Genomic DNA, 57,367 nt, shown 5'->3' on the forward strand with positions numbered 1-57,367 from the left:
TATTAAAGGGGACGCCAGCCCGGTCCATCATTTCTTCAAGACCCACACCCTCATCCTGACGAGGGTGTTTTTTCATGTTTCAGTACGTCAGTGCGCTAAATTATGTTACAATTATGCAAATCATCATAGAAGGAGAGAGCCGAGTGAAAACCTATAATGTAGCGATCATGGGAGCAACAGGCGCCGTCGGGCAGCAGATGAAGGAGCAGCTGGAAAAACGCGATTTTCCTGTAAATGAAATCCGTTTTCTGACGTCAAAACGTTCAGCAGGCAATAAAATCGATTTTAAAGGAACAACTTATATGGCAGAAGAAGCAATACCGGAATCATTTGAAGGAATCGATATCGCTTTTTTCAGCGCGGGAGGGAGTGTATCCGAGAAGTTCGCCCCTGCAGCAGTCGAACGCGGGGCAATCGTCGTCGACAATACGAGCGCATTCCGGATGGACCCGGAAGTGCCGCTGGTCGTACCGGAAGTGAACAAAAGCGACCTTTCACAACATAGAGGGATTATTTCAAATCCTAACTGCTCGACCATCCAGATGGTTTGTGCGCTGCAGCCGTTAAAAGAACACTTCGGCCTGTCGAAAATTGTGGTTTCCACTTACCAGGCGGTATCAGGAGCCGGCATCGACGCTATCAATGAGCTGAAAGAGCAGTCGGACGCCGGATTTGAAAAGGCAAAAAATTCACAGGCGAAAATGCTGCCGGTGAAATCGGCGGACAAGCATTACCCGATCGCCTATAATGTCATTCCGCAAATCGATGTGTTTGCTGAAAATGGCTATACACTGGAAGAGATGAAAATGATCAATGAAACGAAGAAGATCATGCATGACGACAGTTTGTCCGTGGCTGCAACATGTGTGCGCTTGCCGGTGGTCACTGGCCATTCGGAATCTGTCTACGTGGAACTGGAAGGGGCTCCGACGCTTGCTGAGATCAAGGACGCAATTGCAGGAGCTCCGGGAGTGACGCTGATGGACGATCCTTCAGGACAAGTGTATCCGATGCCACTGATGGCAGCAGGACTTGATGACGTATTCGTCGGACGTATCCGTGCAGATCTCGATAATCCGCAAGGTTTCCATCTCTGGGTCGTTTCAGACAACCTGGTGAAAGGTGCAGCGCTCAACTCCATCCAAATCGCGGAAGCGCTGATCGAAGAAAAGATCATCTGATTTCGTTGAAAATAAACCGGCGGCTTTGCCGGTTTATTTTTTTGTTTGGACTGTTTCCAACGATTCCCGTATAATAGATTCTATGGATGTGTACGGGTGAATTTTTTTAGGAGGAAATAATTTGAGCAAAGTTAAAAACGAAGTTATTAGAGTAATACCATTAGGCGGCGTCGGTGAAATCGGCAAAGCGATGTATGTAATTGAGATCGATGAAGATATATTTGTAGTCGACAGTGGATTAATGTTCCCTGAAGACGAAATGCTCGGAGTGGATATCGTCATTCCGGACGTCTCATACCTTGAAGAGAACAAGGACCGGGTAAAAGGGATCTTCCTCACACACGGACATGAAGATGCGATCGGTTCAATTGCGTATCTATTGAAGAAAGTGCAGGCACCGGTCTATGGTTCGAAATTGACGATCGGCCTCGCTAAGGAACATGTGAAAGAGCAGGGGTCACTGAAGCAAGTGAAATTCTTCGAAGTGACAAACAAAAGCCGTATGAATTTCGATTCGACCCATGTAACGTTTTTCCATACGACACACAGTATCCCGGACGCATTCGGTATCGTTTTCCATACGTCCGAAGGAGCAATCGTCCACACTGGCGAGTTTAAATTCGATCAGTCTGCAAAAGGCAGCTACAGACCGGATATCGCGAAGATGGCGAAACTCGGGGAAGACGGCGTACTGATGCTGCTGTCTGATTCGACCGAAGCGGAACGTCCTGGCTACACAACTTCTGAAAGGGTCGTAGTCGATCATCTCCATTCGGAATTCAGGAAAGCTGAAGGGCGAATCCTGGTATCACTTTATTCATCAAACTTCATCCGCATCCAGCAGGTATTCGATATCGCCCGCGCAACCGGCAAAAAAGTGGCTGTCGTCGGAAAAAGCCTTGAGAGCAGTTATGAAGTGGGAGTGCGCCTCGGTTATTTGGATCCGGGCGAGGAAACGGTCATTTCACTGAAGGAACTAAATGAATACCGTGATGAAGAAATCGTCATCATCGTTACCGGCAACCAGGGGGAACCGCTGGAAGCTCTTGATAAAATGGTGCGCAAACAGCATAAAGATGTGCGCATCAAAGAAACCGATACGGTTCTGATCACGTTCACGCCATCACCAGGCATGGAAGTCCAGATGTATCAAACGATGAACAAATTGGCTAAAGCCGGTGCAAATGTACTGACATCCAATAAAAAAGTGCATGTATCTGGACACGGCAGCCAGGAAGACTTGAAAATGATGCTGAATATGATGAAACCGAAATACTTCATCCCCATCCAGGGTGAGTATAAAATGCTGATTGCCCATTCAAAATTGGCGCAGCAGACGGGCTTGCAGAAATCAGATATCTTTATTGCCGATAAAGGCGATATCGTCGAATATAAAGGCGGCAAAGTCCGTATGAGCGGACGTGTAACAGCGGGCAATATCCTGATTGACGGAATCGGCATCGGGGACGTCGGCAATATCGTCCTTCGCGACCGCAAATTGCTGTCTCAGGATGGGATCTTCATCGTCGTAGTAACATTGAACCGCAAACAGAAGAAAATCGCTTCTGGTCCGGAAATGATTTCCCGCGGATTCGTTTATGTCCGGGAATCGGAAGAATTGATGGACGAATCAGCGAAACTGGTTCGAAAAGTGGTTGAGAAATACGTGGCACGTGATACGTTCGAATGGAATAACATCAAACAGGAAATTCGCGATACGCTGAACTCCTACTTATTCCAGCAAACAAAACGCCGTCCAATGATCATCCCGATTATTATGGAATATTAAGCAAGAAAAGGAAAAAGGATTTCCATGCCGAAGGGTCGGGGGAAATCCTTTTTCGATTACATAGGAAATGAGGGAACATAATGCCTCGAAGCGGACAAAAAAACAAAAAGAAACCAACGGCAAAAACAACAGCGAAGAAAAAGAAAAATGCGCAGCAGATGCCCTCCATCCTTTTTGAGATCATCGGCATCGTGATGCTCGGCGTCGCCGCCCTGACGGCTTTTCAATTCGGCAAAGTCGGGCGCATGCTTTCGAATATCGCAGAATATCTGACGGGCTATCTGGCGATTTTCATACCGGTAGTGCTCGTCGGAGTCGCTGTCTATATCATGGTGAAGCGAAGCTGGCCCAAACTGCAGTTTAGAAAAACGATCGGCTACGCTTTCCTATTGACCGGAATCTTCCTGATCTGCCATTTGATCTGGGCAGCAGGAATGATTTTACCGATCACCTCATCGAATGTGCTCGGGGAAACGTCCAGGTACATCCAGGTCAGCGGTACGATCTGGACGCAATATACGGCAATCGGCGGCGGAATGGCCGGAGCAGTGCTGTATGCGATCATGCATGGACTGTTCGAAACCGGCGGAACCTGGATCGTTGCCCTCATCATGCTGTCAATTGGAATCATCATCTTGACAGGGCGCACACTCGCGCCGTTCATTGCTGAAAAAGTTCCAAGTTTCCGGCCGGTGATCAACGCACTGGGAAAACGTTTCTCAAAACCGAAGAAAAAGCCGAAGAAAATAAAAGACAGCAGCATTGCGACTCAGCAAAACGGCCGGTTTATAGATGACACTGAACCTGAACCTGGAGATAACAGCTATGAATTTGAAACGGAATCGGTTTATGTGGATGTTCCGGAAGAGCCGATCATTTCGGCATTCACTGAAAATGTGAAGCCAAAAGCACAGCCAGCCGATAAGGCACCAGCTGTGCAGGAAGAACCGGCAGCAGATACAGATCCAGGAGACGTGCAGATATTGACGACGGCTGAAGAACTTGAAAACGAGGAATATCAATTGCCGCCGATGGAACTTCTGACTTTGCCTCCGCACAGCGATCAAAGCGGCGAATACGCAGGAATCCAGAAAAATGCCAAAAAACTTGAGAAAACATTTCAAAGTTTCGGCGTCCGGGCAAAAGTCACGCAAGTTCATCTGGGACCTGCCGTTACAAAATACGAAGTGCTGCCGGATACCGGCGTAAAAGTAAGTAAAATCGTCAGCTTACATGACGATTTGGCATTGGCGCTGGCTGCAAGGGATATTCGGATTGAAGCGCCGATTCCGGGTAAATCGGCAATCGGCATTGAAGTGCCGAATTCGACAGTGGCCATCGTCAGTCTGCGTGAAGTGCTGGAATCCGAGGAAAACAATAAACCGGAATCCAAACTCCTATTCGGTCTGGGCCGGGACGTCACTGGTCAAGCGGTCATGACGGAACTCAATAAAATGCCGCATCTACTTGTCGCGGGTTCTACGGGAAGCGGGAAATCAGTCTGTATCAATGGCATCATCACGAGTATCATCATGCGCGCAAAACCGCATGAAGTGAAAATGATGATGATCGATCCAAAAATGGTGGAATTGAATGTATACAACGGGATTCCGCATTTATTGGCACCCGTCGTAACGGATCCCCGCAAAGCTGCACAAGCCCTGAAGAAGATCGTATCGGAAATGGAACGGCGTTATGAGCTGTTTTCACATACCGGAACACGGAATATCGAGGGATATAATGAATACGTCAGAGTCTTCAATGAAGAAAACGAAGAGAAACATCCGAAATTGCCTTTCATCGTCGTTATCGTGGATGAGCTGGCGGATCTGATGATGGTCGCTTCAAACGAGGTCGAAGATGCCATCACCCGTCTGGCACAAATGGCGCGTGCTGCGGGCATCCACCTGATCATCGCGACACAGCGTCCGAGCGTCAATGTCATCACAGGTGTGATCAAGGCGAATATCCCATCAAGGATCGCCTTTGCCGTTTCTTCGGCAATCGACTCCCGGACGATCCTGGATATGGGCGGCGCCGAAAAACTGCTTGGCCGCGGAGATATGCTGTTCCTCGGGGCTGGCCAGTCGAAACCTGTCCGTGTGCAAGGGGCATTCTTGTCTGACAGTGAAGTGGAGAAGATTGTCGACTTTGCCATTGAACAGCAAAAAGCGCAGTATCAGGAAGATATGATCCCAACAGAAATTGAAGAAAACAGCGTAGATGAAGAAACGGATGAAATCTACGACGAAGCTGTCCAATTGGTGACGGAAATGCAGACTGCATCGGTTTCAATGCTGCAGCGTCGATTCCGTGTAGGCTATTCCCGTGCTGCCAGGATCATTGATCAAATGGAGCAACGGGGAGTGGTCGGGCCATATGAAGGCAGTAAGCCACGGACCGTGTTAGTTCAAAAGCAGGAAGAATATTAAAATCAAGCGAAAATTTCGTGACAATTTGCGCACTTTGGAACAATCAGACTTAAGTAAAATTCGCGAAATTCGACAAAAGACTATTTATTTCATTTGTAATAAGTGTTATAGTAATTCTGATTAGTAGGAATGTTTTACATCAGATGTCTGATCTCTGTCATTGGTGGTGAATCGTATGACAATTAAATCGGATCATCGGGCATTGTATCTCCAGGTAATCGATCGAATGAAGCAGGATATTGCTGCCGGAATATACAAAGAAAAAGAGAAGTTGCCTTCCGAATTCGAATTGGCAAAAACACTGGGAGTCAGCCGCGCAACCTTACGGGAAGCGCTCAGGCTGTTGGAAGAAGACAATATTATCGTAAGAAGGCATGGCGTCGGAACATTCGTCAATCCGAAACCCCTGTTCACATCAGGGATCGAACAATTGACGAGTGTCTCGGAAACGATCAGCCAGGCGGGAATGGAGCCTGGGTCGATTTATCTGAGTACAACCGAGAGCCTTGCTTCTGAAGATGATATAAAACGCTTACATTGCAATCCCGAAGATTCAGTAATTACGATAGAAAGGGTCCGTACAGCGAACGATGAACCGGTCGTTTATTGCATCGACAAGGTTTTATCCAGCAAATTGCCGGAAGACTTCCTGAGCCGGGCCGAAAGCTCCATTTTCTCAGCAATAGAGGAAAGCGGAGACACCTATATTAGTTATGCGGTCACTTATATCGATCCGATCGGATACCATGAAGTAGCGTCTCCGATTTTGGAATGTGATCCTGAAACTGCATTATTAGTATTAAAACAGCTCCATTATGATACAGACGATCAAGTGGTGCTTTATTCGAAGAACTATTTCCGGGCTGATAAATTCAGTTTCCATGTAGTTCGAAAACGTGTGTAAAACAAACTATTCCTGCTAATATCAAAAAAACCTTGGGGGTTATTACATTGACAAAACGTAAATTTGGTCTGGGTCTTTCTTTAATGCTTGCTGCAGGTATGCTAGCGGCATGCGGCAGTGACGATGATTCTTCAACTGACACATCAAACGGTGACGGAGGAGAAGGCACTGAGGAAACAAGCGAAATTTCTGCAGCTATGGTTACGGATGTCGGCGGTGTCGATGACAAATCCTTCAACCAATCAGCTTGGGAAGGTCTTGAGAAGTTCGCTGAAGACAACGGTCTTGAAGTACAGAAAGACGGCGGAGTCGATTACCTTCAGTCACAAAGTGATGCAGATTACAACACGAACTTGAACAACTTGATCCGCCGCGACTTTGATGTCGTATTCGGCATCGGTTTCCTTATGGAAGGTGCAGTAGCTGAAATCGCTGCGCAGCAAGCAGATGCTAATATCGCAATCATTGATGCGGTTGTTGAAGCGGATAACGTAGCAAGCGTTCTATTTAAAGAGCAAGAAGGCGCATTCCTTGCCGGAGTTGCAGCTGCACTTATGACTGAAACAGGAAAAGTTGGCTTTGTCGGCGGGATGGAAATCCCTGTAATCGAACGTTTCGAAGCTGGATTCCTTGCAGGCGTTGAAGCTGCTGACTCTAGCGTTGAAGTCGATGTTAGCTACGCAGGTGCTTTTGATGATGCAGCATTAGGTAAAACAACTGCTAACCTTATGTACCAAAACGGAGCGGATATCATTTTCCACGCTGCCGGCGGTACTGGTAACGGTGTATTTACAGAAGCTAAAGAACGCAAAGAAGCTGGCGAAAATGTATGGGTAATCGGAGTTGACTCTGACCAGTACGACGAAGGTCAGGTTGGTGACGACAACGTAACATTGACATCAGTCTTGAAACGCGTTGATAACGCAGTTTACAACATCTCTGAACAAACTAAGAATGGCGAATTCCCTGGTGGCGAAACAGTAGTTTACGGTCTGTCTGACGATGGTATCGGCCTTGCTGATTCACGCGGAGCTATTTCTGAAGACGTCATGTCTCAGATCGAAGAATTCAAACAGCAAATCATTGACGAAGAAATTACAGTTCCAGAAACGTTGGAGTAATTTCTGATTGTTACGGTCATGCTCATAAAGACCGGTTAAGCCGGTCTTTATGATTTTTTTTCGCCTAAATTTACAAAATTAATAGACGAAAGGTTTTTAACGATGGAAGCCTTTCTTGTATTAATTAATAAAAGAGAATTTAACAGTTTTCTAGGGAGTGAAAACAGTGGAATATGTTGTTGAAATGCTGAACATCCGCAAGGAATTCGGAAACTTTGTCGCCAATGACAATATCACCCTTCAATTGGAAAAAGGGGAGATCCATGCACTGCTTGGTGAAAATGGTGCTGGAAAATCGACATTGATGAACGTCCTTTTCGGTCTTTATCAGCCGGAAGGCGGCGAGATTCGCGTACGTGGTAAAAAAGTGGATATCACCAATCCGAACATCGCGAATGATCTTGGCATCGGAATGGTCCATCAGCATTTCATGCTGGTCGAAAACTTTTCGGTGACTGAGAATATCATTCTGGGTACTGAGCCGACGAAGATGGGCGTTACCAATAAAAAAGATGCAGCCAAGAAAGTTCAGGCATTGTCTGAGCAATATGGGTTGAACGTAGATCCGTACGCCATCATTGAAGATATTTCAGTGGGTATGCAGCAGCGTGTGGAAATTTTGAAAACGCTTTACCGCGGAGCGGAAATCCTGATCTTCGACGAGCCGACTGCATCGTTGACTCCGCAGGAAATCATCGAACTGATTCAAATCATGAAACGCCTTATTGCCGAAGGAAAATCGATTATTTTGATCACGCATAAGCTGAAGGAAATCATGGACGTTTCTGACCGTGTCACGGTAATCCGAAAAGGGCAGGGCATCGGAACAGTCGTGACGGCTGAAACGAATCCGAATGAACTCGCTTCCCTGATGGTCGGGCGCCAGGTTGAATTTACGACGGTCAAAGGGCCTGCCTTCCCTAAAGACGAAGTGCTGGATATCAAGAATCTCGTTGTAGAAGATTACCGCGGATTAGCAAAAGTCAAGAACCTTAACCTGAATGTCCGCAAAGGTGAAATTGTGGGGATTGCCGGTATCGACGGCAATGGCCAGACGGAATTGTTAGAAGCCATTACAGGTCTTCGTAAAGTGAAAAGCGGAACCATTTTCATCAATGAAAAAGATGTTACCGGATCGAAGCCGCGCAAAGTGACGGAAGCCGGAGTCGGACACATTCCACAGGATCGCCACAAGCACGGACTTGTACTCGATTTCCCGATCGGCCACAATATTGCCCTTCAAACATATTATAAGAAGCCGATTTCGAAAAACGGCATCATCGACTACGAGAAGATCAATGAAAAAGCGAAACAGATCATCGCTGACTTTGATGTCCGGACACAGGGACCTCAGGAACTGGCCCGTTCACTGTCAGGCGGTAATCAGCAAAAAGCGATCATCGGCCGTGAAGTTGACCGCGATCCTGATTTGCTGATCGCTGCTTTGCCGACACGCGGACTAGACGTCGGGGCGATCGAATTTATCCACAGCCGTTTGATCGAACAGCGTGATAATGGAAAAGCTGTACTATTGATTTCATTCGAGCTGGATGAAGTCATGAACGTGTCCGACCGCATCGCCGTTATCCATGATGGTGAAATTGTCGACATCGTAACACCTGAATCCACGACAGAACAGGAACTTGGTTTGTTGATGGCAGGACATCATGTAAGGGATAATAAAGAAGGCGTGAAGAAGGAAGGTGAGGATCAGCATGTCGAATAGAGTCACCAATATTCTGGTCCCTCTAATTTCTGTTATTTTAGGCTTGATCGTCGGAGCGATAATCATGCTAGTCAGCGGATATAATCCGATTTCAGGATATACCGCTTTATGGAATGGAATTTTTGGGGATCTTTATACTATAGGAGAAACTCTCCGTCAGATAACACCATATTTACTTGCAGGTCTTGCGGTGGCATTTGCATTCCGCGCCGGGCTTTTCAACATCGGGGTCGAAGGTCAATTGATCGTTGGCTGGTTCGCGGCGGCTTACGTTGGTCTGGCTGTTGAACTTCCGAAAATCATCCACTTGCCGCTGGCTATTCTGGCTGCAGCTGCAGCGGGTGCATTATGGGGCTTCGTGCCAGGGCTTTTGAAAGCAAAATTCCAGGTGCATGAAGTTATCGTAACGATCATGATGAACTATATCGCTTTGCATGTAACGAATGCATTGATCAAAACAGTATCAGACGGTGGAGACCGGACGGATAAGATTTTCTCGAGTGCATCGCTGCGTTCGGAATTCTTCCAGAACCTTACTGAATTTTCACGGCTTCACTACGGTATCCTGCTCGCTTTGATCATGGTTGCCGTCATGTGGATCATTTTAGAGAAAACGACACTGGGGTATGAACTGAAAGCGGTCGGTTTCAACCATAACGCTTCTAAATATGCTGGTATGAATGTCAACAAAAACATCATTTTGGCCATGGTCATTTCCGGTGCATTCGCAGGACTGGCCGGGGCAATGGAAGCTCTTGGGACATTTGAATATGTTTCTTCCAAAGGCGGATTCACAGGAATCGGATTTGACGGGATCGCCGTTGCCTTACTTGGTATGAATACTCCGCTTGGCGTCATATTCGGTGCCACATTATTCGGTTCCCTGAAATACGGTGCCTTGAATATGCCTAACGCTGCCGGAATTCCTTTGGAAATTGTAGAGATCGTTATCGCAGTAATTATATTCTTCGTGGCTTCTGGCTACATCATCCGCCTATTGTTGTTGCGGGCAGCAAATAAGAAGAAGGAGGCGAAGTAATATGAGTTTTATTGAAGTATTATATTTCATCATTCCTTCGGCTATTTTCTACGCTGCTCCGTTAATTCTCGTCGCTATCGGCGGTGTGTTTTCTGAGAAGTCCGGTGTCGTCAATATCGGTCTTGAAGGCTTGATGGTCATCGGTGCCTTCACGGGTATTCTGTTCAACCTTTTCTTTGCCGATACGTTTGGCGGGGCAACGCCTTGGCTGGCTCTTGTAGCCGCTATGGTCGCTGCACTCCTGCTGTCGCTGCTTCACGCGGTGGCTTCGATTTCATTCCGTGCTGACCAGGTTGTATCCGGTGTTGCGATCAACTTGCTCGCAATCGCCTTATCACTTTACCTGGTGAAAAAAATCTTCGGTAAAGGGCAGACGGATTTCATCACGGAGCGCTTCTCCCGTTACAGTGTACCGGTGCTTTCCGATATTCCGTTTATCGGGGACCTATTCTTCAAATCAATTTATAATACGTCGTTTTTTGCAATCGGTGTGGCTGTCTTTGCGTGGTTCGTCATTTACAAAACGCCATTCGGCCTTCGTTTGAGAGCGGTGGGTGAACACCCGATGGCTGCTGATACGATGGGGATCAATGTAACGAAAATGCGTTATATTGCAGTCATGATTTCCGGAGCTCTAGCCGGGATCGGCGGCGCAATCTACGCACAGACCATTTCCAATGATTTTGGCCACGCTACGATCAACGGACAAGGGTTCATGGCGCTTGCCGCTATGATTTTCGGTAAATGGCATCCGCTGGGTGCGATGGGGGCAGCGTTATTCTTCGGTTTGGCGCAGTCACTCAGTATCGCGGGATCACGAATTCCGATCATCAGTGAAGTGCCGAGCGTCATCCTGTTGATCTTGCCATATGTTTTGACGATTCTTGCACTTGCCGGCTTCATCGGTAAAGCGAATGCGCCGAAAGCAAATGGTAAACCATATATCAAAGGTCAGCGATAAGTTTCTACTATTATAAGAGCCGTCCACGTGACGGCTCTTTTTCTTATCTATGCATTAATTCTTAAGAAGTACAATAGTGGGTTAGAAGGCTGCTCCTGCATCGCTTCGCTGCTTCGTCGCAAAGGGATGTCCCAAATTACATTTGGTTCATCTCTTCGTTCTCGCTTTTCTTATTGTCCAGACTCCGCCGACCCAGTTCCTCGAGTCGCTTCGGTTTCAGCTGCAATGGCAGAGAGCGCCATTTCCACTAAGCCTTCCAGCGCTTGTCGGAACTGAACGGGTGTCGTCGCTTTTCTTATTGTCCAGCCTCGAACGGCCCAGCTCTTCGGTCCTAAACCTGTCCAGCTATGTGGCAAAGGACGCCACTTCGCTGTTCTGTCTTAGGTCTGTCAGAGCTAAACGGGCGTTCTCGCTTTTCTTATTGTCCAGACTCGAACGGCCCAGCTCTTCGGTCCTAAACCAGTCCAGCTATGTGGCAAAGGACGCCACTTCGCTGTTCTGTCTTAGGTCTGTCAGAGCTAAACGGGCGTTCTCGCTTTTCTTATTTGCAATTGCCCGAAAATGTTCGGTATAGTAATAGAATGAACAATGAGAGGGGATTCATCATGTTTGAAACTATCAAGCTTGCTAAAGGCGTGAATATCCACGTTAATGAAACGACACAATTCAAAACTATAAATTTTTCCATAAAATTTAAAAGCAAATTATCGAAGGATAAAGCGTCGGCGCGTTCGATCCTGGCAAATGTGCTTCAGCACAGCAACGAAGCCTATCCTTCGCATACGGCTTTGCGGATGGCGCTGGATGATTTATACGGCACTTCGCTTTACATGGATTCTTCGAAACGCGGAAATGAACATATTGTCAGCTTGAATGTCGAGACAGTGAATGATCAGTATTTATCCGAAACAGGAGTACTTGAAAAAGTCATGAATCTGATGTATCTGGTGCTGTTTAAACCGAACTTGGAGAATGGCCTGTTCAAGGAATCAATCTTTCAGCGTGAGAAGAATGCTGTCAAAGAAAGGCTTGAATCGATTATCGATGATAAAACCAGATATGCCCAACAGCGCATGATGGAACTGGCCTTGTCCGATCATCCAGCGGCAATTCCGGCCAACGGATCCATCGAAGAAGTCCAGAAAATCAGCAATGAGATGCTGATGGAAGAGTATCGTTCGATGATTGAAACCAATGAAGTGGAAATCTATGCGGTCGGGGATATTAAACCTGAAATGGTTGCTGATTATTTCCGTGATTATTTCAAGTTCACGGATCGGGAAAAAACACCGGCTCCTCCGTCGATGGCATTGACGAAACCTGCCCAGCCGCGTGTAGCTGAATTCGAAGACATGAAGCAGGGGAAACTGCACATGATGTTTTTCAGTCCGGTCACTTTCCGTGACGAGAAATTCCCTGTGATGCAATTGATGAATGGCATTTTCGGAGGCTATGCCCATTCGAAACTTTTCGTTAATATCCGTGAAAAGGAAAGTATGGCTTATTATGTGTCAAGTTCCTATTCATCCCAGTTCGGCTTGATGTTTGTACTGGCTGGAATTGACGGCAAGCTTGAAGAAAAAGCGGTCAATTTGATCCTTCAGCAATTGGAGGAAGTGAAAGCGGGCAATATCACCGAAGTCGAATTTGGACAGACAAAAGCGCTGCTGACCAATCAATTGAAGGAAGCGCTTGATTCCGCGCGCGGGCAGATTGATATCTACGACCAGTATATGGAGCTGACTGAGGCATTCGAACCGGAATACCTGATCAGCCGCTGGGATCGTGTGACCAAAGAAGAAATTGCACAGGCCGCAAAAGACCTGAGCCTTGAAATGACGTATTTCCTTTCTGGAAAGGAGAGTGTGGCAAATGCATAAAGTTGAATTCAAGCAATTGGACGAAACCTTGTACCATGAAAAACTGGATAACGGCCTTGAAGTATATATCCTTCCTAAAAAAGGGTTTTCCAAAACCTTTGCAACTTTCACGACTAAATATGGATCGATTGATAATCATTTTGTGCCGCGCGGCGAAACGGAAGCTATCAAAGTTCCTGACGGCATCGCACATTTCCTGGAGCATAAAATGTTCGAAAAAGAAGAAGGGGATATTTTCCAGCAGTTTTCGAAACAAGGGGCTTCTGCCAATGCCTTTACTTCATTTACACGGACTGCCTATTTATTCTCTGCAACAGATCAAATAGAGGAGAATGTGGAAACGCTGCTTGATTTTGTTCAGGAGCCTTATTTTACAGAAGCGACTTTGGAAAAAGAAAAAGGCATCATCGCGCAGGAAATCACCATGTATGACGATCAGCCGGATTGGCGCCTGTATTTCGGAATCATTGAAAATATGTATGAAAAACATCCGGTTAAAATCGATATTGCCGGTACGGTGGAATCGATCCAGGACATTACGGCCGAGCATTTATACACTTGCTATAATACCTTCTATCATCCGTCCAATATGGTGCTGTTCATTGTCGGAGCGGTTGAGCCTGAAGGGATGATGGCCTTTGTCAAAGAGAACCAGGCCAGAAAAACATTTGAGGAAGCGCATGAAATTGAACGCTTTTTCCCGGAAGAACGCATGGAAGCGGCCATTAAGGACCGTGTGCTTGAAATGAGCGTCCAGAAGCCGAAAGTATTTGTCGGCATCAAACCCGAAAAACTGGATTTCGAAGGTGAAGAAATGCTGAAGCACGAGCTGGCGGCAGAACTTGCTTTTGAAATGCTCTTTGGACGGACATCCGATTTCTACCATCATGCCTATGAAAAGAATTGGATCGATGAGTCCTATTCTTTCGATTATTCTCTTGAAAATGGCTTCGGATATGCAATTATCGGTTCAGACACGGCGGAACCAAAGGTCCTAGCCGAAGAAATCAAGAAAACAATCGCGGCGGCTGCAGAAAAATGGCCGTTCGGACAAGAGGACCTTGACCGCATGCGCCGCAAGAAAATCGGTTTTTTCCTGCGGGCTTTAAATTCTCCGGAATTTATTGCCAATCAATTTACACGCTATACATTCAATGGCATGAATCTTTTCGACGTTGTACCGGCTCTGGAAAAAATGGAAGTGGCCGATCTTCAAAAAGCCTTTTCACTGGTCAGTGCTGAAAGCCAGCAGTCCGTCTTTACTATCCTTTCTCCAGATAAGAAGGAAGCGGAGTGAAAAAGTTCGCTCTTGTGATGGGAGCTTCCGGAGAACTTGGCGGCAGCATCGCACGAACGCTTGCTGAATCAGGTTGGTCGCTTTATCTGCACTGGAATGCGAACCCGCCGGCTGAAGTGGCGTCCTATCTTAGAGAGGCGTATCCGGAGCTTGAATTTATCGAAGTCCATGCCGATCTTTCACTGCCGGAAGCATCAGCTAAATTGGCTGCCCAAATCTTTGATGTATCCTGCATCGTAGTCGCGAATGGACATGCGCTCGTCAAGATGCTGATTGATACGGATGATGCTGAATGGGATAAATTGTGGAATGTGCACGTTAAAAGTCCGGTTTCCGCCATTCGTCGATTATCACCGGTTCTATTGCGTCATCCAAAATCCTATATTGTGGTAATTTCTTCTATCTGGGGTGAGATTGGCGCATCCATGGAAACCGCCTATTCTTCCGTCAAAGGAGCTCAACTGGCATTCGTAAAAGCTTTCGCGAAAGAAATGGCTCCTTCCGGAACCCGGGTCAACGCTGTTGCACCCGGGTTTATCATGACGAAAATGAACAGCGGATTTTCAGTTGACGAAGTCGAATCGCTGCGGGAAGAGATTCCACTGGGACTTGGAAAACCGCAGGATGTAGCGGATGCAGTCGATTTTCTGGTCAGCGGGAAAGCTGATTATATAACGGGGCAGACTTTGAGGGTTAATGGCGGCTGGCATATGCAATAAGCTTTCGTGATTCTTTCCGTCAAGCCTTTTCTTGCACCCCTAAATCAGCTATTATAAGAGAATAGGCATATTTACTAAAAAATTGACGGCGAAAGGTCGGACGCTCAATGAGAGAATGGTATTTTGAATACGAAATTCAAGTGAACCGTCCGGGTTTGCTGGGAGATATAGCTTCACTTCTTGGGATGTTGCGTGTCAATATCGTCACGATCAACGGTGTGGACCAAGGCAGGCGCGGAATGCTGCTGCGCGCAGAACATGATGTTCAGCTGGAGCGATTCGAGCAGATCGTGTCGACAATCGAGACGATTGCAGTAACCAAATTCCGTGAACCGAAGTTGCGGGATATCCTTGCGGTCCGTCACGGCCGTTATATTCAGCGTGATGCAGACGACCGGAAGACATTCCGCTTTGTAAGGGATGAACTCGGTCTGCTGGTTGATTTCATGGCAGAGATCTTCAAACAGGAAGGCCATAAACTGGTCGGCCTCCGTGGCATGCCGCGGGTGGGGAAAACGGAATCCATCGTTGCTGCGAGTGTCAGCGCCAATAAGAAATGGATTTTCCTGTCCTCGACGATGATCAAGCAGACTGTCAGGAATCAGCTGATGGGCGATGAATTCAATGAAAACAATATCTTCATCTTGGACGGCATCGTCACGCGCCGTGCCCATGACGAGCGGCATATGCAGCTGGTGAGGGAAATGATGCGCATGCCGACGATTAAAGTGGTCGAGCATCCTGACATGTTCATACAGCAATCAGAGTATAATATAGAAGATTTCGATTATATCATTGAACTGCGCCATCATCCGGATGAGGAAATTACGTATGAAATAATGGAGAAGAACAATCAAAGCCAAATGGGCGGAATGTTTGGCGGAGGGTTTAATTTTTAGGCAGGCAGGTGATCGTGTTGAATGAATTGGGTACTCGCCTGAAAGAAGCGAGAATCGCTAAAGGTTACAGCCTGGAGGACTTGCAGGATGTGACAAAAATACAGAAACGTTATTTGGCGGGAATTGAAGAAGGCAATTACAGCATGATGCCTGGCCAATTCTACGTCCGGGCATTCATCAAGCAATATGCAGAAGCTGTTGGTTTGAATGCCGATGAATTGCTGGAGCAGCATAAATCGGAAATGCCGGAAACGTCGAAGGAACAAGTGTCACCATCGATGGCAGCGCCGGTGCAATCACGCAGGCAATCGATATCGAGGTCGTCTTCCAGCAGGATAAATGAGAAAATGCCGATGGTCATCGTGGCCTTATTCATCGTCTTGATCTTGTTTGTGATGTGGTTGTTCTATTATATGGCGACACGGGATGATGCACCGGGTGAAGAAGCTGTAAATGATGATGGTCTTCAATACGAAGCACCAGGTGATGAATCGGCTCCGGCTGGCGGCGAAGAAGCTGAAGAAGAGCCGGCTGAAGAAGATGCCGGTGAGGAAGAACCCACAGAACCGGAGACATCCATGACCGTTTCAGGTACAGATGGCCAAACGACGACTTTCGCCTGGACAGGACCTGCTGAGCGGGAACTGGTTATCAACGTTTCTGGCCGCTCATGGGTGGCAGTGACTGATAACAGTCAGGCGGATCTGACGCCTCCGCGGGAAATGCAGGCTGGTGAAAGTGCAAGCATAGATCTTACTGGTCAATCGTATGTGCGGGTCCGTCTCGGTGCAACTCCGAATGTCGAGCTTACACTGAACGGTGAACCGATCGAATATCAGCAGAATCTGACAACGCAAAACATCGTCATTGAATTTACAGACGCACAATAGCCATCTAAAAAGATGGCTATTTTTCTTGAAGGTATGAAAGGAGAAACAACATGAATATACCAAATAAAATTACCGTTTCACGCATTTTATTAATACCGGTCTTTATGCTTTTCATGCTGAATGATTTTGGCTGGGGCGAAATGACATTATTCGGAGCGACTCTGCCCGTCAGTCATTTTATCGGAGGACTTATTTTTATCTTTGCTTCATTGACCGATTGGGTTGATGGATTCTATGCACGTAAATACAATCTGGTGACGACATTCGGTAAATTCCTGGATCCGCTAGCTGATAAATTGCTTGTTTCTGCCGCATTGATCATTTTGGTGGAACTCGGGTTTGCACCAGCCTGGATCGTCATCATCATCATCAGCCGTGAATTTGCGGTAACCGGATTGCGTCTTGTATTGGCGGGCGAAGGAGAAGTTGTCGCTGCCGGCGGTCTCGGCAAAATCAAGACCACTGCACAGATCTTAGCGATCGCTTCACTGCTGCTGTATGACATGATCTTCACATTGCTGGGTATACCGTTCGGAATGATCATGCTGTATATTGCTTTGATCTTCACGATCTGGTCCGGCTGGGATTATTTCTACGCCAACCGGAAGGCATTGCTAGCTTCTAAATAAGAACAAAAATTTTCTGCTAAATATCTAGAAGATAAGAATATGCTTTCATATTACGCTTCGGCGCTTAGGACAAAGCTCCCGTAATAAGCCGAGAAGAGCACTCGGACGAAGTGCAACAAGTCCGAGTTAGCTCAGCGCAAGCCACCAGGAAAGCGTAGCTGTTTTGCGGAATATCGGTTATTATAGTTTTTATTTCAACTCATATATGCAACAGAAAGGGGCACGCCGGAATGAATGCAGAAATCATCGCAGTGGGTTCGGAACTCCTGCTTGGACAGATTACGAATACGAATGCCCGTTTCGTTTCCAGCCATCTTGCTGAAATCGGCATCAATGTTTATTACCATACGGTAGTCGGTGATAATCCCGACCGTCTTGAACAGGCGATCAGAATCGCTGAGAGCCGCGCAGACCTGATTATTTTCTCCGGGGGACTTGGCCCGACAAAAGATGACCTGACGAAGGAAACGATCGCGCGCCATCTCGGTACGACGCTCGCCATGGACGAAGACGCGATGGAATCGATCGAAGCTTATTTTGCACGCGCAAAACGGCCCATGACGGAAAATAACCGAAAGCAGGCGTTGATCTTGAAGGACAGTGAAGTGCTTGTCAATCATAATGGCATGGCGCCGGGGATGTTCTATAAACATGACAGCCGGATATACATCCTGCTGCCCGGACCGCCGCATGAAATCGAGCCGATGTTCCAGTTCGAGGCAAAACCGAAACTGATCCGTCTTCTTAATAAGGAGAATGTCATCGTGTCCCATGTTCTCCGTTTCTACGGAATTGGTGAAGCGGAACTAGAACACCGCCTTGACCATATTCTGGAGAAGCAGACGAATCCGACGATCGCACCATTGGCGTCTGCCAGCGAAGTGACACTACGCATCACGGCGAAAACGGATACGGCGGAGGAGGCTTGGAAGCTGATCAATGAAGCGAAAGAAGAGATTCTTGAAGTCGTCGGCGAATATCTTTATGGCTACGATGACGATTCATTGACAACTCGTGCTGTGGATCTATTGAAAGAACAGGACAAGACGATTGCGGCAGCTGAAAGCCTCACTGCAGGACTGTTTCAGTCAGAGCTAGCCTCTGTACCGGGTGCAAGTTCAGTTCTCGCAGGCGGAGTCATTGCATATAATGAAGAAATTAAAATCAGCCAGCTTGAAATTGATGAAGAGCTGCTGAAAACATACGGGGTTGTCAGTGAAGAAACAGCACTTGCGATGGCAGGGAATGTACGCCGTAAATTCGGAACGGATTACGGTGTCGGCCTCACAGGCGTTGCAGGACCCGATGCACACGGCGGCCAGCCTGCAGGTACTGTATGGATTGCCATAGCTTCTGATGCCGGAAGTGAGGCCTTTAAACTGGAACTGTCGGGAATGCGCAATACAAATCGCATCCGCACAGTGAAACTGACTTTACATTATCTGATACGAACACTAACACGGTAAGAAAACGCGCAAAATAAATTTTTGCGCGTTTTCTTATGCCAAAATTCGGTTATGGTCTTTATAGGGCATTTAAAAATGATTTTTCGAATACGAACACGAATAAACGTTCGCTTTTTTCTTGTGTATTTCTCAATAACCTAGTATACTAGAAACAGGTAGAAAATTGGTTTTAACTAAGAGGAGGATTTCTTTTGAGTGATCGTAAAGCAGCGTTGGATGTAGCGTTAAAACAAATAGAAAAGCAGTTTGGTAAAGGGTCTGTGATGAAATTAGGGGAGAAAAGCGACCGGAATATCTCATCGGTTTCAAGTGGTTCACTGGCAGTCGACTCTGCACTTGGAATAGGCGGTTATCCGCGCGGACGTGTTATTGAAATCTATGGTCCAGAGAGTTCAGGTAAAACGACTATGTCTCTCCATGCGATTGCAGAAGTTCAGGCTACAGGCGGAACGGCAGCATTTATCGATGCAGAGCATGCACTGGATCCGGTTTATGCACAGAACCTCGGTGTCAATATCGATGAGTTATTATTATCACAGCCGGATACAGGCGAGCAGGCTCTGGAAATCTGTGAAGCATTGGTGCGAAGCGGAGCAGTTGATATCGTCGTAGTCGACTCGGTTGCTGCACTTGTTCCAAAAGCGGAAATTGAAGGGGAAATGGGCGACTCACATATGGGCTTGCAGGCCCGTCTGATGTCTCAGGCTCTCCGGAAATTATCCGGTATCATCAACAAATCGAATACAATTGTTATCTTCATCAACCAGATCCGTGAAAAAATCGGTGTCATGTTCGGTAACCCGGAAACGACAACTGGTGGACGCGCATTGAAATTCTATTCTTCCATCCGTATGGAAGTCCGTCGTGCTGAAGCGTTGAAATCGGGCACTGACATTATTGGTAACAGAACGAAGATTAAAATTGTCAAAAACAAAGTTGCACCGCCATTCCGCACAGCGGAAGTTGATATCATGTACGGTAAAGGGATTTCACGAGAAGGTGAAATCGTGGATATCGGATCAGAACTGGAAATCATCCAGAAGAGCGGTTCATGGTATTCGTACAAGGAAGAACGTATTGGCCAGGGACGTGAAAACGTGAAGCAATACCTGCGCGACCACACTGATATCAGCAATGAGATTGCAGGGAAAATCCGCGAACAATACGGTATGGCTGCTGCATCTTATACAATTGCGGCTAAAAAAGAAGAACCGGAAGAGTTCAATCTTCTGATTGATGAGGACGACGAATAAGTCCGGATAATGAGCTGTTGGATCCAAAGCGATGCTTTGTTTCCAGCAGCTTTTTACTTTATTTTTATAGTCTTCCGGAAACAGAGGGCTGTTGAAGTTCCCGGGTGCCCACCGGGTTGACACTTTAAAGGTCCATCTATACAATTAAAACTGTATAATTCACTAATTTTACATCGTTTAAAGAAACAGAGAATCTATTATTTTTGAACCGTTAAAACGAATAGCAAGAGGAGGTGTCCGAATGGATAACGTGATCATCTTCGCTTTGCTTGGTCTACTCGTCGGTGTGTTTGTTGGTTATTTTGTAATGAAAAAATCAAATGAGTCCAAAATGGCAGGTGCGAGAAACTCTGCAGAGCAGATTATTGAAGATGCAAAGAGAGAAGCAGATGCACTGAAGAAAGAAGCCCTTTTGGAAGCAAAAGACGAAAATCACAAATTGCGTACTGAAACAGAATCTGAAATTCGGGAACGCCGATCAGAACTTCAAAAACAAGAGAATCGGTTGTTGCAGAGAGAAGAAAATTTGGATCGCAAGGATGATGCATTAAACAAAAGGGAAGCTGGGCTGGAACGGAAAGATGAAGCCCTTGCTGAAAAACAACAGCATATTGAACAGATGGAAAGCAAAGCTGAAGAATTGGTTCGCCAGCAGCAATCTGAAATGGAGCGGATTTCATCTCTGACTCGGGAAGAAGCGAAGTCGATCATCCTCGAACAGGTTGAAAACGAACTTTCTACCGATATTGCAGTGATGGTTAAAGAAAGTGAATCCCGCGCCAAAGAAGAATCTGATAAAAAGGCGAAGAATATTCTATCGTTGGCCATGCAGCGTTTTGCTGCTGACCATGTGGCAGAGACGACTGTTTCAGTGGTCAACTTGCCGAATGACGAAATGAAGGGACGGATCATCGGCCGTGAAGGCCGCAATATCCGTACGCTTGAAACATTGACGGGCATCGATTTGATCATCGATGATACTCCGGAGGCAGTCATTCTGTCAGGTTTCGACCCGATCAGACGTGAAACTGCCAGACTGGCACTCGAAAAACTGGTATCCGACGGCCGCATACATCCGGCTCGGATCGAGGAAATGGTTGAAAAGTCCAGACGCGAAGTTGATGAGCAAATCCGTGAAATTGGTGAACAGACCACATTTGACGTTGGGGTACATAATCTGCATCCCGATTTGATCAAGATTCTTGGCCGTCTGCGCTACCGTACAAGTTACGGGCAGAATGTCCTCAAGCATTCCGTGGAAGTTGCATTCCTTTCCGGCTTGATGGCAGCTGAACTTGGCGAAGATGTCACCTTGGCAAGGCGCGCGGGACTTCTTCATGATATCGGAAAAGCGATAGACCATGAAGTGGAAGGCAGCCATGTTGAAATCGGGGTTGAACTTGGAACCAAATACAAAGAACATCCAGTCGTGATTAATAGCATCGCTTCCCACCACGGCGACACTGAAGCGACTTCAATCATTTCAGTCATCGTTGCAGCGGCAGATGCCCTGTCAGCGGCGCGGCCGGGAGCTAGAAGTGAAACACTGGAAAATTATATCCGCCGTCTGGAAAAACTTGAAGAGATTTCAGAATCCTATGAAGGCGTCGAGAAATCGTTCGCTATTCAAGCAGGACGTGAAATCCGTATCATGGTCAGACCGGAACAGATCGATGATATGACTGCGCACCGTCTGGCCCGTGATATCCGTAAACGGATTGAAGAAGAGCTGGATTATCCAGGACATATCAAAGTGACTGTAATCAGGGAAACAAGAGCAGTTGAATACGCAAAATAATAGGATAAAGGCTTCGATGAATGTCTATTCAAAGAAGCCTTTTTCTTATGGGAAAAGGTGATGGCATGAAAGTATTGTTTATTGGAGATATAGTCGGATCGATCGGACGGGATGCACTGGAATCCTACCTTCCCCGACTGAAGAAAAAATATCAGCCGGATGCGGTCATCGCAAATGGCGAAAACGCGGCAGCAGGCAGAGGAATCACGAAAGCGATCTACCAGGACCTGCTGTTCATGGGCGTCGATATGGTGACGATGGGCAACCATACATGGGACCAGAAGGAAATTTTCGATTTTATCGACGAAGTGGATTATCTGATCCGTCCGGCCAACTTTTCGCCGGAAGCACCGGGCCGCGGCATGGCGACATTGACGAAAAACGGTAAGACACTGTCGGTGATCAACTTACACGGCCGCGTGTTCCTGCCGCCGCATGACGACCCGTTCCAAAAAGCCGATGAATTGCTGGGAGAAGCCAAAGCGGTGTCCCCGCTCGTATTTGTGGATTTCCACGCAGAAGCAACCAGTGAGAAAATTGCAATGGGCTGGCATCTGGATGGCCGTGCCTCTGTGGTGGTCGGCACCCATACCCACGTCCAGACCGCGGATTCCCGCATTCTGCCGGGCGGCACAGCCTATATCTCGGATGTTGGCATGACAGGCCCTTACGATGAAGTGCTTGGCATGAGCAAGGATTCGGTGTTATACCGTTTCAAAACGAATATGCCGACCCGTTTTGAAGTGCCGAAGCGCGGGCGTTCAGTTGTCAGCGGATTCTTCGCGGAGCTTGATGACGAAACGGGCAAAGCCATTTCGTGTGAACGGATTTACATCAACGATGATTATCCGTTCCGCGGATGAGCAGGCTGTTCGTGACGATTCTCCGACAATTGAAGTATTCAGCTTGAAGAGGTGCCTGCCGATTCAGTATAATGAAGGCAGAATAGAAAAGTTCCCTATTCAGTTTCTGTGCTGAGGCGGAATTCTTGTCGGCGATCTGCATTTACCTGTACAATCAAAAGCGATGGCAAGTCGAATGGGCGATTCAGCAGATTCGAATGGAACAATCATTTAAACAATATAGGCTGGATTAAAAAATCCGGAATCCAGCGCTTCAGAGCGGTTTTATGGAATGCCGGATCGATAGTCTAACCTCACTGAAATTAAAATACGGTCAATAAACGGTGAACTGAGAGATGTCGCCGCTGGCCAAGAAATGGGTGTCCTATAGATGACGTATTCAAAAGATGAAATCGTAGCAAAAGCACGCGAAGTGGCTGACATGATCTCAGCTACAGAAGAAGTGGACTTTTTCAAACGTGCGGAAGCGCAAATCAACGAAAACCAGCAAGTACGTGAAAAGATTGCCAGCCTGAAAAGCCTGCAGAAACAGGCAGTCAACTTCCAGGCTTACGGCAAGGAACGTGCACTTGCCTTGATCGAAGGAAAGATCCAGAAAATCGAAGAAGAAATCGACGCGGTTCCGATTGTACAGGAATTCAAACAATCCCAATCGGATGTCAATTCATTGCTTCAATTGGTTTCTTCTGCAATTGCCAATCAGGTGACGAACAATATCATCACGGAAACAGGCGGCGATCTTTTACGCGGCGAAACTGGTTCACAGGTGAAAAACTCTACGCCGGGCAAATGCTGATTCCCAATTGAATTTAATCCATACAGTTTTAAAGCCGAAAGAGCGACACTCTTTCGGTTTTTTCTTTTCCATCTGTATATTTGGTATAATGTAGAAACGAAGAATCGATTGCGAAAGAGGTTTTAACATGGCGATTACACCAATGATGCAACAATATTTTCAAGTGAAAGCGGATTACCAGGATGCGTTCCTGTTTTTCCGGCTCGGCGATTTTTACGAAATGTTCTATGAGGATGCGCTGAAGGCGTCGCAATTGCTCGAAATCACATTGACTTCAAGAGGCGGCAATGGAGATGACCGCATTCCGATGTGCGGGGTTCCGCATCATGCGGCAAAAAATTATATCGACCAGCTGATTGCGAAAGGGCATAAAGTGGCAATCTGTGAACAGGTGGAAGATCCGAAATTGACGAAAGGTGTCGTGAAGCGGGAAGTGGTCCGTCTGATCACACCGGGCACACATACCGAAGGCAAGAGCGTGGATTCGAAATCCAACCACTTTATAGCAGCTGCTGAAGAATTGACCGGCGGCTTTTCATTGTCTTACATAGATATTTCGACGGGTGAATCCACTGCAACTTACATAATGGGCCAGGGAAAAGCGCTGCTGCAGGAATTGCAGTCGCTGGGAATTCGTGAACTGGTCGTTTCCGACTCCCTGTTTTTATTGCTGAATGAAGATGCGCAGGATCTGCTGCTGTCGATCGAGCCCATGGAGTTTGCCTATGAACTGGACAAGGCCCTTGTGAAGGATTGCCCGGCAGATCTGACAGGTTCAAGTCACCGGCTGATGACTTATATCGCCCGCACGCAGAAGCAGTCGCTGGAGCATATCCAGCCGTTTGTCTACAGTGAAGAAGGGCAATTGCTCAGCATCGATTTCCATTCCAAGCGCAATCTGGAACTGCTACAGTCAATACGCGGCGGAGAAACGAAAGGGACTCTGCTCTGGCTTTTGGATGAAACGGTTACGGCGATGGGCAGCCGGAAGCTGAAGCAATGGCTGCATCAGCCGCTGGCCAACAGGAGGCGTATCGAACGCCGCCAAGGGATGGTCGAGTCTTTGATCGAGCATTATTTTACCCGGGTCGAATTGCAGAATGCCTTGAAGGAAGTTTATGACCTGGAACGGCTGAGCGGACGCATCGCCTTCGGCAGTGCAAGCGGACGCGATCTCGCCCAGCTGCGGAGCTCGCTGGAAAAAGTTCCGGGCATCATCGATGAACTGGCTGCGTCAAATAATCAGCAGCTGGCGGATTTTGCAGGGACTTTGGATCGCTGCGGCGAAGTTTGCGAGCTGCTGGGTGCCATCAGCGATAATCCCCCGCTGTCAGCGAAAGAAGGCGGCGTCATCCGGGAAGGCTATGACCAGCAGCTTGATGAATACCGGGATGCCTCACGCAACGGGAAAGACTGGATCGCGCAACTGGAACAGGAAGAACGTCAAAAAACAGGCATCAAGTCATTGAAAATCGGTTATAACCGTATTTTCGGCTATTATATTGAAATCTCGAAAGCGAATATGCATCTTGCGGACCTGGAACGTTATGAGCGCAAACAGACGCTGGCAAATGCAGAACGCTATATCACACCTGAGTTAAAAGAAAAGGAATCGCTGATCCTGACGGCTGAAGAAGAAAGCCTGAATCTGGAATACCGGCTGTTTACAGCGATCCGAGATGAAGTCAAACAATACATTTCACGCATCCAGCAGCTTGCCTCCACATTGAGCGAACTGGATGTGTTCATCAGTTTCGCTGATACAGCGGAAAAATATCGCTTCATCAAACCGGCATTTACGGATGGCCGGGAAATCTCCATTATCGGAGGGCGTCATCCGGTCGTTGAAAAAATGCTCAACAAGCAGCATTACGTGCCGAATGATTGTGTCATGAGTGAAGACAGCAATATGCTGCTCATCACGGGACCGAATATGTCCGGTAAGAGTACGTATATGAGGCAGGTGGCATTGACTGTCGTACTGGCACAAATCGGGAGCTACGTCCCTGCTGAAAAGGCGACGCTGCCGATAGTCGATCAGATTTTCACGCGGATCGGCGCAGCGGATGATCTGGTATCCGGCCAAAGCACGTTCATGGTCGAAATGCTCGAATCCCAATATGCCATCACGCATGCGACAGAAAGAAGCCTGCTGCTGTTCGATGAAATCGGGCGGGGCACGTCTACTTACGACGGCATGGCGCTGGCCCAGTCGATGATTGAATATATCCATGAGAAGATTGGCGCTAATACGTTATTTTCAACCCATTATCATGAACTGACGGCGCTCGATCAATCGCTTGATCGACTCAGCAATGTCCATGTGGCGGCGATGGAGCAATCCGGAAAAGTCGTGTTCCTCCATAAGGTGAAACACGGACCGGCGGATAAGAGCTACGGAATCCATGTGGCGGAGCTGGCGAATCTGCCGCAGCAGATCCTGTCGCGAGCCCGTGAATTGCTGAAGACGTTTGAACAGGAAAAAGCGCAGCAGACGCAGCATATCGAACAATTATCCTTTTTCGATGAACGGGATACCGATACGGAAGAAGTGATCCAGGCGATTGTGGACGCCGGAATAGCAACGATGACACCGCTCGAAGCATTGCAGATGCTGAACGATCTGCAGATGAAGCTGAACCGGAAGGAGTGATTCTATGGGCAAGATCCATTTGATGGATGAACCTTTATCCAATAAAATCGCGGCGGGTGAAGTCGTGGAACGGCCGACTTCGGTCGTAAAGGAATTAGTTGAAAATGCCATCGATGCCGGCAGCAGGACGGTCGAAGTGCTCCTGGAAGAGGCCGGCCTGTCTTCCATACAGATCATCGATGACGGCGCAGGAATGGGCAGCGAAGATGCTTTGCTGTCTTTTTCCCGTCACGCAACAAGTAAAATTGAAAACGAGCATGATTTGTTCAGGATCCGCACACTCGGTTTCCGCGGAGAAGCGCTGGCAAGCATTGCCTCGGTATCGAAAGTGACGCTGCAGACTTCTGATGGAGTCAGCGGGAATTATGTACAGCTTGAAGGCGGCCGTCTTATCGAGCACCGTGCCCACGCTTTGCGTCAAGGGACGGATATCAAAATCGACCAGTTGTTCTTCAATACGCCTGCGCGGCTCAAATACATGAAAACGCTGCAGACTGAACTTGGACATACGATCGATCTGATGAACCGGATCGCTCTCAGTTATCCGAGCATCGCATTCAAACTGGTACACGATGGCAAAACGATTCTGCAGACCTCCGGAAGCGGGGAAATACGCCGCGTATTGGCTGATATCTACGGCGTTGCAATCGCGAAAAAAATGATTCCATTCGAAGGCGAATCGCAGGATTATAAAATATCCGGTTATACATCGCTTCCGGAAATCACGCGTGCCAATAAAAACTATATTTCATTGTTCGTCAACGGCCGCTGGGTGAAGCATTACACCATCGCGACAACCGTTCACCGCGCCTATCACACATTCCTGCCCCTGGAGCGGCAGCCGATCGCGGTCTTGAATATCGAAGGCGACCCTTATCTGACGGATGTCAATGTGCATCCGGCAAAACAGCAGATCCGCCTCAGTAAAGAAAAGGAATTGCTGGAACTGATCTACAACACCATTCGGCAGGCTGTAAGCTCGGCAGTGCGTGCCCCGGTCATCGAAGAACCGAAGCCGAAAAAACCGCCCTTTGCCCCGTCGAAACAGCTCGATTTCTGGAAAACCGCTGCTGCAGTGAACGAACAGAAGATGGAAGTGCAGCCAACGCCGAAACCTGCGCTTCCCGTTGAAGAACAGAAATTCGCTGAAATTGAAGAGGCTGAAACATTTCCTGAACCGGTTGTGGCGCAGGAGGAATATTCTTCCGGTCATCAGGGAATAGAGGAGAGTCCGCAATTTCCAGAATTGGAAGTGGTCGGCCAGATCCATGGCACTTATATCGTCGCACAAAGTTCTGATGGCTTTTATCTGATCGATCAGCATGCCGCGCAGGAACGGATCAAATATGAATACTTCCGTGAAAAAGTGGGGCAGGCGGACGCCATGGAGCGGCAGTCGCTGCTGTTGCCGTTAACTTTCCATTACAGCCGGGACGAAGCGCTGCGCCTGGTGGAAAATCTGGCTAGCCTGTCGGAAATCGGGGTGTTTCTGGAATTGTTCGGCGATTCGTCATTTATCGTCCGCGAACATCCGACCTGGTTCCCGAAAGGCTTTGAACAGGAAATCATTGAGGAATTGATCGAACAGGTATTGAACGGCAGCCGGGCAGACGTCAAAAAACTGCGGGAGGAAGCGGCGATCATGATGAGCTGCAAGCGCTCGATCAAAGCCAATCATCATCTCCAGAAACAGGATATGGAACGATTGCTGCTGGACCTGAAAGCTGCGGAACAGCCGTTTACATGTCCGCACGGGCGCCCGGTCATCATTCATTTCAGGACGTATGATGTTGAGAAAATGTTTAAACGAGTCATGAATTAGAGGAGGTATGCTGTTTGGAAAGCTATATCTTATCGATCGATCAAGGAACGACCAGTTCGAGGGCGATTTTATTCAATAAAAAAGGGGAATTGGTGCACAGCTCCCAAAAGGAATTCAGGCAATCCTATCCCAAACCGGGCTGGGTGGAGCATAATGCGAATGAAATCTGGGGGACGGTACTGTCTGTGCTTGCAGCTGTTTTGACCGAAAGCGGGGTCCAGCAAACGCAGATCGCCGGCATCGGCATCACGAATCAGCGGGAAACGACGGTAGTCTGGGATAAAAGAACAGGACAGCCGGTTTATCCTGCAATCGTCTGGCAGTCACGTCAGACCCAGGCGATTGTCGATGGGCTCAAAAAGGACGGCCAGGAAGAGTGGTTCCGGGAAAAGACCGGCTTGCTGCTCGATCCTTATTTTTCAGGCACGAAAGTGAAATGGATCCTGGACAACGTGGAAGGTGCGAGAGAATCCGCTGAAAAAGGCGATTTGCTGTTTGGCACAATCGATTCCTGGCTGATCTGGAAAATGACGGACGGTGCAGTCCATGTGACGGATTATTCGAATGCTTCCAGAACGCTTCTCTATAATATATATGAGTTGGAATGGGACGAAGAGATCTGTAAGAGGCTGGATATTCCTATGTCGATGCTGCCGGAAGTCAAATCTTCTTCCGAAGTTTACGGTGATACCGATCCCAGTGTGTTCTTCGGGCAGCGGGTGCCGATTGCGGGCATAGCGGGCGACCAGCAAGCCGCTCTTTTCGGACAGCACTGTGTGGACAAAGGCATGGCAAAAAATACATACGGTACAGGTTGCTTCATGCTGATGAATACGGGAGAAGAACCTGTGAAATCGGATAACGGCCTATTGACCACGATTGCCTGGGGACTTGACGGAAAAGTTATTTATGCGCTCGAAGGAAGCGTCTTTGTGGCAGGTTCCGCCATTCAATGGCTGCGTGACGGCCTGCGTATGTTAAAAACCTCAGCCGATTCGGAAGATTATGCAAACCGTGTGCCATCGACTGACGGCGTTTACGTCATCCCTGCTTTTGTCGGCATGGGTACGCCGTATTGGGATTCGGAAGCGCGGGGGTCCGTATTCGGCTTGACACGCGGTACGGAAAAAGAGCATTTTATCCGGGCGACGCTGGAATCGCTCGCCTACCAGACAAAAGATGTGCTCGATTGCATGGAGGAAGATTCAGGTATCGAGATCCAATTGCTTCGTGCTGACGGCGGTGCCGTAGCGAATACAATCCTGATGCAGTTCCAGAGCGATATACTCGGAAAAGACGTGGAGCTTGCCAGGCTCAATGAAACCACTGCCTTAGGAGCGGCATATCTGGCAGGGCTGGCAACCGGATTCTGGCAGGACCTGTCGGAAATAGAAGAATTGTCGTCAACACAGAAAGTCTATAGTTCATCGATGACGGAATCAGACAGGGAAATTTTATATAAAGGGTGGAAAAAAGCGGTTGCTGCCACCCGCTATTTCAGCAGAGAGGAGTGAGGGACATGCTTTCAGCCAAGCTTCGAGATAAAAAGATGGAAGACCTGGACAAATTTCAATTCGACCTGCTTGTCATCGGCGGAGGCATTACAGGAGCGGGCATTGCCCTGGATGCCGTTTCGCGAGGTCTGTCGGTGGCATTGATTGAAAAAAATGATTTTGCTTCAGGCACTTCCAGCAGGTCCACGAAATTGATCCACGGGGGACTTCGTTATTTAAAGCAGTACGAGATCAAGATGGTCCGGGATGTCGGACGTGAACGGGAAGTCGTTTACGAAAATGCCGTTCATGTGACAGAGCCCCAGTGGATGCTGCTGCCTTTTCATAAAGGGGGCACATTCGGTCCGTTCACGACTTCAGTCGGTTTGAAAGTCTACGATTCGCTCGCTGGTGTCAAAAAAGGGGAGCGCCGAAAAATGCTGTCTGCAGAGGAAACTTTGAAAAAAGAGCCGCTCTTGAAAGCAGAAGGTCTCCAGGGCGGCGGTTATTATGTGGAATACCGCACCGACGATGCCCGTCTGACAATGGAAATTCTGAAAAAAGCTTCCGAACTCGGGGCATTATGCCTCAACTACGTGACAGCCGAAGATTTCCTTTACAGTAATGGAAAGGTTTCGGGCGTTGAAGCGAAATGCTCCATTACCGGTAAAAAAATCGGAATCGGCGCACGGAAAGTGGTCAATGCGGCTGGACCGTGGGTGGATGAAATCCGCGATATCGATTCCAAATCCGCCGATAAACAGATACGCCTGACTAAAGGGGTGCATATTGTTGTTGACCGGAAGACTTTCCCTCTCATTCAGCCGGTATATTTCGATGCACCGGACGGTCGGATGATTTTCGCTGTTCGGCGGGACGATAAAGTATATATCGGGACGACAGATACTTTTTATGAGGGGGATCCGGCAGAGGCTGCAGCTTCCGAAGAGGATGTTGCCTATCTTTTAGCGGCAGTCGAATCCATGTTTCCGTCAATGAAGCTTACGCCTTCGGATGTTGAGTCCACTTGGGCGGGTGTACGTCCGCTCGTCTATGAGGAAGGGAAAGGACCGTCAGAAATCTCAAGGAAAGATGAAGTGTGGGAATCTGAAAACGGTTTGATCTCAATTGCCGGCGGAAAATTGACCGGGTACCGAAAAATGGCTGAAGCGATTGTTGATCGTGTCACCAAGACTCTGGAAAAAGACGGAAGCAAAAAATACGGGAAATCTGTTACAAAAAAATTGCCGTTATCCGGCGGTGATTTTGGCGGCTCCAAAAATTTCTCCCGCTTTGTCCAGTCGATGGCTCTCCAATCGGAGCAATTCGGATTGAGTCCGGATAAGGGCCGCATGTTCTCCCAGTTTTTCGGCACCAATGCCGGAAAAGTTTTTGAACAGTACTGGAAACGCTCGGCTGAACCGCATAAAGATGGGTTGCCGGATGAACTGGCTGCAGTCGTTGCCTACGCAATTGAAGATGAAATGGCCATGACGCCGAGTGACTTCTTTATCCGGCGCACAGGCGACCTTTATTTCCATCTGCAGGATGTTATTCGCTATCAGGACCAGGTCCTCGAATTTATGGCGAAACACTTGAATTATACTGAAGAGCAGAAACAGCAATACCGTGCAGAGCTTCTTGCCGAGATTGATAAAGCCACCCGGTTCGGGCGAGGGGTGCCGCGATGAAAATTACAAAAAGTTTTCTTACGGTGAGTGACGGCCATGAAATCTTCCATGAAGTGTATGACCGGGAAAATGCGACAGCGCATATCCATATCATTCACGGGATGGCTGAACATATCGGACGCTACGAAGAGTTTATCGAGTACCTGACAGCGTGCGGATTTTCCGTATCAGGACACGACCAGCGGGGACATGGCCGGACAGCGGAACGAAATGGCGTGGAAGGATTTTTCGCTGAACAGCAAGGCTTTGAACGCGTCGTTCAGGATGCGGAGGAAGTGATTTCCGCAGTTCAGGAGCAGGTGGGCGATCTGCCGCTCATCCTGTTTGGCCACAGTATGGGGTCGTTTGTTGCGCGCCGCTTCATCCAATTGCACAGTGACCGGGTATCCCGTGCCGTATTTTCAGGGACAGGCGGAAATCCGGGAGTTGCCGGCAAACTTGGAATATTACTGGCAAAGGCGAACGGCAGATTAAACGGTAAGGATGAAAAAAGCAAAGCGATCGGTGCGATTGTTTTCGGACCGTTCATCCGGAGTTTCAAAGAGGAGGATTCCACTTTCGCCTGGCTCAGCAGTGATGCAAGTGCAGTTGCGAAGTATGATGCAGATCCGATGAGCGGATTCATCTCTACGAATCAGTTTTATGCAGATTTGTTTGAAGGGATGCTGCTGATCAATAAAAAATCGGAACTCGCTAAAATCCGAAAAGATTTGCCGATCCTCCTGATCAGCGGATCTCAGGATCCCGTCGGCCATAACGGCAAAGATCTGTTTGCTTCCGCTGCTGATTATCTGAAAGCGGGAGTCGAAAATGTTCAGGTTTATCTAGGGGAAGATGGACGCCATGAATTGCTGCACGAAGTGAAGAAAGAGCAATATTTCCCCTTCCTGGCAGATTGGATGGCTGCACATGATTGAGGTACTGGCCATCGTAGGGCCGACAGCATCAGGAAAGACGGCACTGTCTATCCGAATGGCACAAGCACTGAATGGTGAAATCATCAACGGTGATTCCATGCAGATCTACCGGGATATGTCCATCGGCACTGCCAAGGTGAAGCCTGAGGAAATGGATGGCGTGAAGCATCATCTCCTGGACATAAAAAATCCGGAAGAGCCCTTTTCTGTAGCGGAATATCAGCAGCTGGTGCGGAGTAAAATCACAGAAATAACTGCAGCCGGCAAGTTGCCGATAATTGTCGGAGGAACCGGACTTTATGTCCAGGCCGTTTTATTCGATTACCGTTTTACAGAATCCCAGGTGGACGAAAAGCTGCGTGAAGATCTATACGATGAATTGGACCGGTATGGGCCTCTTCATATGCATAAAAAGTTGACTGCACTGGATCCGGCGGCTGATATTCATCCCAATAACACAAGAAGAGTGATCCGTGCCCTTGAAATCCTGCTTGGCAGTGAGGAAAAAGTTGACCGGAGCCTCGCATTGCAGCCGATGTACAATGAAGTGATCGTCGGCATCGATATGCCGCGGAACCTTTTATATGAAAGAATTGACCGCAGGGTCGATGGGATGATGGATGAAGGGCTGCTGGATGAAGTCCGTGCCCTTCATGCGAAAGGGCTAAGGGATGTGCAGTCGATTCAGGCGATCGGCTACAAAGAAATGTACGCGTATCTTGATGGGAAACTGGATCTGGCTGAGGCGATTGTAAAACTTAAAAAGAATTCACGGAATTATGCTAAACGGCAATTGACCTACTTCCGCAATAAATTGCCGATCTTCTGGATAGACGGCCAAAAGCCTTTGCAGGAAAATATTGAAATAATTGAGCAGTTTATGCAGGAAAACGAGCGGGAGCGTCGAATTGAATTAATTGGTGCATCAAAAAAAGAACAGGGGAAATAGGGGGATAATCATGAAACCGGTAAATATTCAGGATGTTTATTTAAATCAGCTTCGTAAAAATAATATTTTTGTTACAGTCTTCTTACTCAATGGCTTCCAATTGAAAGGAACCATTAAATCTTATGATAATTTTACGGTGCTGGTTGAGACAGACGGAAAACAACAGCTTATTTACAAGCATGCCATCTCCACATTTTCACCGGCTAAACCGGTGTCGATCGAACATCAGGAATAACCGAAAAGCGACGGCGGCCGTTCAGCTCTGACAGGCAACAGTCATTCTATTGAGAACCGGCCCATTTTCGTGGCCGGTTTTTCATTTGACAGCGGGAAATTTTGGGGATAGGATTTTAAAGTAGATAATTGGTTCGGAGGTGGAAAATATGAAAACAATTACAACTGATGAGTTGCAGCAACGCTTGGAAGCTGGCGAAGACTTGAATATCATCGATGTGCGTGAAGCGGATGAAGTGGCTGCCGGAATGATTCCCGGGGCAAAGCATATTCCTCTTGGCGAAATCGAGAACCGCGTCAGCGAGCTGGGCGATACAAAACCTTATTACATGGTCTGCCGTTCTGGTGCCCGCAGCGGCCGCGCAAGTGAATTCCTGAATGACCAGGGAGTGGAAGCCATTAATGTTGAAGGCGGAATGCTGAACTGGAACGGTGAATCACAGGCGTAAAATGATTGAGCTAATTAAAACTGCCGCCCGGAATTTTCCGGGCGGCAGTTTTTTATGATGTAATTTTTCTGGACGGCAGACGCCATTTGTAGGTATAGGAAAAAATCCGCAGAACTGTGATCAAGGTAAACAATAAATACAAAATGATATCATCCCTGATCAAATCGAAACTGATCAATAATCCGGCAAGGGCAGCCCACACCGCATAAATTTCAGCTTTCAGTACAAGTGGTTTCCGTCCCGCCAATAGATCCCGTATGATTCCGCCTCCTGACCCTGTCAGCACAGCTGCAGCGATTACTGCGTAGATGGGAAGATTTAATTCGACTGCATATAGCGCCCCTTGAACGGCAAAAGCGGATAATCCGATGGCATCGAAGAAATTCCCCCAGCGGTTCCACTGACCAAGCAGCCGGTGTGGAAACAGGAACACTATAGTAATCGAGACCAGAGCAAGCTGGAACATCATTTCCTGTTCCCATAAGGCGGAAACCGGAACGCCAATCAGCAGATTGCGGACAGCCCCGCCTCCAAAAGCGGTAACAAAACCGAGGAGATAGACGCCGAAAATATCATATTCTTCTTCCATTGCAATAATGGCGCCAGATATAGCAAAAGCGATCGTGCCGATCGCACTTAGAACTTCCCAGGCCATGCTTATCACTCCCCGATTCTTCAACTGTATGAATTGTATCAGAATTTGACGCAATTTCAAGCTAATGGCCATAATAGAGAGAATAAAAACAGAACGGAGATTATTATGCTGAATTCAATCAGAGTAACAGAGAAAAAAATATGGACCCAATTATCACAGGCGGATGACATCGCACTCCTCAACCAGCAGAAAGTGCTTACGGCTTTCCATAACCAAAAAGTGAGTGACCATCACTTCAATCCATCGACAGGATATGGCTATGACGATGAAGGGCGGGATACACTGGAGAAAGTGTATGCTGATGTCTTCAAGGCTGAAGCGGCACTTGTCCGTTCCCAGATCATTTCAGGGACCCACGCCATAACCATCGCATTGTTCGGTGTCCTGAGACCAGGGGATGAACTGATCTATATAACAGGCAAGCCTTACGATACATTGGCTTCAATCGTCAGCGGCGGAGAACAGGACACGGGTTCGTTGCGTGATTTTGGAATCGGCTACCGCCATATCGACCTAGGGGCGGACAATAAACCGGATTGGGATGCAATAGGCGATGCCATCACTGATAAAACCAAGGTTGTAGCCATTCAGCGCTCCAGAGGCTATGATACACGGCCATCATTCACAGTGGATGAAATTGAAGATATGGTGCAGAAGATCCGAAAGATCAAAGAGGACGCCATCATTTTTGTGGACAATTGCTACGGGGAATTTGTGGAGGAGCGGGAACCGGTTGAAGCGGGAGCAGATCTCATTGCGGGATCCCTGATAAAAAATCCTGGTGGCGGACTGGCGAAAATAGGGGGCTATATTGCCGGTCGTCAGGATTTAGTGGAAAAATGCGGTTATCGCATGACTTCTCCGGGTATAGGGGGAGAGGCGGGTGCTTCGTTGAGTACATTGCCTGATATGTATCAGGGATTTTTCATGGCTCCCCATATTGTGGCCCAAGCGCTGAAAGGCGCTATTTTTACTGCTGCTTTACTGGAAACGGAAGGCATGGTCACAACGCCGCATTTTGCAGATAAGCGTACGGATTTGATCCAGTCGGTATCATTTGCTTCCGCTGAGCAAATGATCGCATTCTGCCGGACCATCCAGGCAAATTCCCCGGTCAATGCCCAGTTCCTGCCGGAAGCGGCCTATATGCCGGGATATGCAGACGATGTCATCATGGCAGCCGGTACTTTTGTGCAGGGTTCAAGCATCGAATTGACGGCAGACGGCCCGATCCGTCCCCCGTATACAGCCTTTATCCAAGGTGGATTAACTTACGAGCATGTCAAAATCGCCGTTATGAATGCCGTACACTATTTGAAAAAGAATAAATTATTGTAAAATTCGTATGTCATATTACCTTACATGCAGTTGACAGGAAATCTGACATGATGTAAAGTTATAAATGAAGTACAAGATAAAGGGTGAACAATATGGCAAATCGTGTCCGACGTTCGATGCCGATCTTGCCGATCAGCATCGTGATGCAGCTGACAGAGTTGACTGCACGTCAAATTCGTTATTACGAAGAGCACGGATTAATCAGTCCAGCCCGGACGGATGGGAACAAGCGCATGTTTTCGCTTTATGATGTCGACAAACTGCTTGAGATCAAAGATTACCTGGATCAGGGCCTGAACATGGCGGGCATCAAAAAAATGTTCGAAATGGCCAGCCGTCCGCAGAATGTCATGTCAGAACCGAAAAACCTCAGTGATGAGGATGTAAGGAGAATTTTCCGGGAAGAAATGATCCCAGGAAAATCCTTCACCGGCAAGAATTTCAGACAAGGTGATTTATCCCGGTTCTATCAATAGCACCGGGTTACATAAAATTTATAGGAGAGTGAAAAGAGCATGGGCAAGTATTCGAAAGAAGACATTCAAAGATTAGTTAAAGAGGAGGATGTTAACTTCATCCGCCTGCAATTCACAGACATACTGGGAGTTATCAAAAATGTTGAAATTCCGACATCCCAGCTTGAAAAAGCGCTGGACAATAAAATGATGTTTGATGGTTCATCAATCGACGGATTTGTCAGAATCGAAGAATCTGACATGTATCTGTTTCCTGATCTTGATACATGGGTCGTATTCCCATGGATTACAGGCAAGGGGAAAGTTGCCCGCCTGATCTGTGATATCTATAATGCGGATGGCACTCCATTTGCCGGCGATCCCCGCAATAACTTGAAACGTGTCTTGAAAGAAATGGAAGAACTAGGATTCACTCATTTCAATCTTGGGCCTGAACCGGAATTCTTCCTGTTCAAATTGGACGAAAGAGGCGAACCGTCTCTGGAGTTGAATGACCACGGCGGTTATTTTGACCTTGCACCGATGGACCTTGGGGAAAATTGCCGTCGCGATATCGTTTTGGAACTGGAAGAAATGGGCTTTGAAATTGAAGCTTCCCATCACGAAGTAGCTCCAGGACAGCACGAAATCGACTTTAAATATGCAGATGCCATCAAAGCGTGTGATGACATCCAGACATTTAAATTGGTTGTAAAAACTATCGCTAGAAAACACGGACTTCATGCGACATTCATGCCGAAACCGCTGTTCGGTGTCAATGGATCCGGAATGCACATGAACGTATCCCTCTTCAATGGCAATGAAAATGCTTTCCTTGATGAAGATGGCGAAATGAAGTTAAGTGAGACAGCTTATCAGTTCATGGCTGGTATCCTGGAACATGCACAAGGGTTTACAGCTGTCACGAACCCGACAGTAAACTCTTACAAGCGTCTTGTACCGGGTTATGAAGCGCCATGCTACGTAGCTTGGTCTGGTCAGAACCGCAGCCCGCTGATCCGCATCCCGGCATCTCGCGGCTTGTCGACACGTGTTGAAGTCAGATCAGTCGATCCGGCAGCAAACCCATACCTGGCAATGGCTGTTTTGCTTGGTGCAGGACTTGACGGCATCAAACGTAAATTGACTCCGCCAAAACCGGTTGACCGCAACATCTATGCGATGAACAAAAAAGAGCGTCAGGCAGTAGGCATCGAAGACCTGCCGAGCACTTTGTATGCAGCTTTACAAGAGTTGCAGGCGGATGAAGTGATGACTAAATCTCTTGGAAGCCACATCCTGAACAATTTCGTCGAAGCGAAAGAGATCGAGTGGGATATGTTCCGTACAACCGTACACCCGTGGGAGCGCGAGCAGTATCTGAAAATGTACTAAAAATCAGGTTGGAGCTTAAGTGCTCCAACTTTTTTTCTGGAAAAGTTGTAGTTTCAATTTGACCATTTTCAATTAAAAAATGGAGAACGGGTTCAAATAAGTTATAAACTTCATTGAACTGGGTATAATGTAATATCCTGACCATTTAATAACTCGTACTGAATTTTCTTTGCTCGCAAGGAGGATTTTGTGGGAGGTGATTAAATGGGCAAGATTCAGGGCGTTGAAAACCTGCTTGTTTATTTGGAGTCTGTGGGATACCCGCTGACCGAACAGCAGATCGACGAATTCCTGCGGGCAAGAACAATTCCGCACAGCAAACCGTATGGTGGAATCATTGTCTTTGACAGCAATCACATCGAATGGTGGATGGACTTGCGCCGCAAGCACGAATTCAAACCGAAAATAAAGTGAACGGAAAACTCCGGGTCTGCCTGAAATACAGGGCAGCTCCGGAGTTTTTATATCGGCGCCATTTTATTTAAAATGGGTGAAGTTCTGATGGATTGGTATGTTAAACTGGATATGATGAAGGAAACTGCAGATGGGAGGAAGTTCGATGAAAAGTTTTAAGCTTGAATTCTTTTTTGACCAGGGGAATACACTGACACACCAGGTGAAAGCGACCAGCAAAGAGTCTGCGTTAAGCAGCATCCCTACAAACGGCACCTATGAATTCCAGGATGAACAGGATAAGAAAGCCTATCGGATCACCATCAATCTAGTAAAATATATTATCGTTTCAGAGGTCTAGTTTCTGAAGGTGGATAACGCTGCTGGTTGCGGCGTTTTTTTATGGCATCAAATAAAACCCCCTATATACGTTGAACTAAAGAAATAATATTTATATACCGCTTAGGCGCTATGAACAGTGCAAAGATTGTGCTCCACCGCTGCGCTCGTCGCAAAGGCTACGCCACCTGCATTTGGAGTACCTTGGCTCCCGCAATAAGCCGAGAAGAGCACTCGTCTTCTGCACCACTCGGCCTTGGCCTGCTCTTGAGTCGCGCCTTTGCTGAGGTCGACTTCCAGATTTGAAGTGAATCAGTAAAGACTTCCTATAGTTTCAGCACAGCGTTAAGCATCCACTCGGACGAAGGTCCGAGTTTGTTTCTAGAAACCACTTCAGCATGAGAAGGGTTTCTAAGATATGGAGCAAAACAGCGCAGAAAACCGTACTGCTCCACCAGCGCTTTGCGCTTCGTCGCAAAAGTTCGACCGAATGTGATTCGGTCGAACTCTTCCTGCGGCTTAGCGACACGACCGATACACCGCAGGAAGCGAAGCGTACGAGGAGGATTGGGCGGGAGCACGCTGGAAAGCGAAGCTGTTTTGTGGAATATCGGTTTCTGTAGAGTATTTAGTTTAACTTATATAGCTCAAAATCGAAATTTCGTGAAAGAGGGATGACGATGGAATATAGAGGACCACTGGCATATGATGAAAAAGATTTTCTGGAAACGTATCTGAAGAGGCGGTCGCGTCCCGACAGCCCGAATAATGCCATCGAGGGGCCGATCCTGACTGCGCTGCTGGGGGATATTAAAGGGATGGCAATACTGGACCTAGGATCTGGGGACGGTGGATACGGCAAGGAGCTGTTGCTGAACGGGGCTCAGAAATATACGGCTGTAGAAGGGTCTCCCGCAATGATGGCACTGGCAAGTGAGAATCTCGCAGGTCTCAATGCTGAACTGCATCTTACTGCAATGGAAAATTTCCGCTTTGCCGAGAACAGCAGCGATATTGTCATTTCCAGAATGGCCATGCACTATATTGAAAATCTTGATAAACTGCTCTCTTCAATCAAGTCGGCCTTAAAAAAAGACGGTAAATTCATCTTCAGTGTCCAGCATCCCCTGACGACTTCATCTTTTAAAAGCAAGAGTGCCGGTGAACGGAAAGGCGACTGGATTGTGGATGATTATTTTCAGCAGGGCAGGCGGGATGAGCCCTGCATGGGGAAGACCATCATCAAATATCACCGGACGATTGAAACTTATTTCACTTTATTGTCGAAAGCCGGCTTTTTGGTAGAAGCACTGCAGGAAGGTGAACCTGTAGAGGAGAATTTTACCTCATCCGAAGAATATGAGCGGCGAAAGAGAATACCGGTCGTCCTCGTTTTTTCATGCAGGAAAGAATAGCCAGGCAAATGGTATGTGAATAGTAAAAAGCCAATGGGGCATGCCCATTGGCTTTTTTTCGTTAATGGATCTGGCGGTAAACTCCGACCACTTTGCCGAGGATGGAAACTTTTTCGACGATGATGGGATCCATTGATGAGTTTTCTGGTTGAAGGCGGAAGTAATTGTCTTCACGGAAGAAACGTTTGACAGTCGCTTCATCTTCTTCGGTCATAGCTACAACGATATCACCGTTATTGGCTGTCTGCTGCTGTTTGACGATGACGTAATCACCGTTCAGGATGCCAGCCTCGATCATACTTTCACCCATGATTTCAAGCATGAAGATGTGATCGTCTTCTGTGCCGTAAGATTGCGGCAGCGGGAAATACTCCTCAACATTTTCAATTGCCGTGATCGGTTGGCCGGCAGTAACTTTACCGATGAGGGGAACATGCAGCACCGGGCTTTTATCGACTAGGGCTTCTTCAGTGGAAATAACTTCGATGGCTCTCGGTTTAGTCGGGTCACGGCGGATCAGGCCTTTGCTCTCCAGCCGCGCAAGATGGCCATGGACCGTAGAACTGGAAGCAAGTCCAACTGCTTCCCCTATTTCACGGACGGATGGTGGATAGCCCTTTTTTTGTACTTCATCTTTTATGAAAGTCAGTATATCTTCCTGTCGCTTCGATACTTTTTTCAACAGTTTCACCTCTTTTGATTAATCTACTTGTTTTCTAATTTTATTATAGCAACTTGGGCATTGAAATGCAAACATAGGTTCGAATTTCGGCTTGACAAAAACACCTGTTCGCATTATTATAAGAACATACATTCCGAACCTACATTCCAGGAGGCGATTTTTTATGGCTTACATTCAAAAAAACTCTTTTGTGGTTTTATTTTTTGCACTGATACTTCTTCTTTCACTTTTCACTGTCATATCCCATAATAATGAACAGGCTCAAATGGTGCAGATTAAAATCGAACAGGGTGATTCTTTGTGGCAATTGGCTGAGGAATTCAGCGGCAACGTCCCTCATCATGAATGGATCGACCAGATTATGAGAGAGAACGGCCTGGAGGCACCGGTGATCACTGCGGGACAAACCCTGAAGATCCCTGAAGAGCACTTAAAATTTGTGCCGGATCAAAATATCAAATTAGCGAGTGATTCAGAATGAAGAAAAAAGCATACATCTATTGCCGTGTAAGCACGGAAAAACAGACTCAGGAGACTTCCCTGGAACGCCAGGAGGAAGAATTGATGAAGTTCGCATTCCAGCAGGGATACCTGGTTGAACAGGTATTCCGGGATCAGCACAGCGGTTACGAAATGGACAGGGACGGTCTATTGGAAATGCTCAACAGCATCAAAACTGAAAAGTTGGATGCTGTATTTGTGCAGGATGAAACACGTCTTGGCAGAGGACATGCACGAATCGCCTTGCTTCATGTCATGAAAAAATACGGCGTCGATGTCTATACGTTATCGGATGGCGGACAGATTTCCTTGAATGATATGGATGATATGGTCCTTGAAATCCTGGCCATCGTCGAAGAATACCAGCGGAAAATACATAATGCTAAGATCAAGCGGGGAATGAGGCGGGCTGTTGAAAACGGCTATAAACCCGAAAGGAATCTGAAAGGGAAAGGGAATCCGCAGGGCCGGGAACGGCTGGACCTCCCCCTGGACCAGATTGTCAGCCTGAAGAACAGCGGACTTACCTTTCATGAAATTGCGGCCACTTTGGAAGGTTTCGGCTATAAGGCGAGCAAAGCGACTGTACACCGCCGATACAAGGAGTTCCAAAAATTGTCGCAGAACTAATTTCTTGCACTTGCCCTTCGCTTTTTATACCATATGAAGAGAGAAGGGTGGATGCATATGTTAGTACCAGATAAAATGAAACGGATAAATGAATTGGCGAAAAAGTCTAAAAAAGACGGGTTGTCTATTGAAGAAGCTAAAGAACAAAGTGCATTAAGGCAGGAATATCTGTCGACGTTCCGCAAAACGATGCGCGGCACAATTGAAAATGTTACAATTATTGATCCCAATGGAGACGATGTAACTCCGGAAAAGGTCAAAAATAGCCGGGAGAATAAGTATTTGAATTAATACTTATTCTCTTTTTCGTTGTATTCTTTTCAGGACTTTACTAAACTATATAAGGAATGAATTTTTGTATCAGAAAGGGTGTTACGATGTCTAACCATACAGATCAACTTGCAGTAACTACGATTCGCACATTATCCATCGATGCGATTGAAAAAGCGAATTCCGGCCATCCTGGTTTGCCGATGGGGGCCGCTCCAATGGCATATACATTGTGGACGAAACACATGAACCACAACCCGGAAAATCCGGAATGGTTCAACCGTGACCGTTTTGTATTATCAGCAGGACACGGCTCCATGCTTTTATACAGCTTGCTTCATTTAAGTGGATATGGGCTGGAAATGGATGAGATCAAGAATTTCCGTCAATGGGATTCGAAAACTCCAGGACACCCTGAGTATCATCACACTGTCGGAGTCGAAGCGACAACTGGACCGCTTGGGCAGGGGATCGGTATGGCAGTCGGTATGGCCATGGCTGAAAAGCATCTGGCTGCAACTTACAATAAAGAGAACCTGGATGTCGTCGACCATTACACATATGCATTATGTGGAGATGGTGACTTGATGGAAGGTGTTGCAGGGGAAGCGATTTCGCTTGCCGGGCACTTGAAATTGAACAAACTTGTCGTTCTTTATGACAGCAACGATATTTCACTTGACGGGGATCTCAGCATGAGTTTCTCTGAAGATATCCGCAAACGTTTCGAGTCATACGGATGGAACTATCTGCGCGTCGAAGACGGCAACGAATTGGATGATTTGTCTGAGAAAATTGCACAGGCAAAAGAATCTGCAGATAAACCGACCCTTATCGAAGTGAAGACGGTCATCGGCTACGGAGCTCCAAACAAATCCGGTAAAGCGGATGCGCATGGTGCACCGCTTGGTGAAGATGAAATGAAACTGGTGAAAGAATATTATAAATGGACCTTCGATCAGGACTTCCATGTACCGGATGAGGTTTATGATACATTCAAACAAGCCACTGATGAACTTGGCGGAAAAGCTGAAGCTGCATGGAATGAACTTTTCGAGAAATACGAAAAGGAACATCCGGAACTGGCAGAACAATTGAAAGCTGCTATTCGTGGTGATCTTCCTGAAAACTTCGAAGCGGAATTCCCGGAATACGAAGTCGGCAAAAAACAGGCGACACGTTCATCTTCTGGTGATATGGTCAATGCGATAGCGAAGACGGTACCTTCATTCTTCGGAGGAAGCGCCGACTTGGCTGGATCGAACAAAACGAATATCAAAGGCGGCGGAGATTTCGATGCAGAAAATCCGGCAGGCCGCAATATTTGGTTTGGTGTCCGTGAATTCGCAATGGGTGCGGCTTTGAATGGTATGGCGCTGCACGGCGGCCTTCACGTTTTCGGCGGAACATTCTTCGTGTTCAGCGATTATGTGCGTCCGGCAATCCGTTTGTCGGCTTTGATGGGCTTGCCTGTCACTTTCGTCTTCACTCATGACAGCGTCGCTGTAGGAGAAGATGGCCCTACGCATGAGCCGGTTGAACATTTGGCATCTCTTCGTGCTATGCCGAACCTGAACGTTATCCGTCCGGCAGATGCGAATGAGACGAAGCAGGCGTGGAAACTGGCGCTTACAGCTGAATCTCAGCCGACATTGCTTGTACTGTCCCGCCAGGATCTGCCGGTTCTGGAAGGGACCGGGGAACTTGCAGCAGCAGGCGTGGAAAAAGGTGCTTATGTAATTTCAGGCACTGAAAACCCGCAGGCCCTATTGCTTGCGACCGGTTCTGAAGTCAGCCTGGCTGTTGAAGCGCAAAAACAATTGGCGGCAGAAGGTATTTCTGTATCCGTTGTTTCCATGCCATCATGGGACCGCTTTGAGAAACAGGATAAAGCATACAAGCAGTCTGTAATCCCGCCGACTGTGAAAAAACGCCTTGCCATTGAAATGGGCGCATCATTTGGCTGGGACCGCTACACAGGGGATGAAGGGGAAATCCTTGCCATCGACCGTTTCGGAGCAAGTGCACCGGGTGAACGCATTATGCAGGAGTTCGGATTTACGCCTGAAAACGTAGTGGCAAAAGTTAAAAACTTGATCAACGAATAATAATTGGACGGGAGCGATTTTGCTCCCGTTTTTATATGGATATGAACTGCTTTTTTCTTTTTTGCAGGGATATAGTCAGTCAGCTGGTTTTATAGTATAATTTTTTGGGTGTACTATTTTATTTATGCAACACAAGGGAGGTAATGAATTTGGATACATGGATCTGGATCGTAATCGTGATTTTCGCTTTGCTCGCAGGTGTTGCTCTTGGATTCTTCATCGCACGCCGTTACATGATGAAGTATTTGCAGGACAATCCGCCAATCAATGAAGAAATGCTCCGCATCATGATGATGCAAATGGGCCAAAAACCTTCACAAAAGAAAATAAATCAAATGATGACTCAAATGAATAAAGCATCTACCAAGCCCGAGAAAAAAGTAAAAGCAGCTAAAAAATAAAAAGCGCTCATTTGAGTGCTTTTTATTTTTGATATAATCGACGTATATTTATATTATGTTAACTAAGTGACTCAGAAAAAAACGACTGCCATTTTAGGCAATCGGTTCTTTGGGCATTTCGCTGATAAGTTCAAACGTTTTCGGTTCATCACTTGATGCATTTTCAGGAAGCAGACCGTATTGTTCAAGAAAATCTCTGACCGTTTTGGTGTATTCTTCGGTATTTTCATTGAACGACTGGGCATGGGCCCCTTTTTCGAAAAGCTTCAATGCTTTCGGTTCGGGTTTTATTTCATGCATTTCCATAGTCATTTCCGGCACGACGAAATCATCGGGCAGGCTGTGGATGAAGAGTACCGGTTTTTCAATGGTTTTGACGGCTTCCCGCGGTGCCACAGTGCTGATATGGTAACCATCCCGTAATTTCATGAAAAATCCAGCCAGTTTTAAAGCAAGCGGTGTCTTCAGGGGAGTCGTGGTCTGCATGACATGCAGAATCTGTTCCGAAATGTCGGAATAACCGCAATCCGAAATATAGAAGGCCGCATCATCTCGCAGCCCGGCGTAAAGCAGGGTAGTGGCGGCACCCATCGATTCACCGTGAATGCCGAACACGAGATCGGGTCCGACATGGGCTCTCAGCATATCGACCACCGCTTTTAAGTCGAATTTTTCATAATGGCCGAAACTTGTCGTTTTGCCGCCTGTGCCGCCGTGCCGGCGATGGTCATAAACGACTGAGTTGAAGCCCAGTTTTTCGAACATCCGTGCATACTTGAATGAATTGACTTTCGTTTCGGTGACGCCGTGGCAGATGATGGCGTAATGGTACGTGTTATGCGGTTCCAGGAAAATAGCGTGTACATGATAGCCATTCTCCGACTCGATCCAGCGTTCTTCTTTTTTAACATTGGCATACCAGGCTTCATCGTAGCGTTTGGCAGAGGTTTCGCGCTCCAAGATCAACTCCTCGTCCTTTTTCTTCACATACATCAGACGATTGCTGGCAAGGATTCCTGCGGCGGTAGCCGCTAGTGTGAATGTGCTTGAAATTGCAGCTGAAATTTGGAATACGCGTTTTCTCATGGCCATTGCTCCTTTATGAACGGTTTTTATATAGTGTATACATTCCCGTATTTATCGGATTTGACACATGGGTTTCGATTTTTTTGATTGCTTCATAAAGACGTTCCAAATCGATGCCTGTTTCGATCTCCATCCGGTGCATCATATTAACGACATCTTCGGTTGCGACATTGCCGGTTGCCCCTGGTGCGAATGGACAGCCGCCAAGGCCTCCTGCAGAAGCGTCAAATCGGTCTACACCGGCCTGAAGGGCTGCGTAGATGTTGGCCAAGGCCATTTTTCGTGTATCGTGGAAATGCGCTGTGATCAGCGTATCCGGAAATTGTTCTTTCAATTGCTTGAACAGGTAATGGCTCTCGGCCGGATTCGCCATACCGATCGTATCGGCAACGCTGAGCTCATCAACACCCCACTCGACGAATTCCTGGCACAGCCGGATGGTGTCTTCGGGTTTTATCGCACCTTCAAACGGGCAGTAAAAAGCGGTTGAAATGCAGGCGCGCACAAAAACACCCCGGTCTTTCAGATCGAGGATCAACGGTTTTAAGGCTGCCATGCTTTCCGCAGTGGATTTATTGATATTCTTTTTATTGAATGATTCTGAGACTCCGACGAATACAGCGAGCGCATAAGCGCCGGCTTCGAGAGCAGCAGTGATGCCCCGCTCGTTAGGCGTCAGCACAAACTGGCGGCCGGTTTTTTTGGCGCCGGCAACGATTTCTTTTGAATCTGCCATTTGTGGCACCCATTTCGGCGACACGAATGAAGTCAGTTCCATTTCAATGATGCCAGCCTGCTGCAGCCCTTCGATAAAATGCAATTTAGCATCGGTCGAAACCAGCTGTTTTTCATTTTGCAGGCCGTCCCGCGGTCCAACCTCGATTATCGTAATATTTTTTGGTAAACTGTACATAGTATCCCCCCTGAGTCCATTGTAGCGATGCGGGGGATAAAAGAGCAACCAGTTTTCATCAAACAAGGGGGAAAAGAAAATGTCACAGGAAATCGTAATTGTAAGCGCTGTCCGTACGGCAGTGGGAGCGTTTCAGGGGAGTTTAAAAGATGTACCGGCAACCGAGCTTGGTGCAATTGTCATAAAGGAAGCCGTTAACCGTGCCGGCATTAAGCCGGAGCAGGTTTCTGAAGTGATCATGGGGAACGTTTTGCAGGCGGGCCTTGGCCAAAATCCTGCTCGCCAGGCAGCGATCCATGCTGGTTTGCCTCAGTCTGTACCGTCGATGACGATCAATAAAGTTTGCGGCTCCGGCCTCAAGTCGATTCATCTCGCTTATCAGGCGATTTTCGCAGGAGACGCTGAAATCGTCGTTGCAGGAGGAATGGAAAACATGAGCCGGGCTCCATATCTGCTTGAAAATGCGCGCGGCGGATTCCGTATGGGCGACCAGAAAGTCATCGACAGCATGGTGGCCGATGGTTTGACTGATGCCTTCAATAACTACCATATGGGCACAACTGCTGAAAATCTTTGCGATATGTATAATATCACACGTGAAGAACAGGATAAATTTGCGGCACGTTCACAGGCAAGAGCGGCGGCTGCAGTGGAAAGTGGCCGTTTCGATGCTGAAATCGTGCCGGTTGAAATTCCACAGCGCAAGGGTGATCCGGTCATATTTACGGCCGACGAGTATATCAAAGCTTCTTCCAATGAAGAAAAATTGGGCAAATTGCGTCCTGCCTTCAAAAAAGACGGCAGTGTCACAGCCGGGAACGCATCAGGCATCAACGACGGAGCGGCGGCAGTTGTCGTCATGTCCAAAGCGAAGGCTGATGAACTTGGCCTGATGCCGCTTGCGACGATTGTTGCCAACGGCCATGCAGGGGTAGACCCTTCGATCATGGGTATCGGTCCCGTTCAGGCTGTGAAAAATGCATTGGCAAAAGCGGATATGGATCTCGGGGACATCGAGCTGATCGAAGCGAACGAAGCATTTGCGGCACAGTCGATCGCGGTAGACCGGGAGCTCAAATTCAATCATGATATCCTGAACGTGAACGGTGGTGCAATTGCCATCGGACATCCGATCGGCGCAAGCGGCACACGCATCTTTGTCACCTTGCTTCACGAAATGCAGAAACGGGATGCTAAAACAGGGCTGGCAACACTTTGCATCGGCGGCGGCCAGGGAGTCGCAACGATTGTTAAACGTCCTTAAGGAGTTGGTTTGAATGGCAAAGAAAGATGAACAGGCAAATGGTTTATTCAATGAAGAGATGCTGGCCAAGCTGAAAGATACAAAAAATACTTTGCTGGCTGAAGAGCGGCAAAAGCGCGAGGAAGAAGAGGCAAAACGCATTTTCGAGCGCAAACAGCGCGAAAAAAATATGTCGTTTGCTGAACTCCTGGAAAAGCACGGTGAGCAAGGCAGCAAGTTTTAAGGAATTGGAATCCCGGATCTGCAAAAGCAGGTCCGGGATTTTTTTATAAACGGTTTTGACTTCGGACTTTAAATACGTTATATTGTTTATTGGCGAACGATAATGAAGTATTTTAAATATAACGTTCGTATATAGGAGTGTTAATGATGGAAAATGTGTTTGATTACGAAGATATTCAGTTGGTTCCTGCAAAAGCGATTGTAAACAGCCGCTCAGAATGTGATACTTCTGTGCAATTTGGAGGCCGTACATTCAAACTTCCGGTTGTGCCCGCGAATATGCAGACGATTATTGATGAAAAGACAGCCATTTACCTAGCAGAAAACGATTATTTCTATATTCTTCACCGTTTTAAACCGGAACAGCGCATTGATTTTATCAAAGATATGCAGAACCGGGGCCTCTACGCTTCGATAAGTGTTGGCGTAAAAGAAGAGGAATACACCTTCATCAACCAATTGGCGGAAGAAGGATTGGTTCCCGAGTATATGACGATAGATGTGGCGCATGGACATTCAGAATCTGTTATCAAAATGATCCAGCATATAAAGAAAACTGTTCCTGACAGCTTTTTGATCGCAGGCAATGTCGGGACTCCGGAAGCTGTAAGAGAGCTCGAGAATGCCGGGGCAGATGCCACTAAAGTCGGTATCGGACCTGGTAAAGTCTGCATCACGAAGATCAAGACCGGTTTCGGCACGGGCGGCTGGCAATTGGCGGCTGTGCGTCTTTGTTCAAAAGCTGCGAGCAAGCCGATCATCGCAGACGGCGGAATCCGCACGCATGGCGATATCGCCAAATCAATCCGTTTCGGCGCTTCGATGGTCATGATCGGATCACTGTTTGCCGGACATGATGAATCACCTGGTGAGACGGTTGAGCGCGACGGCGTCCTCTATAAAGAATATTTCGGTTCCGCTTCCGAATTCCAAAAAGGGGAAAAGAAGAATGTGGAAGGCAAGAAGATGTTTGTGGAATACAGAGGCCCGCTTCAGGATACGCTAACTGAAATGGAACAGGACCTTCAATCATCGATTTCCTATGCAGGCGGCGATAAATTGGAGGCTATCCGCCTCGTCGATTATGTAATCGTGAAGAATTCCATTTTCAATGGTGATAAAGTTTATTGATCCCGGGACTTTTATACGCTAAATACCAACAGGTGCAGGAAAGCTGATTCAGCTTTCCTGCACCTGTTGGTTTTTTCGGCATTTCATATTTTATGTGACGAATGGCCATCCGCCAGATATTGGATTGTTTCTTTATCCGATCTGGTCGGAAGGGAGAACTGATGGCTGTACTTTTCATGGCCTTTACCGGTGATGATTATCCAGTCGCCTTCTTGGCTCCGGTCCATTTCAATCTGCCCTTTATCATTGCCAAAACGGGTATTGAAATCCTGGTAAATCGATTCCATTTCTTGGGATGAGGATGAATTGAGATCATCTGTAGTCAGCGTGTAATGATCGCTGAGCCTGGAAGAGACATCCAGGATATCCATCCGTTTGCTGGTGTCCCGGTCCCCTCGGAATCCGTATATATGGGTGACCCGCCTCGCGCCGGCTTCTTTGGCAGTTGTCAGGCAATGGTATATTGCGTCGGGGGTATGTGCGTAATCGACGATGACTACAGACCCATTCGGCATTTCGGAACGTTCGAAACGGCCTTCGACACCGGGGAAAACCTGCAGGGCAGCAAGCATTCCTTCTTTTTTTACGCCTGCACCAAGAGCCGAGGCATATGCCATCAATGAATTATAGATATTGTGGGTGCCGGCAATCGGGGATTGGAGAATAGTTTCTTCTTCATCATCAAGTACTGCGGATGAGTTCTCCTTATCCATTGAGCGGATACGGATGTGACTGCTTGGATGCTGTCCGATGCTGCAGATGTGCCGGCCTTTTTCACGAAGTTCGAGGGGAAGTTTTTCGCCCCATTCATCATCGATATTGATGATTGCCGTTCCCCCGGGTTTCAGCTGATTGAATAATATTTTCTTGGCATCGAAATAACTGTCCATCGAACCATGGTAATCGAGGTGTTCATGCTGCAGGTTCGTAAAGAGGCAAATATCGAATTCAACCCCTTCAATCCGGTGCTGTGAGAGTCCATGAGAAGAAACTTCCATGACGACTGCCTCATCGTCGCTTGAAGCGAGCAATTGCTGAAGGATCAAAGAGCTTGGCGTCGTATTCGGACTTTCGATGGAATGGCCGTTCACGATATTCCGGATGGTCCCCATCACTGAACAGGAAATGCCGTTCTTCTCCAGCAGGTGTCTGATAAGATAGCTGGTGGTGGTTTTGCCGTTTGTTCCAGTGATGCCGATCATGGTCTTTCGGCTAGCGGGATCACCGTAAAAATTTTTTGCTGCAATACCGAGAGCTTTCCTGGTATTCTCAGTCCGCAGATAAGGCACGGGCAAGCCATCCATCTGGAGTTCGCCTATGACGGCTGTGGCCCCGTTTTCTATGGCATGCCCGATATGTCTATGGCCATCGTCGTTATAACCTCTGATGGCAATGAACACGAAATCTTTTTTGACAGCCTTTGAGCTGTCAGCAATTCCTTTTATGTCAAGGTCATGAAAATTATGGTCTATGGTGTGGTGGAGTTGTAAACCCGCTGTTATGTGAGATAATTTCATTTTTGGGCTGACCTTCCTGTGCGGTGATTTCCAGACGGCCCGGAAAGGGGGGCAGACTTTCATTTCCCGGGCTGCCGGATGTGTTGACTTCTATGAATATTACAACATGCCCCTGGTTTGAAACCAAGTTACTTTCGTACTGATGCTTTCGTACTTTTACCTAATTCGACTGGTTCCTTCTATAATACTTCCATATAAATTGATGCAAGTTAGATCAGCGATGCTCTGTATATTTCATTTGCTTCGTTATTTTCTTAGCCTGTTCAATCTGTTCCGGGCTGATTTTTGTTTCCAGGGCTTCAACTGTCTCTTGGATCTGCCGGGCGGAACTGGCCCCAGTTACGGCAGAAGCAATCGTTTCTGACTGGAGGACGGCATGAAGTGCGAGGGCATTCAAGTTTTCAGCAACCACCGTTAATTGCTCCAATACTTTCTTCAGTTCATCGCGATCATAGCTAAGGTATCCATCATGCTGCTTGGCTCGTTCCAAACCTTCTATAGTCAACAAGCCCTTGGCGAGGGTGCCTCGGGTTACGACAGACCTTCCGGCGGTTCCGATCGTTTCCAGCAATTCTTCGGGCCGGCGGTCGAGGAGGCTGTACTGCATCATGATGGAAACGATGGCGCTGTCCTCAAGAAAGCGATTGATGACATTCGGCCGAATCGATGAAATGCCATACTCCCGGATCAATCCCTCTTTTTTCAATTCTTCGAATGCTTCAATTGTTTCATCTGATGAGTCTGTGATCATGCCGCCGTGCAGCTGATAAAGATCGATCCAATCCGTATTCAGTCTCCGGAGGCTGTCATGCACTTGTGCGGTGATATACGCTTTAGAAGGATTCCATGTCACCTCATCTGAATTCGCATCCCATTGATTGCCGACTTTCGTTGCAAGAATGATATCATGTCGGCGGCTGCCCAATGTTTTCCCTACCATTTCCTCATTCTGCCCCTTGCCGTACAGATCGGCAGTATCGAAATAATTAATGCCGTGGTCGAGCGCTTCATCGACAATGGCTTGCGCTTCAGTGAGGTCTGCCGGCAATGACATGCACCCAAGTGAAATTCTGCTGACTTCCAGACTGCTGTTCCCTAAACGTTTCTTCTCCAATACAATCACCTCATTTTAGACTATTGTTCTTACTATTGTTCTTACTATGGTATACTTTGCGGGAGAAAAACCACAAATGAAACGAGGCGCCCTATGAAAAAATTTGAAGAAAAAACCATCAGCTCCGAACGCATTTATGAAGGGAAAGTCATCAACCTGAAAGTGGATGAAGTGAAACTGCCGAACGGCAATACCTCGAAAAGGGAATTGATCGAACACCCAGGTGCTGTGGCGATCCTCGCAATCACTCCTGAAAGGAAAATCATCATGGTGGAGCAGTACCGTAAAGCGCTTGAACGATCCATCATCGAAGTGCCTGCAGGCAAGATCGAAAAAGGGGAAGCACCGGAAGTGACGGCGATGCGCGAGCTGGAAGAAGAGACCGGCTATACAGCATCGGCACTCGAACTCATCCAGTCATTTTCAACATCGCCTGGATTTGCGGATGAAGTGATCCATCTCTATCTTGCAGAAGGGCTCGAGAAAGCGGAGACGGGTGCCGCGCTTGATGAAGATGAATTCGTCGAATTGCTGGAAGTGACCATCGAGGAAGCTGAAGAGATGATGGGCGATAACCGGATCTATGATGCCAAAACGGCTTTTGCCGTGCTATGGGCGAAGCAGCGATTGTCCATTGAGAATGGAAGTAATCTCAGATTATAATGATTATCGTTAAATGGCGGCATGTATCCTTGTAATTGAGAACTGACTTTTGATATAATGAAGTCAGTTTGAGGGAGGGCGTCGCATGGAAACCAGGATTGATCGGATCAAAAAGCAATTGCACGCTGCGAGCTATAAATTGACGCCACAGCGCGAAGCGACTGTTCGAATATTGCTAGACCATGAAGAAGACCATCTTAGTGCGGAAGACGTCTATCTTTTAGTGAAGGATATTGCACCGGAAATCGGGCTGGCAACTGTATATCGGACGTTGGAGCTTTTAACCGAATTAAAAATTGTCGATAAAATAAATTTTGGTGATGGCGTATCACGCTATGACCTGCGTCAGGAAGGCGCTGCCCATTTCCACCATCACCTTGTGTGCCTGGAATGTGGCGCTGTAGATGAGATTCAGGAAGATCTGCTGGAAGATGTAGAAAGTATTGTAGAAAAACGCTGGAATTTTCAAATCAAAGACCACCGTCTTACTTTCCATGGCATCTGCTGGCGCTGCCATGACCGCAGCTCACAGGATTCATCGGAAAATTGAGGCGACAGAGAGTAACGGCCAGTTTTGGCCGTTTTTTTTGTTTCAGTGAGCTATATAAATTGAATAAAAGAAACGACATTTATATGCCGCTTCGTCGCTTTGGACCAGCTTCCCACAATAAGCCGAGAAGAGCACTCGACTTATTGCTCCAGCCGGTCCTGGGTCGCGCCTTTGCTTAGGTCCACTTCTGGAGTTGAAGTGAAGCACTAAAGACTCCCTACAGTTTCAGCGTAGCGCCCGGCACCCACTCGGACGAAGGTCCGAGTTCGTTTTTGGAAACCACTTTAGCACGAGAAGGATTTCTAAGATATGGAGCAAAACAGCGAAGACTCCTGCGGCTTAGCGACACGACCGATACACCGCAGGGAGCGCAGCGGACGAGGAGGATTGGGCGGGAGCCCGCTGGAAAGCTCAGCTGTTTTGCGGAATATCGACTTCTGTAAAGTACTAAGTTCATTTTATATAATAAAACATTTATTAATGCCTTATTAATAAAAAGGAGGCCATCAAAGATGAAATACGCTAAAGACGCACTGGACGATTATCTGCAGTTTCTGCGTGTTGAAAGAGGATTGGCATTGAATACATTGACGTCCTACGAGCGGGATTTGAAAAGTTACCTTCAATATCTGAAAGAAGTGGAGCAATTGGATTCCCTCCGGCGGGTTGAAAGGATACATATATTGAACCACCTCAGCCACCTGAAAGAGACGACCATGTCTTCGCGGACGGTAGCCCGGCATATTTCATCCATCCGCTCGTTCCATCAATTCCTGATCAGGGAACGGATTGTCGAAAAAGACCCGACGGTTCATCTTGAAATGCCGCAAATGGACAGGAAATTGCCGAATGTGCTGTCGATTGAAGAAGTCGAAGCATTGATCGAAGCACCGGATACGTCCAAGGCGAATGGCATCAGAGATCAGGCTATGCTGGAATTGCTGTATGCCAGCGGTATGCGCGTCAGTGAATGCATCAATCTGGATTTGGAAGACGTCAATTTAACGATGGGCTTTGTGCGCTGTTTCGGAAAAGGTGGAAAGGAGCGAATAATTCCGCTTGGGAAATCGGCGCTCGATTCGTGCCGTGATTATTTATCCAGGGCCAGGAGTGAACTTTCTAAGCCGGGCATCACAGCTGATGCTTTGTTTATCAACCAGCGGGGTAAGAGATTAACGAGGCAGGGCTTTTGGAAGCTGTTGAAGCAGCATGCCCAAAAAGCCGGCATCCAGAAAGAATTGACACCGCATACATTAAGGCATTCCTTTGCCACCCATTTGATCGAAAATGGGGCGGATCTGCGTGCTGTACAGGAAATGCTGGGCCATGCGGACATATCTACGACACAAATATATACCCATGTCAGCAAAACCAGGCTGAAGGACGTCTACACCCAATTTCATCCGCGTGCCTGACACAAGTCTGACATCTGACTTTTTTGAGAATGTGTTAGAATATAAATGTAAATAAGGAGGATATAAAATGACATATAAAGAATTTAAGCGCATTCATTTAATCGTACTCGACTCCGTGGGCATCGGCGAAGCGCCGGATGCAGAAGCATTCGGGGATATCGGGTCGGATACACTTGGCCATATCGCCGAGGCGGTGGGCGGACTCAATATGCCGAATATGGAGCAACTTGGACTTGGCAATATTAAGCAGGCTCAAGGGATTTCTCCAGTATCTTCACCATCAGCCTATCACGGCAGACTGCAGGAGGCGTCTGTCGGGAAAGATACGATGACCGGGCACTGGGAAATCATGGGCCTGAATATCGATACGCCTTTTAAAGTATACCCCGATGGTTTTCCTGCTGAACTGATCGCCGCACTGGAAGAGCGTACAGGCCGCAAAGTGATAGGCAATAAACCGGCCAGCGGCACTGAAATTCTTGATGAACTTGGTGCTGAGCATATGGAAACCGGAGCGATCATCGTGTACACATCTGCAGACCCGGTTCTGCAAATTGCTGCGCACGAGGAGATTGTGCCGCTTGAAGAGCTGTATAAAATCTGTGAAATTGCCCGTGAACTGACCCTGTCAGCCGAGTTTCTGGTAGGACGTGTCATTGCGCGCCCATTCATCGGCGAAAAAGGTGCATTCAAACGAACATCAAACCGGCACGATTATGCATTGACGCCATTCAGCCGTACGGTCATGAATGAACTGAAAGATAACGATAAAGATGTAATCGCCATCGGCAAAATCGATGATATCTATAACGGCGCTGGTGTCACCAAAGCGGTCCGCACAAAAGATAACGGGGATGGCATGGATAAGCTGGCTGCGGCAGCGGGAGAGGATTTCACCGGCTTGAGCTTTTTGAACCTTGTCGATTTTGATGCGCTATATGGCCACCGCCGTGATCCGCAGGGGTACGGGGCAGCGCTTGAGGAATTCGACCGCCGTTTGCCGGAAGTCCTGGAAAAGATGGACAGCAGCGATCTGTTGATCATTACAGCCGACCACGGTAACGACCCGACATTCCCAGGCACTGACCATACACGTGAATTTGTTCCTTTATTGGCGTATTCTCCACGATTTGAAACAGGGAAAGAACTGGGCTTAGGGTCGACATTCGCTGATATCGGTGCGACAATTGCCGATAACTTTGAAGTTCCGATGCCTGAATACGGCACAAGCTTCCTATCCAAATTAAAATAAAAAGGCGGTTTTACAGGCATGAGAATGGTAGATTTGATTGAAAAAAAACGAGACGGATTTGAACTTTCTACAGAAGAAATCCAATTTATTGTAAAAGGCTATACAGCTGGCGATATTGATGATTACCAGATGAGCGCATTCCTGATGGCCACTTATTTCCAGAACATGACGGAACGCGAACGTGCGGACCTCACGTTGGCGATGGCGGCTTCAGGCGATCAGATCGACTTGTCGGCTATAGACGGCATCAAAGTTGATAAGCATTCAACCGGCGGTGTCGGCGATACGACGACATTGGTGCTCGGGCCATTGGTAGCTGCTTGCGGCGTGCCGGTAGCGAAAATGAGCGGCCGTGGGCTTGGCCACACAGGCGGCACAATCGATAAACTGGAAGCGATTGAAGGATTCCATGTGGAATTATCCACAGAAGATTTCATCAAACAAGTAAATGACATTAAAGTGGCAGTCATTGGCCAGAGCGGCAATTTGACGCCTGCAGACAAGAAGCTTTATGCACTCCGTGATGTAACGGCGACTGTCAACAGCATCCCGCTGATCGCAAGCTCCATCATGAGCAAGAAAATTGCAGCCGGAGCTGATGCCATCGTCCTTGACGTGAAAACAGGTGAAGGCGCGTTCATGAAGACGGCTGAAGATGCAGAAGAATTGGCGCATGCGATGGTGGGTATCGGGAACTCAACTGGCCGTAAGACGATGGCCATCATTTCCGATATGAGCCAGCCGCTTGGCTATGCCATCGGTAATGCCCTTGAAGTAAAAGAGGCGATTGAAACTTTGCAGGGGAACGGTCCGGAAGATTTGACGGAACTTTGCCTGGTGCTCGGCAGCCAGATGGTGGTTGTCGGCGGTGGCGCGGATAATTTGGATGATGCCCGTGCGATGCTTGAAGAAGTGATCGGGAACGGCAAAGCATTGGAAGTGTTCCGCCAGTTTATCGAAGCACAGGGTGGCAACCCGGCAGTGGTTGATGATGTCAGCCTGCTGCCGCAAGCGAAATTCGTAAAAGAAGTGCCTTCGCAAAAAGAAGGTTATATCTCCTTCATGGAAGCTGATGAGATCGGCACAGCTGCGATGGTTCTTGGAGCGGGCAGAGCGACGAAAGAATCGGAAATCGATTTGGCCGTCGGCATCGTTCTCCATAAGAAAGTCGGCGATTTCGTCAAAGAAGGGGAAGCGATCGCAACTGTCTATTCGAATACAGAGGATATCGCGAAATGCACGGAGATGTTATATAATAGTATAGAATTCAAAGATGAACCGGTTGAAAAGATTCAACTGATTTCAAAATTGATTACAGACTAAAAAGAAAAGCGACGGCACCCGCTAAGCTCTGCCAGACATAAGACGGAATAACGGAGCGGTCCTGACCGCGCAGTTAGGCTGGCTTATGGCCAAAGAGCTGGGTCGCCGGAGTCTGGACAAAGAAAAGCGACGGCACCCGTTTAGACTCGACAAGCATAAGACGATTTGGCGAAGCGGCGTCTTTTCAGCCGCACAGCCAAAGTGGCTTATGACCTCGAGAGTCTGGGTCGCCGGAGTCTGGACAAAGAAAAGCGACAACGGCCACTAACAAGCTTTCACTTTGAAAAGTCATACTTTCTTGTCTGCAAAAAGAATCTTGCCGGGTTTTACCCGGCAGGATTCTTTTCAAATTCCCACTTCAGGAGGACGATTATGCATTTATATGGGACTCAATCCATCAACGATCAAGGACATCTGACAATCGGCGGAGCTGACTCAGTCGAGCTTGCGCAAGAATATGGAACACCACTCTTTGTTTACGATA

At 47.5% G+C, this 57,367-nt stretch carries 53 protein-coding genes (1 of these 53 cut by a window edge); 47 read left to right on the top strand and 6 right to left on the bottom strand.

Annotated features, from left to right (window positions below):
- The 28 genes from IQ294_RS03805 to IQ294_RS03940 form a co-directional block, all read left to right on the top strand.
- Positions 1-59, top strand: partial view of a M16 family metallopeptidase gene (locus IQ294_RS03805; RefSeq protein WP_203332665.1) — the end only. 1,168 nt of this gene lie to the left of the window's left edge; the window shows 59 of its 1,227 coding nt (coding positions 1,169-1,227); its start codon lies beyond the left edge, outside the window; its stop codon occupies positions 57-59.
- A 108-nt stretch (positions 60-167) separates the two neighbouring features.
- Positions 168-1,181: an aspartate-semialdehyde dehydrogenase gene (locus IQ294_RS03810; RefSeq protein WP_238942647.1), complete on the top strand. Its 1,014-nt coding sequence runs from the start codon at positions 168-170 to the stop codon at positions 1,179-1,181.
- A 121-nt stretch (positions 1,182-1,302) separates the two neighbouring features.
- Positions 1,303-2,970: a ribonuclease J gene (locus IQ294_RS03815; RefSeq protein ID WP_203332666.1), complete on the top strand. Its 1,668-nt coding sequence runs from the start codon at positions 1,303-1,305 to the stop codon at positions 2,968-2,970.
- A gap of 80 nt (positions 2,971-3,050) precedes the next feature.
- Positions 3,051-5,402, top strand: a complete 2,352-nt coding sequence (locus tag IQ294_RS03820; protein WP_203332667.1) for an FtsK/SpoIIIE family DNA translocase — start codon at positions 3,051-3,053, stop codon at positions 5,400-5,402.
- A gap of 175 nt (positions 5,403-5,577) precedes the next feature.
- Positions 5,578-6,306: a GntR family transcriptional regulator gene (locus IQ294_RS03825; protein ID WP_203332668.1), complete on the top strand. Its 729-nt coding sequence runs from the start codon at positions 5,578-5,580 to the stop codon at positions 6,304-6,306.
- A 47-nt stretch (positions 6,307-6,353) separates the two neighbouring features.
- A complete protein-coding gene (locus IQ294_RS03830; RefSeq protein WP_203332669.1) occupies positions 6,354-7,427 on the top strand; it encodes a BMP family lipoprotein in 1,074 nt (357 codons plus the stop codon).
- A 166-nt stretch (positions 7,428-7,593) separates the two neighbouring features.
- Entirely contained in the window at positions 7,594-9,153 is a 1,560-nt protein-coding gene (locus tag IQ294_RS03835) for an ATP-binding cassette domain-containing protein (protein ID WP_203332670.1), read from the top strand.
- Positions 9,143-10,192, top strand: a complete 1,050-nt coding sequence (locus tag IQ294_RS03840) for an ABC transporter permease (protein WP_203332671.1) — start codon at positions 9,143-9,145, stop codon at positions 10,190-10,192. The genes IQ294_RS03835 and IQ294_RS03840 overlap by 11 nt, the downstream gene beginning before the upstream one ends.
- A 1-nt stretch (position 10,193) precedes the next feature.
- A complete protein-coding gene (locus IQ294_RS03845) occupies positions 10,194-11,153 on the top strand; it encodes an ABC transporter permease (protein WP_203332672.1) in 960 nt (319 codons plus the stop codon).
- 605 nt (positions 11,154-11,758) lie between these two features.
- Positions 11,759-13,033: an EF-P 5-aminopentanol modification-associated protein YfmF gene (yfmF, locus tag IQ294_RS03850; protein ID WP_203332673.1), complete on the top strand. Its 1,275-nt coding sequence runs from the start codon at positions 11,759-11,761 to the stop codon at positions 13,031-13,033.
- A complete protein-coding gene (gene yfmH, locus IQ294_RS03855) occupies positions 13,026-14,330 on the top strand; it encodes an EF-P 5-aminopentanol modification-associated protein YfmH (RefSeq protein ID WP_203332674.1) in 1,305 nt (434 codons plus the stop codon). The genes yfmF and yfmH overlap by 8 nt, the downstream gene beginning before the upstream one ends.
- Complete coding sequence (gene ymfI / locus IQ294_RS03860) at positions 14,327-15,049, top strand: elongation factor P 5-aminopentanone reductase (RefSeq protein WP_203332675.1); 723 nt, start codon at positions 14,327-14,329, stop codon at positions 15,047-15,049. Before yfmH ends, ymfI begins: the two co-directional genes overlap by 4 nt.
- A gap of 107 nt (positions 15,050-15,156) precedes the next feature.
- On the top strand, positions 15,157-15,948 hold the full coding sequence (locus IQ294_RS03865; RefSeq protein WP_203332676.1) for a YmfK family protein: 792 nt from the start codon (positions 15,157-15,159) through the stop codon (positions 15,946-15,948).
- Between the two features lie 14 nt (positions 15,949-15,962).
- Complete coding sequence (locus IQ294_RS03870; protein WP_349291319.1) at positions 15,963-16,838, top strand: helix-turn-helix domain-containing protein; 876 nt, start codon at positions 15,963-15,965, stop codon at positions 16,836-16,838.
- Between the two features lie 50 nt (positions 16,839-16,888).
- Complete coding sequence (gene pgsA / locus IQ294_RS03875; RefSeq protein ID WP_203332677.1) at positions 16,889-17,467, top strand: CDP-diacylglycerol--glycerol-3-phosphate 3-phosphatidyltransferase; 579 nt, start codon at positions 16,889-16,891, stop codon at positions 17,465-17,467.
- A gap of 230 nt (positions 17,468-17,697) precedes the next feature.
- Positions 17,698-18,933, top strand: coding sequence for a competence/damage-inducible protein A (locus IQ294_RS03880; protein ID WP_203332678.1), 1,236 nt, complete (start codon positions 17,698-17,700; stop codon positions 18,931-18,933).
- Positions 18,934-19,124: 191 nt separating this feature from the next.
- On the top strand, positions 19,125-20,186 hold the full coding sequence (gene recA / locus IQ294_RS03885; RefSeq protein ID WP_203332679.1) for a recombinase RecA: 1,062 nt from the start codon (positions 19,125-19,127) through the stop codon (positions 20,184-20,186).
- Positions 20,187-20,427: 241 nt separating this feature from the next.
- Positions 20,428-21,984, top strand: coding sequence for a ribonuclease Y (gene rny, locus IQ294_RS03890; protein WP_203332680.1), 1,557 nt, complete (start codon positions 20,428-20,430; stop codon positions 21,982-21,984).
- A 65-nt stretch (positions 21,985-22,049) separates the two neighbouring features.
- Positions 22,050-22,847 carry a TIGR00282 family metallophosphoesterase gene (locus IQ294_RS03895; RefSeq protein WP_203332761.1) on the top strand — a complete coding sequence of 266 codons (798 nt, stop codon included), beginning with the start codon at positions 22,050-22,052 and terminating at the stop codon, positions 22,845-22,847.
- 370 nt (positions 22,848-23,217) lie between these two features.
- A complete protein-coding gene (locus IQ294_RS03900) occupies positions 23,218-23,643 on the top strand; it encodes a YlbF/YmcA family competence regulator (RefSeq protein WP_203332681.1) in 426 nt (141 codons plus the stop codon).
- A gap of 127 nt (positions 23,644-23,770) precedes the next feature.
- Complete coding sequence (gene mutS, locus IQ294_RS03905; RefSeq protein ID WP_203332682.1) at positions 23,771-26,296, top strand: DNA mismatch repair protein MutS; 2,526 nt, start codon at positions 23,771-23,773, stop codon at positions 26,294-26,296.
- 4 nt (positions 26,297-26,300) lie between these two features.
- The gene (gene mutL, locus IQ294_RS03910; RefSeq protein WP_203332683.1) at positions 26,301-28,118 is read left to right on the top strand and encodes a DNA mismatch repair endonuclease MutL; all 1,818 of its coding nucleotides are present in this window, start codon (positions 26,301-26,303) and stop codon (positions 28,116-28,118) included.
- A gap of 14 nt (positions 28,119-28,132) precedes the next feature.
- Positions 28,133-29,632: a glycerol kinase GlpK gene (glpK, locus tag IQ294_RS03915; protein WP_203332684.1), complete on the top strand. Its 1,500-nt coding sequence runs from the start codon at positions 28,133-28,135 to the stop codon at positions 29,630-29,632.
- Between the two features lie 5 nt (positions 29,633-29,637).
- Complete coding sequence (locus tag IQ294_RS03920) at positions 29,638-31,302, top strand: glycerol-3-phosphate dehydrogenase/oxidase (RefSeq protein WP_203332685.1); 1,665 nt, start codon at positions 29,638-29,640, stop codon at positions 31,300-31,302.
- Positions 31,299-32,219, top strand: coding sequence for an alpha/beta fold hydrolase (locus IQ294_RS03925; RefSeq protein WP_203332686.1), 921 nt, complete (start codon positions 31,299-31,301; stop codon positions 32,217-32,219). The genes IQ294_RS03920 and IQ294_RS03925 overlap by 4 nt, the downstream gene beginning before the upstream one ends.
- Positions 32,212-33,168 carry a tRNA (adenosine(37)-N6)-dimethylallyltransferase MiaA gene (miaA, locus tag IQ294_RS03930; protein ID WP_203332687.1) on the top strand — a complete coding sequence of 319 codons (957 nt, stop codon included), beginning with the start codon at positions 32,212-32,214 and terminating at the stop codon, positions 33,166-33,168. The genes IQ294_RS03925 and miaA overlap by 8 nt, the downstream gene beginning before the upstream one ends.
- Positions 33,169-33,178: 10 nt before the next feature.
- The gene (gene hfq, locus IQ294_RS03935; RefSeq protein ID WP_203332688.1) at positions 33,179-33,403 is read left to right on the top strand and encodes an RNA chaperone Hfq; all 225 of its coding nucleotides are present in this window, start codon (positions 33,179-33,181) and stop codon (positions 33,401-33,403) included.
- A 148-nt stretch (positions 33,404-33,551) separates the two neighbouring features.
- Positions 33,552-33,851, top strand: a complete 300-nt coding sequence (locus IQ294_RS03940; RefSeq protein ID WP_203332689.1) for a rhodanese-like domain-containing protein — start codon at positions 33,552-33,554, stop codon at positions 33,849-33,851.
- Between the two features lie 52 nt (positions 33,852-33,903).
- Here the strand turns inward: IQ294_RS03940 and IQ294_RS03945 are convergent, their stop codons facing one another.
- Positions 33,904-34,506, bottom strand: a complete 603-nt coding sequence (locus IQ294_RS03945) for a trimeric intracellular cation channel family protein (protein WP_203332690.1) — start codon at positions 34,504-34,506, stop codon at positions 33,904-33,906.
- A gap of 105 nt (positions 34,507-34,611) precedes the next feature.
- On the opposite strand from IQ294_RS03945, the gene IQ294_RS03950 reads away from it, so the two are divergent.
- The 6 genes from IQ294_RS03950 (at position 34,612) to IQ294_RS03975 (ending at position 39,841) form a co-directional block, all read left to right on the top strand.
- Positions 34,612-35,844, top strand: coding sequence for a methionine gamma-lyase family protein (locus IQ294_RS03950; protein WP_203332691.1), 1,233 nt, complete (start codon positions 34,612-34,614; stop codon positions 35,842-35,844).
- Positions 35,845-35,936: 92 nt separating this feature from the next.
- Positions 35,937-36,320, top strand: a complete 384-nt coding sequence (locus IQ294_RS03955) for a MerR family transcriptional regulator (RefSeq protein WP_203332692.1) — start codon at positions 35,937-35,939, stop codon at positions 36,318-36,320.
- A 39-nt stretch (positions 36,321-36,359) separates the two neighbouring features.
- Positions 36,360-37,694, top strand: coding sequence for a type I glutamate--ammonia ligase (glnA, locus tag IQ294_RS03960; protein ID WP_203332693.1), 1,335 nt, complete (start codon positions 36,360-36,362; stop codon positions 37,692-37,694).
- A gap of 204 nt (positions 37,695-37,898) precedes the next feature.
- Positions 37,899-38,108: a hypothetical protein gene (locus tag IQ294_RS03965; RefSeq protein WP_203332694.1), complete on the top strand. Its 210-nt coding sequence runs from the start codon at positions 37,899-37,901 to the stop codon at positions 38,106-38,108.
- Between the two features lie 145 nt (positions 38,109-38,253).
- Positions 38,254-38,448 carry a hypothetical protein gene (locus IQ294_RS03970; protein ID WP_203332695.1) on the top strand — a complete coding sequence of 65 codons (195 nt, stop codon included), beginning with the start codon at positions 38,254-38,256 and terminating at the stop codon, positions 38,446-38,448.
- Positions 38,449-39,106: 658 nt separating this feature from the next.
- On the top strand, positions 39,107-39,841 hold the full coding sequence (locus IQ294_RS03975; protein WP_203332696.1) for a class I SAM-dependent methyltransferase: 735 nt from the start codon (positions 39,107-39,109) through the stop codon (positions 39,839-39,841).
- A gap of 61 nt (positions 39,842-39,902) precedes the next feature.
- Here the strand turns inward: IQ294_RS03975 and lexA are convergent, their stop codons facing one another.
- Positions 39,903-40,523 (bottom strand): transcriptional repressor LexA, encoded by a 621-nt coding sequence (lexA, locus tag IQ294_RS03980; protein ID WP_203332697.1) that lies wholly within the window; start codon positions 40,521-40,523, stop codon positions 39,903-39,905.
- A gap of 163 nt (positions 40,524-40,686) precedes the next feature.
- Between lexA and yneA the strand changes: the two genes are divergently transcribed.
- The 5 genes from yneA to IQ294_RS04005 all read left to right on the top strand — a co-directional run bounded on the left by yneA (position 40,687) and on the right by IQ294_RS04005 (position 44,433).
- A complete protein-coding gene (yneA, locus tag IQ294_RS03985; protein ID WP_203332698.1) occupies positions 40,687-41,004 on the top strand; it encodes a cell division suppressor protein YneA in 318 nt (105 codons plus the stop codon).
- Positions 41,001-41,654, top strand: coding sequence for a YneB family resolvase-like protein (locus tag IQ294_RS03990; protein WP_203332699.1), 654 nt, complete (start codon positions 41,001-41,003; stop codon positions 41,652-41,654). Before yneA ends, IQ294_RS03990 begins: the two co-directional genes overlap by 4 nt.
- Before the next feature lie 57 nt (positions 41,655-41,711).
- Positions 41,712-41,945, top strand: coding sequence for a DUF896 domain-containing protein (locus IQ294_RS03995; protein ID WP_203332700.1), 234 nt, complete (start codon positions 41,712-41,714; stop codon positions 41,943-41,945).
- Positions 41,946-42,031: 86 nt separating this feature from the next.
- Positions 42,032-44,032, top strand: coding sequence for a transketolase (gene tkt / locus IQ294_RS04000; protein ID WP_203332701.1), 2,001 nt, complete (start codon positions 42,032-42,034; stop codon positions 44,030-44,032).
- Between the two features lie 143 nt (positions 44,033-44,175).
- Positions 44,176-44,433, top strand: a complete 258-nt coding sequence (locus tag IQ294_RS04005; protein ID WP_432419943.1) for a YneF family protein — start codon at positions 44,176-44,178, stop codon at positions 44,431-44,433.
- A gap of 93 nt (positions 44,434-44,526) precedes the next feature.
- Here the strand turns inward: IQ294_RS04005 and IQ294_RS04010 are convergent, their stop codons facing one another.
- Both IQ294_RS04010 and IQ294_RS04015 read right to left on the bottom strand, forming a co-directional pair.
- Positions 44,527-45,519: an alpha/beta hydrolase gene (locus IQ294_RS04010; RefSeq protein WP_203332703.1), complete on the bottom strand. Its 993-nt coding sequence runs from the start codon at positions 45,517-45,519 to the stop codon at positions 44,527-44,529.
- Positions 45,520-45,532: 13 nt separating this feature from the next.
- Positions 45,533-46,432 carry a hydroxymethylglutaryl-CoA lyase gene (locus IQ294_RS04015; protein WP_203332704.1) on the bottom strand — a complete coding sequence of 300 codons (900 nt, stop codon included), beginning with the start codon at positions 46,430-46,432 and terminating at the stop codon, positions 45,533-45,535.
- A 79-nt stretch (positions 46,433-46,511) separates the two neighbouring features.
- Between IQ294_RS04015 and IQ294_RS04020 the strand changes: the two genes are divergently transcribed.
- The 3 genes from IQ294_RS04020 to guaC all read left to right on the top strand — a co-directional run bounded on the left by IQ294_RS04020 (position 46,512) and on the right by guaC (position 49,049).
- Positions 46,512-47,696 carry an acetyl-CoA C-acetyltransferase gene (locus IQ294_RS04020; RefSeq protein ID WP_203332705.1) on the top strand — a complete coding sequence of 395 codons (1,185 nt, stop codon included), beginning with the start codon at positions 46,512-46,514 and terminating at the stop codon, positions 47,694-47,696.
- A gap of 13 nt (positions 47,697-47,709) precedes the next feature.
- Entirely contained in the window at positions 47,710-47,919 is a 210-nt protein-coding gene (locus tag IQ294_RS04025) for a DUF3886 domain-containing protein (RefSeq protein WP_203332706.1), read from the top strand.
- A 146-nt stretch (positions 47,920-48,065) separates the two neighbouring features.
- A complete protein-coding gene (gene guaC, locus IQ294_RS04030) occupies positions 48,066-49,049 on the top strand; it encodes a GMP reductase (RefSeq protein WP_284699714.1) in 984 nt (327 codons plus the stop codon).
- An 83-nt stretch (positions 49,050-49,132) separates the two neighbouring features.
- Here guaC and IQ294_RS04035 read toward each other — a convergent pair whose 3' ends face one another.
- Together IQ294_RS04035 and IQ294_RS04040 are read right to left on the bottom strand one after the other, a co-directional pair.
- Positions 49,133-50,566, bottom strand: coding sequence for a UDP-N-acetylmuramoyl-L-alanyl-D-glutamate--2,6-diaminopimelate ligase (locus IQ294_RS04035; protein ID WP_203332708.1), 1,434 nt, complete (start codon positions 50,564-50,566; stop codon positions 49,133-49,135).
- A gap of 214 nt (positions 50,567-50,780) precedes the next feature.
- Positions 50,781-51,680, bottom strand: coding sequence for an aldo/keto reductase (locus IQ294_RS04040; protein ID WP_203332709.1), 900 nt, complete (start codon positions 51,678-51,680; stop codon positions 50,781-50,783).
- Positions 51,681-51,773: 93 nt separating this feature from the next.
- Between IQ294_RS04040 and IQ294_RS04045 the strand changes: the two genes are divergently transcribed.
- The 5 genes from IQ294_RS04045 (at position 51,774) to IQ294_RS04065 (ending at position 56,883) form a co-directional block, all read left to right on the top strand.
- Entirely contained in the window at positions 51,774-52,343 is a 570-nt protein-coding gene (locus IQ294_RS04045; RefSeq protein WP_203332710.1) for an NUDIX domain-containing protein, read from the top strand.
- A gap of 85 nt (positions 52,344-52,428) precedes the next feature.
- On the top strand, positions 52,429-52,893 hold the full coding sequence (fur, locus tag IQ294_RS04050; protein ID WP_203332711.1) for a ferric iron uptake transcriptional regulator: 465 nt from the start codon (positions 52,429-52,431) through the stop codon (positions 52,891-52,893).
- A gap of 512 nt (positions 52,894-53,405) precedes the next feature.
- Positions 53,406-54,308, top strand: coding sequence for a site-specific tyrosine recombinase XerD (gene xerD / locus IQ294_RS04055; RefSeq protein ID WP_203332712.1), 903 nt, complete (start codon positions 53,406-53,408; stop codon positions 54,306-54,308).
- A gap of 67 nt (positions 54,309-54,375) precedes the next feature.
- The gene (deoB, locus tag IQ294_RS04060) at positions 54,376-55,560 is read left to right on the top strand and encodes a phosphopentomutase (protein WP_203332713.1); all 1,185 of its coding nucleotides are present in this window, start codon (positions 54,376-54,378) and stop codon (positions 55,558-55,560) included.
- Positions 55,561-55,578: 18 nt separating this feature from the next.
- On the top strand, positions 55,579-56,883 hold the full coding sequence (locus IQ294_RS04065; protein ID WP_203332714.1) for a pyrimidine-nucleoside phosphorylase: 1,305 nt from the start codon (positions 55,579-55,581) through the stop codon (positions 56,881-56,883).
- The last annotated feature ends 484 nt before the right edge of the window (positions 56,884-57,367 follow it).

Source organism: Planococcus beigongshangi (assembly GCF_016820495.1).
GTDB lineage: Bacteria > Bacillota > Bacilli > Bacillales_A > Planococcaceae > Planococcus > Planococcus beigongshangi.

Excerpts from the sequence above, each read along its gene's own strand:
- IQ294_RS03810 (WP_238942647.1), top strand. The coding sequence starts at position 168 with ATGGGAGCAACAGGCGCCGTCGGGCAGCAGATGAAGGAGCAGCTGGAA.
- IQ294_RS03820 (WP_203332667.1), top strand. The coding sequence starts at position 3,051 with ATGCCTCGAAGCGGACAAAAAAACAAAAAGAAACCAACGGCAAAAACA.
- IQ294_RS03825 (WP_203332668.1), top strand. The coding sequence starts at position 5,578 with ATGACAATTAAATCGGATCATCGGGCATTGTATCTCCAGGTAATCGAT.
- IQ294_RS03840 (WP_203332671.1), top strand. The coding sequence starts at position 9,143 with ATGTCGAATAGAGTCACCAATATTCTGGTCCCTCTAATTTCTGTTATT.
- IQ294_RS03845 (WP_203332672.1), top strand. The coding sequence starts at position 10,194 with ATGAGTTTTATTGAAGTATTATATTTCATCATTCCTTCGGCTATTTTC.
- yfmF (WP_203332673.1), top strand. The coding sequence starts at position 11,759 with ATGTTTGAAACTATCAAGCTTGCTAAAGGCGTGAATATCCACGTTAAT.
- yfmH (WP_203332674.1), top strand. The coding sequence starts at position 13,026 with ATGCATAAAGTTGAATTCAAGCAATTGGACGAAACCTTGTACCATGAA.
- IQ294_RS03865 (WP_203332676.1), top strand. The coding sequence starts at position 15,157 with ATGAGAGAATGGTATTTTGAATACGAAATTCAAGTGAACCGTCCGGGT.
- pgsA (WP_203332677.1), top strand. The coding sequence starts at position 16,889 with ATGAATATACCAAATAAAATTACCGTTTCACGCATTTTATTAATACCG.
- IQ294_RS03880 (WP_203332678.1), top strand. The coding sequence starts at position 17,698 with ATGAATGCAGAAATCATCGCAGTGGGTTCGGAACTCCTGCTTGGACAG.
- rny (WP_203332680.1), top strand. The coding sequence starts at position 20,428 with ATGGATAACGTGATCATCTTCGCTTTGCTTGGTCTACTCGTCGGTGTG.
- IQ294_RS03895 (WP_203332761.1), top strand. The coding sequence starts at position 22,050 with ATGAAAGTATTGTTTATTGGAGATATAGTCGGATCGATCGGACGGGAT.
- IQ294_RS03900 (WP_203332681.1), top strand. The coding sequence starts at position 23,218 with ATGACGTATTCAAAAGATGAAATCGTAGCAAAAGCACGCGAAGTGGCT.
- mutS (WP_203332682.1), top strand. The coding sequence starts at position 23,771 with ATGGCGATTACACCAATGATGCAACAATATTTTCAAGTGAAAGCGGAT.
- mutL (WP_203332683.1), top strand. The coding sequence starts at position 26,301 with ATGGGCAAGATCCATTTGATGGATGAACCTTTATCCAATAAAATCGCG.
- IQ294_RS03920 (WP_203332685.1), top strand. The coding sequence starts at position 29,638 with ATGCTTTCAGCCAAGCTTCGAGATAAAAAGATGGAAGACCTGGACAAA.
- IQ294_RS03925 (WP_203332686.1), top strand. The coding sequence starts at position 31,299 with ATGAAAATTACAAAAAGTTTTCTTACGGTGAGTGACGGCCATGAAATC.
- miaA (WP_203332687.1), top strand. The coding sequence starts at position 32,212 with ATGATTGAGGTACTGGCCATCGTAGGGCCGACAGCATCAGGAAAGACG.
- hfq (WP_203332688.1), top strand. The coding sequence starts at position 33,179 with ATGAAACCGGTAAATATTCAGGATGTTTATTTAAATCAGCTTCGTAAA.
- IQ294_RS03940 (WP_203332689.1), top strand. The coding sequence starts at position 33,552 with ATGAAAACAATTACAACTGATGAGTTGCAGCAACGCTTGGAAGCTGGC.
- IQ294_RS03945 (WP_203332690.1), bottom strand. The coding sequence starts at position 34,506 with ATGGCCTGGGAAGTTCTAAGTGCGATCGGCACGATCGCTTTTGCTATA.
- IQ294_RS03950 (WP_203332691.1), top strand. The coding sequence starts at position 34,612 with ATGCTGAATTCAATCAGAGTAACAGAGAAAAAAATATGGACCCAATTA.
- IQ294_RS03955 (WP_203332692.1), top strand. The coding sequence starts at position 35,937 with ATGGCAAATCGTGTCCGACGTTCGATGCCGATCTTGCCGATCAGCATC.
- glnA (WP_203332693.1), top strand. The coding sequence starts at position 36,360 with ATGGGCAAGTATTCGAAAGAAGACATTCAAAGATTAGTTAAAGAGGAG.
- IQ294_RS03965 (WP_203332694.1), top strand. The coding sequence starts at position 37,899 with ATGGGCAAGATTCAGGGCGTTGAAAACCTGCTTGTTTATTTGGAGTCT.
- IQ294_RS03970 (WP_203332695.1), top strand. The coding sequence starts at position 38,254 with ATGAAAAGTTTTAAGCTTGAATTCTTTTTTGACCAGGGGAATACACTG.
- IQ294_RS03975 (WP_203332696.1), top strand. The coding sequence starts at position 39,107 with ATGGAATATAGAGGACCACTGGCATATGATGAAAAAGATTTTCTGGAA.
- yneA (WP_203332698.1), top strand. The coding sequence starts at position 40,687 with ATGGCTTACATTCAAAAAAACTCTTTTGTGGTTTTATTTTTTGCACTG.
- IQ294_RS03990 (WP_203332699.1), top strand. The coding sequence starts at position 41,001 with ATGAAGAAAAAAGCATACATCTATTGCCGTGTAAGCACGGAAAAACAG.
- IQ294_RS03995 (WP_203332700.1), top strand. The coding sequence starts at position 41,712 with ATGTTAGTACCAGATAAAATGAAACGGATAAATGAATTGGCGAAAAAG.
- tkt (WP_203332701.1), top strand. The coding sequence starts at position 42,032 with ATGTCTAACCATACAGATCAACTTGCAGTAACTACGATTCGCACATTA.
- IQ294_RS04005 (WP_432419943.1), top strand. The coding sequence starts at position 44,176 with ATGAATTTGGATACATGGATCTGGATCGTAATCGTGATTTTCGCTTTG.
- IQ294_RS04010 (WP_203332703.1), bottom strand. The coding sequence starts at position 45,519 with ATGAGAAAACGCGTATTCCAAATTTCAGCTGCAATTTCAAGCACATTC.
- IQ294_RS04015 (WP_203332704.1), bottom strand. The coding sequence starts at position 46,432 with ATGTACAGTTTACCAAAAAATATTACGATAATCGAGGTTGGACCGCGG.
- IQ294_RS04020 (WP_203332705.1), top strand. The coding sequence starts at position 46,512 with ATGTCACAGGAAATCGTAATTGTAAGCGCTGTCCGTACGGCAGTGGGA.
- IQ294_RS04025 (WP_203332706.1), top strand. The coding sequence starts at position 47,710 with ATGGCAAAGAAAGATGAACAGGCAAATGGTTTATTCAATGAAGAGATG.
- guaC (WP_284699714.1), top strand. The coding sequence starts at position 48,066 with ATGGAAAATGTGTTTGATTACGAAGATATTCAGTTGGTTCCTGCAAAA.
- IQ294_RS04035 (WP_203332708.1), bottom strand. The coding sequence starts at position 50,566 with ATGAAATTATCTCACATAACAGCGGGTTTACAACTCCACCACACCATA.
- IQ294_RS04045 (WP_203332710.1), top strand. The coding sequence starts at position 51,774 with ATGAAAAAATTTGAAGAAAAAACCATCAGCTCCGAACGCATTTATGAA.
- fur (WP_203332711.1), top strand. The coding sequence starts at position 52,429 with ATGGAAACCAGGATTGATCGGATCAAAAAGCAATTGCACGCTGCGAGC.
- xerD (WP_203332712.1), top strand. The coding sequence starts at position 53,406 with ATGAAATACGCTAAAGACGCACTGGACGATTATCTGCAGTTTCTGCGT.
- deoB (WP_203332713.1), top strand. The coding sequence starts at position 54,376 with ATGACATATAAAGAATTTAAGCGCATTCATTTAATCGTACTCGACTCC.
- IQ294_RS04065 (WP_203332714.1), top strand. The coding sequence starts at position 55,579 with ATGAGAATGGTAGATTTGATTGAAAAAAAACGAGACGGATTTGAACTT.